We start from the raw sequence: 52,621 nt of genomic DNA on the forward strand, positions 1-52,621 counted from the left end.
CGTTCGGTCAGGGTGACCAGGAGTCGGCGGACAACGCGCGTCAGCAGATGGCGTCGGCGAACTTCGACGCGGCCCGCTTCTCGGGCCGCTAGGAAAACGGGGGATCAGGATCATGGCGAACGCAGACCGTCGTAGCTACGACACAGGTGCTTCGGGCGAGGTGCAGGGTTCCCTCCAGGGCATCATCTCCCGCCTGGAGTCGGTGCTGAACGACCGTGACGCCGCGGTGAAGGCCGCGATGGCGGACTTCCAGGCCGATGGTGTCTCGGACCAGTACCACGGCAAGGAACTGCGCTGGCAGAGCGCGGCGCACGAGGTCCGCCAGATCATCAACCTTCTCCGGAACACGATGGAGAAGAACGACGGCACGGCGCAGTCGACGCTGGCGAAGGCCAAGGCTGCCGTCGACGGCATCGGCTGACGTAGCGCGTCACGGTAATTCAGGGAAATACGGGGGTATTTCGTGTCCAGTTGGGATCTTCGGGTCGAGGCTGTGCGGACGGTGCTCGGCGACACCGACACTGCCGCGGGTAAGTTCGAGGGTGAGTTCACGACCTACGGCAACAGCATGGCGAGTGCGGCGAAGTCCGCGGGCACGATGGCCCCGGGGGTCGCTCCGAAGAGCGGCACGCCCGGTCCGGTCGCGGCAGCACTGCAGGAATTCGCGGATTCCACGATGAAGGATCTGCAGTTCCTGCCCGCCCGGGCGGGCAAGTCCATCAGTGGTGCGGTGAAGGCGACCGAGGAGTACATCGCCGGTGACCTCAAGATGGCTGAGGACGCCCAGAAGGACGCCCTGAGTGCGCCGAAGCTGCCCCCGCTGGGCAAGGACGGTTCGGACGGAAAGGGCGGCGGCAAGTGATCGACGTCAGTTCCATTCCGGACTTCTCCGGCGATCTGGAGCAGCTGGAGAAGGACGCCGGCACGCTGAAGAAGGCTGCGTCCGACATCCGCACGACGGGCGGGGACGTCCACAGCAAGTTCCAGGGCCTCAAGTCCTGTTACACCGCCCCCGAGGCGGAGAAGCTGTTCGCGACGACGCTGCCGGTACGCGACGGCGCGGACACCTTCGCCGGCAAGCTGGAGTCGGTCAGCAGTGCCTTGTCGACGTTCGCCAGTGACGCTCGTCCGCTCGTGACGCGCATGAGCGAGCTGAAGGCCCAGGCGGAGGCGTTCTGCAAGTCGGTCGAGGGCAAGAAGGACTGGCAGAAGGACCAGGGCAAGGTCGACAAGAACGCCAGTCTGATCCACGAAGTGGGCCGGGTCTGGGGCCAGTTCCAGGAGGCCGAGCGCAAGGCCGCCAACACGATCAGCGGCGTGGCCGGCACCGGTACCAAGTGGACGACCGACGACGGCTCCCACAAGAAGGGCATGTACGGCGTCAGTGCGGACGACGCGGCCAAGGCCGACGACACGCCCTGGGGCAAGGTCGACAAGCGCAAGTACACGGGCGTGGAAGCGGCCTGGCACTGGACGACCGACCACGTGGGAAGCGCCCTCAAAGGCTTCTTCGTGGACGGTGTCTGGGGCACCCTGAAGGGCCTCGGCAACATGGTCAACGTCTTCGACTGGGACACGTTCAAGAAGACGTGGACCGGCATCGGTAACGTCTTCGGCGGCGTCAGCGCGTACATCATGACCCCCTACGACTGGGCCATGGACAAGATGTTCGGCCCGACGGACCACAGCGACACGGACAAGCAGAAGAAGGCGCTCCGCGACTTCGGCAAGTCGCTCGTCGCCTGGGACGAGTGGGACAAGAACCCGACCCGCGCAGGCGGCACCGTCGCCTTCAACGTCCTCACCCTCGGCGCCGGCTCCTTCCTCAAGCTCGGCAAGGCGGGCAGCCTCGCGTCCAAGGCCGGCGAGGCGGGCGAGGTGGGTGCGGCGAGCAAGGTGAGCGCCGCTGCGAAGCTGGCGAACGCCCTCGGCAAAACGGGCCGGCTCGTGGACCCGATGACGTATGTCGGCAAGGCGGGCGAGTTCGTCAAGCTCCAGGTCGGCGACCTGATGTCCGGGATGAAGGACCTGCGCACCGGCCCGACTGCCGACTTCCTCAAGGGCACATCCGAACACCCCGGACCTCTGGTCTCCACTCCCGAGGGCCTGAAGTACACCACGCCCCAGGGCGAGCCCCGCGTCCTCAGCCCCGAGGGCAAAATCCTCGACCAGCACGGCAACTTGGCCGCGCCTCCGGCCGTCAAGGAACCGCACAAAACCGACCTCGGCGCCGCACCGTCGCGGTGATGACGCCGGAGGCGTCCCGCACCCAACTCAGCTGCTGGAGCGTGCGGATGGTGGTGGCGCCCTCGCGCTTGCGGCAGTACGCCGCGAAGTCGTGCTCGCCAACGAGCTTCTCCGCAGCGGCATTCATCGCGTCGACGTCCAACGGCCAGTCGTGCCACAGGACATGACCGCGCAGCAGCGGGTCGACGCCGCCGTGATGGTCCGTCACCCGGTAGGCGTAGCGCCGCCAGACCGCGGAGAAGCGCGCGTTGAAACCGGCAGGGGCCTCCGCGACCTTCCACACACGGACGTCGTGCGGGAGCCGTCCGGCCAGCCGGCGCATCAGTTTGTCCTGCTGCTCGGCCCACACCTCGGCCGGCAGGTCGACGTGCGCGACCTGCCCGCGGGCGTGCACCCCTGCATCCGTCCGCCCGGCGACGGTCAGTTCGTACGTCTCGGACGAACGCGTCACCGTCCGGATCGCGTCCTCCAGCTCGCCCTGGACCGTGCGCTGCCCCTCGCGCTGCTTGGCCCAGCCCGAGAAGTCCTTGCCGTCGTACGACAGGTCCAGCCGCACCCGGACCTTGCCGGGCTCCACCTCGTCACTCACCGCAGAGTTTCCTTCCACAAATGCGGGACGGGCCCGCCCCCGAAAGGGGCGGGCCCGTCCTGACACACGAAGTGCGTCAGGCGTCCTTCGACTCCTCGGCCGGAGCCTCGGCAGCAGCCTCGGACTCCTTGACCGCACGCTTGGTGGCGGCCTCGGCCTCGGCGACGGTCGCCTTCTTGGCGATCTCGCCCTCGACCAGCTCGATCACGGCCATCGGGGCGTTGTCGCCACGACGGTTGCCGATCTTGGTGATACGGGTGTAGCCACCCGGACGCTCGGCGAAGCGCGGAGCGATCTCGGTGAAGAGCACGTGAACGATGCCCTTGTCCGTGATCGTCTGCAGCACCTGGCGACGGTTGTGGATGTCGCCCTTCTTCGCCTTGGTGATCAGACGCTCGGCGACGGGGCGCAGGCGGCGGGCCTTGGCCTCGGTCGTCGTGATGCGGCCGTGCTCGAACAGCGCCTTGGCGAGGTTCGCCAGCAGCAGCTTCTCGTGCGCGGCGGAGCCGCCGAGACGTGCACCCTTGGTGGGACGCGGCATGGTGTTTCTCCTAGGTGTCTGCCCCGGCCGTGTCAGGTACCGGAGTCAGTATCCGAGCAGACGGTTGTCCGTCGGAGATCCGGGGCTGCCCCGCAGGGGCGCCCCGGAAGGGGCGCGGGGAACTGCGCGATCAAGCACAGCGCACCCGCACCCGAGAACCGTCGGTCGGTCCCGAGCTCTTAGTACTGCTCGGTCTCGACGAACCCGGCATCCGCGTCGTCGTCGGCGCCAAACGCGTCGGCGGCAGCGGTCGGGTCGAATCCGGGCGGGCTGTCCTTGAGGGCCAGGCCCATGCCGGCCAGCTTCGCCTTGACCTCGTCGATCGACTTCGCACCGAAGTTGCGGATGTCGAGCAGGTCGGCCTCGGAGCGGGCGACGAGCTCACCCACGGAGTGGATGCCCTCGCGCTTGAGGCAGTTGTAGGACCGAACGGTGAGCTCGAGCTCCTCGATCGGCAGCGCCAGGTCGGCGGCCAGGGCGGCGTCCGTCGGGGACGGGCCCATGTCGATGCCCTCGGCGTCGATGTTGAGCTCGCGGGCCAGACCGAACAGCTCGACCAGGGTCTTGCCGGCGGACGCCATGGCGTCGCGCGGGCGCATGGCCTGCTTGGTCTCGACGTCGACGATCAGCTTGTCGAAGTCGGTGCGCTGCTCGACACGGGTCGCCTCGACCTTGTAGGTGACCTTGAGAACCGGCGAGTAGATGGAGTCGACCGGGATACGGCCGATCTCCTGGCCCACCTGCTTGTTCTGGACGGCGGAGACGTAGCCGCGACCGCGCTCGACGGTCAGCTCCATCTCCAGCTTGCCCTTGGCGTTCAGGGTCGCCAGGACCAGGTCGGGGTTGTGCACCTCGACGCCGGCCGGCGGGGCGATGTCGGCGGCGGTGACCAGACCCGGGCCCTGCTTGCGCAGGTACATCACGACCGGCTCGTCGTGCTCCGAGGAGACGACCAGCTGCTTGATGTTGAGGATGAGGTCGGTGACGTCCTCCTTGACGCCCGGCACGGTGGTGAACTCGTGCAGGACACCGTCGATGCGGATGGACGTGACCGCCGCACCCGGGATCGAGGAGAGGAGCGTACGACGCAGGGAGTTGCCGAGGGTGTAGCCGAAGCCCGGCTCCAGCGGCTCGATGACGAACCGGGAACGGAACTCGTCCACGACCTCTTCGGTCAGGGAGGGACGCTGAGCGATCAGCATGCGAAGGATCCTTCAGTCATGGACACCCACTATTTGATGTCCTGAGGTACTACAAGGGTACGGGCGGCACGGCTCCGAAGAGCCGTACCGCCCACACTCTCAAGGCAACCGCGAAGCGGCCGGCGCGTCAGACGCGGCGACGCTTCGGCGGACGGCAGCCGTTGTGCGGGGTGGGGGTGACGTCCTGGATCGAACCGACCTCGAGGCCCGTGGCCTGGAGGGAGCGGATCGCGGTCTCACGGCCGGAGCCGGGACCCTTGACGAAGACGTCGACCTTGCGCATGCCGTGCTCCTGCGCGCGACGCGCGGCCGACTCGGCGGCCATCTGCGCGGCGAACGGGGTCGACTTGCGCGAGCCCTTGAAGCCGACGTGGCCGGCGGAGGCCCAGGAGATCACGTTGCCCGTGGGGTCGGTGATCGAAACGATGGTGTTGTTGAACGTGCTCTTGATGTGCGCGTGGCCGTGAGCGACGTTCTTCTTTTCCTTGCGGCGCACCTTCTTGGCAGCGCCCTGACGACCCTTGGGGGGCATCTCTTACTCCTACGGGAGGTGGTCGGTCCTACAGCGAAGACCGCGTGGTCAAGCGTCCGCTGAGGACTACTTCTTGCCCGGCTTCTTCTTGCCGGCGATGGCGCGACGCGGGCCCTTGCGGGTACGGGCGTTCGTGCTGGTGCGCTGGCCGTGGACGGGCAGGCCACGACGGTGGCGCAGACCCTGGTAGCAGCCGATCTCGACCTTGCGGCGGATGTCGGCCTGGACCTCGCGGCGCAGGTCGCCCTCGGTCTTGATGTTGGCGTCCACGTACTCGCGGATCTTGACCAGGTCCTCCTCGGACAGGTCACGAACGCGGGTGTTCGGGTTCACACCGGTGTTGGCGAGGGTCTCCTTCGCCAGGGTGCGGCCGATGCCGAAGACGTAGGTGAGTGCAACCTCCACGCGCTTTTCACGCGGGATGTCGACACCGGAAACGCGTGCCATTGAATGGCTCCAGATGCTCGTCGGAGGTCTTCCACAAGACCGCTCCCAGCCGCCGTATCAGGTACGAACCGAGTCCCCGGCCTCCGAGCCGGGGGTGTCGCCCTCCATCACAGAGAGGGACGGGTCCTGCGTATGTACGTATTGCTCGCGTCGCGCGAAGAAACTGCTGAAGTGCAGGTTCTGCGTCAGCCCTGGCGCTGCTTGTGGCGCAGGTTGTCGCAGATGACCATGACCCGGCCGTGGCGGCGGATCACCTTGCACTTGTCGCAGATCTTCTTGACGCTCGGCTTGACCTTCATGGGATGCAGGTTCTCCGAAGTCAGTGCCTTCACCCCACGGGAGGCGGGGCTACGGGCAAGATCTACTTGTACCGGTAGACGATCCGGCCGCGCGTCAGGTCGTACGGGGACAGCTCCACCACGACCCGGTCGTCGGGAAGGATACGGATGTAGTGCATCCGCATCTTGCCGCTGATGTGCGCGAGGACCTTGTGACCGTTCTGGAGCTCCACCTTGAACATGGCGTTCGGCAGAGACTCGATCACGGTGCCCTCGATCTCGATGGCACCTTGCTTCTTGGCCACGCTTCGCCCTTCGAATCGGCTACCTTGATCAACTCTGGTGTTCACACACTCGCGCGGAACGCGGGCATGCGAATAGACGAGAGCCGACGCGTCAGTCTACGTCAGGGAAACGGGAAAGCCTAATCGAGGGTGATACGTCCACCCGCTCCCCGCCTCACCTGGTTAGGGGGCAGCACCCGCTGTGGGCAGGCGTTCCGCAGGGCGGAACGGGTGGGCACAACCCGGCCCGCAGCCGGGCGACGGCATTGCACCCCCACGGCCTCCGTGCGTTGCCGAGTGCAGACCGTGCGTGGCTGATCGCGCAGTTCCCCGCGCCCCTGGCGGGGCGCGGCACCGCGGCCGCTAGGCCAGCGGGTCCGGCGCCGCCGTGATGCCCATGGCGGCCAGCTTCGCGCGGCCGCCGTCAGGGGCCGTGAGGACCAGCGGGCCCTCCTCCGTGACGGCGATGGAGTGCTCCCAGTGCGAGGACCACGTCAGGTCGTCCGTCAGGACCGTCCAGTCGTCCTCGAGGACGTGCGTCTTCGCCGTCCCCAGGCTCACCATCGGCTCGATGGCGATGCAGAAGCCCGGCACCAGCTTCGGCCCCTTGCCGCGCTTGCGGGAGACGTAGTTCAGCAGGTGCGGGTCCATGTGCATCTCGGAGCCGATGCCGTGGCCGCCGTAGTCCTCGATGATCCCGTACTTGCCGCTCGCCGGGCGCGGCTGGCGGCGGATGTAGCCCTCGATGGCCTTGGAGAGGTCGACCAGGCGGTTGCCGCTCTTCACGGCGGCGATGCCGGCCCACATGGACTCCTCGGTCACCCGGGAGAGCTCGATCAGCTCCGGGGCGTGACCGGAGCCCACGAAGGCCGTGAAGGCCGCATCCGCGTGCCAGCCGTCGATGATCGCGCCGGCGTCGATCGAGATGATGTCGCCGTCCTTCAGGACGGTCTTCGTGTCGGGGATGCCGTGCACGACGACCTCGTTCACCGAGGTGCAGATGGTGGCGGGGAACCCGCCGTAGCCCAGGAAGTTCGACTTCGCGCCGTGCTCGGCGATCACCTTGCGGGCGACGTCGTCCAGGTCCTTGGTCGTGGCACCGGGAACGGCCGCCTCCCGGGTGGCCGCGTGGATGGCGGCGACGACCAGCCCCGCTTCGCGCATCTTCGCGATCTGCTGGGGGGTTTTGATCTCCACCATGTGGGGTGCCTTTCTCGGCTCTGGGTTCGCTGGGTCGGGAACAACACTACGGCCGCGGTGCCCTTGCGGGCACCGCGGCCGTATACGGACCGTGAGGGTCAGGAGCTGCGCTCGAGGGCGTCCATCGCCCGCCCGGTGACCTCGGCGACCTTGCCGAGGGCCGAGATCGTCACCACGAGACCCTGGGTCTTGTAGTAGTCGATGATCGGCTCCGTCTGCGTGTGGTAGACCTCCAGCCGCTTGCGGACGGTCTCCTCGCTGTCGTCGTCGCGCTGGTACAGCTCGCCGCCGCAGACGTCGCACACGCCGTCCTGCTTCGGGCGGCTGTAGGTCACGTGGAAGACGTGGCTGGAGTCGTTCCGGCAGATCCGGCGGCCGGCGATGCGCTTGACCACCTCGTCCTCGGGGACCTCCAGGTCCAGCACGGCGTCCAGCTTCACGCCGTCCAGCTCAAGGGCCTCGTCGAGGGCCTCGGCCTGGGCGACGTTCCGCGGGAAGCCGTCCAGCAGGAAGCCGTTCTCCGCGTCCGGCTGGCTCATCCGGTCGCGGGCCATCCCGATGGTGACCTCGTCCGGGACCAGCTGGCCCTGGTCCATGTACGACTTGGCCTGCAGGCCGAGCTCCGTGCCCTGGCTGATGTTCGCCCGGAACAGGTCACCCGTGGAAATGTGCGGGATCGCGAGATTCTTGGCGAGGTACGCGGCCTGCGTACCCTTGCCGGCGCCGGGCGGCCCGACGAGGACGATTCGCATCAGCGGAGGAACCCTTCGTAGTTGCGCTGCTGAAGCTGGCTCTCGATCTGCTTCACAGTCTCCAGACCGACACCCACGATGATCAGGATGCTGGTTCCCCCGAACGGGAAGTTCTGGTTTGCGTTGAGTGTGACCAGTGCCACGGTCGGCACCAGCGCAATCAAGCCCAGGTACAGCGAGCCAGGCCACGTGATGCGGTTCAGCACGTAGCTCAGATACTCCGCGGTGGGTCGGCCGGCCCGGATGCCCGGGATGAACCCACCATACTTCTTCATGTTGTCTGCAACTTCTTCGGGGTTGAAGGAGATGGCGACGTAGAAGAAGGCGAAGAAAACGATCAGCAGGAAGTACGTGGCGATGTAGACGGGGTGGTCGCCCTTGACCAGGTTGGACTGCACCCAGGTCGCCCAGCTCGCCTTGGACCCGGTGAACTGCACCAGCAGCGCCGGGATGTAGAGGAGCGACGAGGCGAAGATGACGGGGATCACACCCGCCTGATTCACCTTCAGCGGGATGTAGGTGGACGTACCGCCGTACGAACGGCGGCCGATCATGCGCTTCGCGTACTGCACGGGGATCCGGCGCTGGGCCTGCTCGACGAAGACGACCAGCGCGACCATGGCCAGACCACAGAGGATCACGAGGCCGAACTCCAGCCAGCCGCCCATCAGCTTGCCCTGCATCTTGATGCCCCACAGGGCGCTCGGGAAGCCGGCCGCGATGGAGGTGAACATCAGGATCGACATGCCGTTGCCGATGCCGCGGTCGGTGATGAGCTCACCGAGCCACATGATGAGGCAGGTGCCGGCGGTCATCGTGACGACCATCGTGATCGTGGTGAAGATCGAGTGGTTGGGCACGATCTGGTTGCCGACGGGGCAACTCCCGAAGAGCGCACCGGTGCTGGCGGTGGCCACGAGTCCGGTGCCCTGGAGGACGGCGAGCGCGACGGTCAGATAACGCGTGTACTGCGTGATCTTGGTCTGACCGCTCTGCCCCTCCTTCTTGAGGGCTTCCAGGCGCGGGATCACGACCGTGAGCAGCTGCAGGATGATGCTCGCCGTGATGTACGGCATGATCCCGAGCGCGAAGATCGTGACCTGCAGCAGTGCACCACCGCTGAACATGTTCACGAGGCCGAAAAGGCTCTGGCCGCTCTTGGCCTGGTCGAGGCACGTCTGGACGTTGCGGTAGTCGACGCCCGGCACGGGGATGTGCGCCCCGAGCCTGAAGAGCACCATGATGCCCAGCGTGAACAGTAGCTTCTTGCGCAGGTCGGGCGTCTTGAACGCCCGGGCGAACGCGGTGAGCACGGTGCCTCCTGCGCCTCTCACGCAGCCACGCGAGAGGTGACGGTCTTGAGGATCGACGAATACGTATCGGTCAAAGTCCGTACGGACGCAGGCCGCACGGAGGTTACAGCAGTGCACGCCACCTTACCGGCGACCATGCCCCCCTTGGAACGACCAACCGGGGATGCCCCGTTATGGGACATCCCCGGTAGTCAGATCAACGAACTCAGATGAGCTCGGTGACGGTGCCGCCGGCGGCGGCGATCTTCTCCTTGGCGGAGCCGGAGACGGCGTCGACCGTCACCTGCAGCGCCACGGAGATCTCGCCCTGGCCAAGGACCTTGACGAGCTCGTTCTTGCGAACAGCGCCCTTGGCGACCAGACCGGCCACCGTGACCTCGCCACCCTGCGGGTAGAGCTCGGCCAGCTTGTCCAGGTTCACGACCTGGAACTGCTTGTGGGCGGGGTTCTTGAAGCCCTTCAGCTTCGGGAGACGCATGTGGAGGGGCATCTGGCCACCCTCGAAGCGCTCCGGAACCTGGTAACGGGCCTTCGTACCCTTGGTACCGCGACCAGCCGTCTTACCCTTCGACGCCTCACCACGACCGACACGGGTCTTGGCGGTCTTGGCGCCCGGGGCGGGACGGAGGTTGTGGACCTTCAGCGGGTTCTGCTCCGCCATGTCAGTCGACCTCCTCGACCGTCACGAGGTGGCGGACGGTCTGCACCATGCCGCGGATCTCGGGGCGGTCCTCCTTGACAACCACATCGTTCATGCGCTTGAGACCAAGCGAACGAAGGGTGTCGCGGTGGTTCTGCTTGCTGCCGATGTAGGACTTGACCTGCGTGACCTTGAGGCGAGCCATTACGCACCCGCCCCTGCACGCGCCCGCAGCAGAGCGGCGGGGGCGACGTCCTCGAGCGGCAGACCACGACGGGCGGCGATCTCCTCGGGACGCTGCAGTCCCTTGAGGGCCTCCACCGTGGCGTGCACGATGTTGATCGGGTTCGAAGAACCGAGCGACTTCGACAGGATGTCGTGGATGCCGGCGCACTCGAGCACCGCGCGCACCGGGCCACCGGCGATAACACCGGTACCGGGGGACGCGGGCTTGAGCAGCACGACACCGGCCGCCTTCTCGCCCGTGATCGGGTGCGGGACGGTGCCCTGGATACGGGGGACCTTGAAGAAGTTCTTCTTGGCCTCTTCCACGCCCTTGGCGATGGCAGCCGGAACTTCCTTGGCCTTGCCGTAACCGACACCGACCGTGCCGTCACCGTCGCCCACCACGACCAGCGCGGTGAAGCTGAAGCGGCGACCACCCTTGACAACCTTGGCGACGCGGTTGATCGCGACTACGCGCTCAACGTACGCGGTCTTCTCGGCGGCAGCGCCACCGTCACGGCCCTTCCGGTCCCGCCGCTCGCCGCCACCGGCACCGCTTCCGCGGCGCTGGGGTCCAGCCATTGGAATTACCTCTCTCTGTTACGTCCGCTAGCTCCGGAACCGGGGCTTAGAACTTCAGCCCGGCTTCGCGGGCGGCGTCCGCCAGAGCGGCAATGCGCCCGGCGTACTGGTTGCCACCGCGGTCGAACACGACGGCCTCGACACCGGCGGCCTTGGCACGCTCGGCGACCAGGGCGCCAACCTTCTTGGCCTGGGCACCCTTGTCGCCCTCGCCACCGCGGATCGACGCGTCCAGGTGGGACGCCGACGCCAGGGTGTGACCCTTGAGGTCGTCGATCACCTGAGCGGTGATGCCACGGTTGGAACGCGTCACGACGAGGCGCGGGCGCTCGGCCGTACCCGAAATGTTCTTCCGGATGCGGATGTGGCGGCGGGCCTTGGCGGCGCGCTTGTACGCGTCGCCCTTAGCAATCTTGACACCGTATGCCATGGCTTACTTACCAGCCTTTCCGACCTTGCGGCGGATGACCTCGCCCGCGTACTTGACGCCCTTGGCCTTGTACGGGTCGGGCTTCCGCAGCTTGCGGATGTTCGCGGCGACCTCGCCGACCTTCTGCTTGTCGATGCCCTCGACAGACAGCTTGGTCGGGGACTCCACCTTGAAGGTGATGCCCTCGGGCGCCTCGACCACGATCGGGTGGCTGTAGCCCAGGGCGAACTCCAGGTTGGAGCCCTTCGCCTGGACGCGGTAACCGACACCGCTGATCTCGAGGTTCTTGCTGTAACCCTGGGTCACGCCGGTGATCATGTTCGCCACCAGCGTGCGGGACAGGCCGTGCAGGGCCTTGTTCTGACGCTCGTCGTTCGGACGGGTCAGCTGCAGGATGCCGTCCTCGCCCTTGACGATCTCGATGGGCGCGGCAACGGTGTGGTTCAGGGTGCCCTTGGGACCCTTCACCTGGACCGTGCGGCCATCAATGGTGACGTCCACACCAGCGGGAACCTGGATGGGCTGCTTGCCAATGCGCGACATTAGCTCTTCCTCCGTTCCCGATTACCAGACGTAGGCGAGGACTTCCCCACCCACGCCCTTCTTGCTGGCCTGCTGGCCGGTCAGGAGACCGTGGGACGTGGAGATGATCGCCACGCCCAGGCCGCCGAGGACCTTCGGCAGGTTGGTGGACTTTGCGTAGACCCGCAGGCCCGGCTTCGAAATCCGCTTGATGCCCGCGATGGAGCGCTCACGGTTCGGGCCGAACTTCAGGTCGATGACGAGGGACTTGCCGACCTCGGCGTCCTCGACCTTCCAGCCGGCGATGTAGCCCTCCTGCTGCAGGATCTCGGCGATGTGCGCCTTGATCTTGCTGGCAGGCATGGCCACGGAGTCGTGGTACGCCGAGTTCGCGTTCCGCAGACGGGTCAGCATGTCTGCGATCGGATCGGTCATGGTCATGTTTGGCCTTCGGCCTCTCTCGCCGGGGTTTCCTATCTGCGCCATCCCTCTCCCCGAACTTCGTCGGGACGGGTGCGGCGCGGGGACCTACGGCGTAGTAAGACGGTCATGGGCGGCGGGCACCCAACCCTTCAACTCTACGCGAGTCGGGGCTGGGCCCCCGCCGTCCTTGATGCTTACCGAGAGCCCTGGTCAACCCAAGTGGGTTGTTACCAGGAGCTCTTGGTCACGCCCGGCAGCTCGCCACGGTGAGCCATCTCACGAAGGCACACGCGGCAGAGGCCGAACTTGCGGTAGACGGAGTGCGGGCGGCCGCAGCGGTTGCAGCGGGTGTACGCGCGAACCGAGAACTTCGGCTTGCGTGCGGCCTTGGCAATCAGAGACTTCTTCGCCACGGTCAGTTCTCCTTGAAGGGGAAGCCGAGGTGACGAAGCAGGGCGCGGCCCTCGTCGTCGTTCTTCGCCGTGGTCACCACGGTGATGTCCATGCCCCGGACCCGGTCGATCTTGTCCTGGTCGATCTCGTGGAACATGACCTGCTCCGTGAGACCGAAGGTGTAGTTGCCCCGGCCGTCGAACTGCTTGGGGGACAGACCACGGAAGTCGCGGATGCGCGGCAGCGCGAGCGACAGAGTGCGGTCCAGGAACTCCCACATGCGGTCGCCACGGAGGGTGACGTGGGCACCGATCGGCTGGCCCTCGCGCAGCTTGAACTGCGCGATGGACTTACGGGCCTTGGTGACGGCCGGCTTCTGACCGGTGATCGTGGTGAGGTCGCGGATGGCGCCCTCGATCAGCTTGGAGTCGCGGGCGGCGTCGCCCACACCCATGTTGACCACGATCTTGGTCAGGCCGGGAACCTGCATGACGTTCTCGAAGGAGAACTCCTCACGCAGCTTGCCCGAGATCTCCTCGCGGTACTTCGCCTTGAGACGCGGAGTGGTAGCCATCAGATGTCCTCACCCGTCCGCTTGGCAACGCGGATCTTGTTGCCGTTGTCGTCGAAGCGGTAACCGACGCGGGTGACGACCTTGTTGCCGTCCTTCTCCACAATCAGCTGAACGTTGCTGACGTGGATGGGGGCCTCGGTGGTCACGATGCCGCCGGTCTTGGAACCACGGGCGGTCTGGCCGGCCTTGGTGTGCTTCTTGACCCGGTTGACACCCTCGACGAGAACACGGTCCTCAGCCGGCATGGCCTGAATGACCTTGCCCTGCTTGCCCTTGTCCTTACCGGTGATGACCTGAACCAGGTCGCCCTTCTTGATCTTCATGCTTACAGCACCTCCGGCGCGAGCGAGACGATCTTCATGAACTTCTTCTCGCGCAGCTCTCGGCCCACGGGGCCGAAGATACGGGTGCCGCGGGGGTCGCCATCGTTCTTGAGGATGACGGCCGCGTTCTCGTCAAAGCGGATGTACGAGCCGTCCGGACGGCGGCGCTCCTTGACGGTGCGAACGACGACAGCCTTGACGACGTCGCCCTTCTTCACGTTGCCACCGGGGATCGCGTCCTTGACGGTGGCGACGATGACGTCACCGATGCCCGCGTAGCGGCGACCCGAGCCACCGAGAACACGGATGCAAAGGATCTCCTTGGCACCAGTGTTGTCGGCGACGCGAAGTCGCGACTCCTGCTGGATCACGTCTATCTCCTGATCGTCTGCCGGTTCCCGGCAGGGGCTCCGAGGAGCCCCTGCCGAGCCTGGCGGAACTTATCCGAGGGGAAACCCTCAGAAATTACTTGGCCTTCTCGAGGATCTCGACGACGCGCCAGCGCTTCGTCGCCGACAGCGGCCGGGTCTCCATCAGGAGGACGCGGTCGCCGACGCCGGCAGCGTTCTGCTCGTCGTGCGCCTTGAGCTTGTTCGTACGGCGGATGACCTTGCCGTACAGCGCGTGCTTGACGCGGTCCTCGACGGCGACGACGACGGTCTTGTCCATCTTGTCGCTGACGACGAGACCCTCACGGGTCTTGCGGAAGCCGCGCTCGTTCGTCTCAGTCACATTCTTCTCGCTCATCAGGCGCTCTCCACCGTCTCGATGCCGAGCTCGCGCTCACGCATCAGGGTGTAGATCCGGGCGATGTCCTTACGGACGGACTTGAGCCGACCGTGGTTCTCGAGCTGTCCGGTCGCCGCCTGGAAGCGGAGGTTGAACAGCTCTTCCTTGGCCTCACGGAGCTTCGCGACGAGGTCCTCGTCGTTGAGCTCGCGCAGCTCGGTCGCCTTGATACCAGCGGCCATCACGACTCACCTGCCTCGCGCCGAACAATGCGGCACTTCATCGGAAGCTTGTGGGCGGCGCGGGTCAGCGCCTCCTTAGCGACCTTTTCGTTCGGGAAGGACAGCTCGAACATCACCCGACCGGGGTGGACGTTCGCGACCCACCACTCCGGAGAACCCTTACCGGAACCCATGCGGGTCTCGGCAGGCTTCTTCGTCAGCGGACGGTCCGGGTAGATGTTGATCCACACCTTGCCGCCACGCTTGATGTGACGCGTCATGGCGATACGAGCGGACTCGATCTGACGGTTCGTCACGTAGGCCGGGGTCAGGGCCTGGATGCCGTACTCACCGAAGGCGAGCTCGGTGCCACCCTTGGCCATGCCACGACGCTTGGGGTGGTGCTGCTTGCGGTGCTTGACCCTGCGAGGGATCAGCATGTCGGTCAGGCCTCCGTTCCGGTGGACTCGGCCGGAGCAGCGGCAGCGGCCTCGGCCTTGGGGGCCTCGGCAGCGGCGTTCTGCTGCGGCTTGCGGCCGCGGCCGCCACGCTCGCCACCACGGCCGCCACGGGCCGGGCGGTCCTGAGCGCCACCACGGGACGGGCGGTTGCCCGCACGCGCGGCAGCGTTCTCGGCGCGGACCTCGGCGATGTTCTTGACGTCGCCCTTGTAGATCCAGACCTTCACGCCGATGCGGCCGAAGGTGGTCTTGGCCTCGAAGAAGCCGTAGTCGACGTTCGCGCGGAGCGTGTGCAGGGGCACACGGCCCTCGCGGTAGAACTCCGAGCGGGACATCTCGGCGCCGCCGAGACGGCCACCGCACTGGATCTTGATGCCCTTGGCGCCGGCCTTCATCGTCGACTGCATGCTCTTGCGCATGGCGCGACGGAAGGAGACGCGGGAGGACAGCTGCTCGGCGACGGCCTGGGCCACCAGCTGAGCGTCCACCTCGGGGTTCTTGACCTCGAGGATGTTCAGCTGAACCTGCTTGCCGGTCAGCTTCTCCAGCTCGCCGCGGATGCGGTCGGCCTCGGCGCCGCGGCGGCCGATGACGATGCCCGGACGAGCGGTGTGGATGTCGACGCGGACGCGGTCGCGGGTGCGCTCGATCTCAACCTTCGAGATACCGGCGCGCTCCATGCCCTTCGTCATCATGCGACGAATGGCAACGTCTTCCTTGACGTAGTCCTTGTACAGCTTGTCGGCGTACCAGCGGGACTTGAAGTCCGTGGTGATGCCGAGCCGGAACCCGTGCGGGTTAACCTTCTGGCCCATTACCGGGTTCCTTCCTTGCTGCTGACGACCACGGTGATGTGGCTGGTCCGCTTGCGGATCCGGTAGGCACGACCCTGGGCACGCGGACGGAACCGCTTCAGGGTCGGGCCCTCGTCCACGAACGCCTCGCTGATGTACAGCGACGAAGCGTCCGTGTGGTCGTAGTTGTGCGCGGCGTTGGCAATGGCGCTGTCCAGCACCTTGCCCACCGGCACGCTCGCGGCCTGCGGGGCGAAACGCAGGACCGCCTGAGCCTCCGTGGCATCCATGCCACGGATGAGGTCCACCACGCGGCGGGCCTTCATGGGCGTGACGCGGATGTACCGCGCCTGGGCCCTGGCTTCCATGGTTGTCCCTTCGGTGTCAGTCATAGTCGTTCGCACCCCGCTTAGCGGCGCTTCGACTTGCGGTCGTCCTTGACGTGGCCGCGGAAGGTGCGGGTCGGCGAGAACTCGCCGAGCTTGTGGCCGACCATCGACTCGGTGACGAACACCGGGACGTGCGTCTTGCCGTTGTGCACCGCGAGCGTGTGGCCGAGCATGGCCGGCACGATCATGGAGCGACGGGACCAGGTCTTGATGACGTTCTTGGTACCAGCCTCGTTCTGAGCGTCCACCTTCTTGATGAGGTGGCCGTCGACGAAGGGTCCCTTCTTGAGACTACGCGGCATCTAAACCCGCTCCTAGCGCTTCTTGTTCGTCTTGCGGCGGCGGACGATGTACTTGCTGGACGCCTTCTTCGGCGAGCGAGTACGACCCTCCTTCTGACCCCACGGCGAGACCGGGTGGCGACCACCGGAGGTCTTGCCCTCACCACCACCGTGCGGGTGGTCAACGGGGTTCATGGCGACACCGCGGACGGTCGGGCGGACGCCCTTCCAGCGCATACGGCCGGCCTTGCCCCAGTTGATGTTCGACTGCTCGGCATTGCCGACCTCGCCGACGGTGGCGCGGCAGCGGATGTCGACCAGGCGGACCTCACCGGACGGCATGCGCAGGTGGGCGTAGGCGCCCTCCTTCGCCAGCAGCTGCACGGAGGAACCGGCGGAGCGGGCGATCTTCGCACCGCCGCCGGGCCGCAGCTCGATGGCGTGGATGGTCGTACCGACCGGGATGTTGCGCAGCGGCAGGTTGTTGCCGGGCTTGATGTCGGCCGCGGGGCCGTTCTCGATCCGGTCGCCCTGGTTCAGGCCACGCGGAGCGATGATGTAGCGCTTCTCGCCGTCCAGGTAGTGGAGCAGCGCGATGCGCGCGGTGCGGTTGGGGTCGTACTCGATGTGAGCGACCTTGGCCGGCACGCCGTCCTTGTCGTGACGACGGAAGTCGATCACACGGTAGGCGCGCTTGTGGCCACCGCCCTGGTGGCGAACGGTCACACGACCGGCGTTGTTACGGCCGCCCTTGCTGTGCAGCGGGCGGACCAGCGACTTCTCCGGCGTGGACCGCGTGATCTCGACAAAGTCGGCGACGCTGGAGCCACGACGGCCCGGGGTCGTCGGCTTGTACTTGCGGATACCCATTTCTCAGTCCTCGTCCGATTCCGGACGACTCGGACTCCGTTAGGAGACCGGGCCGCCGAAGATGTCGATACGGTCGCCCTCGGCGAGGGTCACGATGGCGCGCTTGGTGTTGGCGCGCTTGCCGAAACCGGTCTTGGTGCGCTTGCGCTTACCCTGACGGTTGATCGTGTTGACCCCGGTGACCTTGACCGAGAAGACCGCCTCGACGGCCTGCTTGATCTGGGTCTTGTTGGCGCGCGGGTCGACGATGAACGTGTACTTGTTCTCGTCCAGCAGCGCGTAGCTCTTCTCCGAGACAACCGGCTTGACCAGCAGGTCGCGCGGGTCCGAGAAGGTCTTGCTGGTGACGACGGCCTCAGTCATCAGGCCTCGCTCCCTTCGGTCTCAACGGCCTTGGGGCCAGACACGAAGGACTCGAGAGCGGCCTGGGTGAAGACCACGTCGTCGGAGACGAGCACGTCGTACGTGTTCAGCTGGCCCGGCTCCAGGATGTGCACCTGGGGCAGGTTGCGGGCGGACAGCCACGCGGCCTCGTCGGACCGGTCGGCGACCAGGAGCAGGTTCTTGCGCTCCGAGATCTTGCCGAACAGGGTCTTGGCGGCCTTGGTGGACACCGTGCCGTCGACCACGCCGGTGACGACGTGGATGCGGCTGTGGCGCGCCCGGTCGGAGAGGGCACCGCGCAGGGCGGCGGCCTTCATCTTCTTCGGGGTCCGCTGCGAGTAGTCACGCGGCACGGGACCGTGCACGACGCCACCACCGGCGAACTGCGGCGCGCGGGTCGAACCCTGACGGGCGCGACCGGTGCCCTTCTGGCGGTACGGCTTCTTGCCACCGCCGCGGACCTCGCCACGGGTCTTGGTCTTGTGCGTGCCCTGACGGGCAGCGGCCAGCTGCGCGACGACGACCTGGTGGATCAGCGGAACGCTGACCTTGGCGTCGAAGATCTCCGCGGGGAGCTCGACGGTCCCGGCCTTGTCGCCTGCCGGCGAAAGGATGTCAATGGTGCTCATCGGTTACCTCAGGCCCCCTTGGCCGCGGTACGGACCAGGACGAGGCCGCCGTTCGGACCAGGAACCGCGCCCTTGATGAGCAGCAGGCCCTTCTCCGCGTCAACGGCGTGGACGGTCAGGTTCTGGGTGGTGACCCGCTCGTTGCCCATACGGCCCGCCATGCGGAGGCCCTTGAACACACGGCCCGGGGTGGCACAGCCACCGATGGAACCGGGGGAGCGGTGCTTGCGCTGGGTGCCGTGCCCGGCGCCGAGGCCACGGAAGTTGTGGCGCTTCATGACACCGGCGAAGCCCTTGCCCTTGCTCTTGCCGGTGACGTCGACCTTGACGCCCGACTCGAACACGGCAGCGGTGATCTCCTGGCCGAGCGTGTACTCGCTGGCGTCAGCGGTACGCAGCTCCACCAGGTGGCGGCGCGGGGTGACGTCGGCCTTGGCGAAGTGACCCTTGAGGGGCTTGTTCACCTTGCGCGGGTCGATCTCGCCGAAGGCGATCTGGACCGACTCGTAGCCGTCGCTGTCGTTGGTGCGGACCTGGGTGACGACGCAGGGCCCGGCCTTGACGACGGTCACCGGGACAACCCGGTTGTTCTCGTCCCAGACCTGGGTCATGCCGAGCTTCTCGCCCAGGACGCCCTTAATGTTCTTAGCCATCTCGCGCGTCACCTCAGAGCTTGATCTCGATGTCGACGCCGGCCGGCAGGTCGAGACGCATCAGCGAGTCAACCGTCTTCGGCGTGGGGTCGAGGATGTCGATGAGGCGCTTGTGCGTGCGCATCTCGAAGTGCTCGCGCGAGTCCTTGTACTTGTGCGGCGACTTGATGACGCAGTACACGTTCTTCTCAGTGGGCAGCGGCACCGGGCCCGCGACCGACGCACCAGTGCGGGTCACCGTCTCGACGATCTTCTTCGCCGAGGAGTCGATGACCTCGTGGTCGTAGGCCTTGAGCCGGATGCGGATCTTCTGTCCCGCCATGGCTACTTCGTAGTCCTGTCTCTCGTAACGCTCCGGAACTCGGTCGGCTTGTGCGGCCGCACCGTTCCTCCCCGCTCCACTCTCCGACCCACGCGGTCGGGCGTGTCGCGCCCCTTCCAGCAGATCTCCCCGAAGGAAGATCCCTGCTCAAGGGGGTTGTGGGGGAAGAACACCCACCGAGTGCCTGGCCGGTACCCCGCTGACACTTCCCGGAAGATTCCCGTACTTCCGCCCCTCACGAGGGGCGACGAGTACTGCGGGACTCGCTTCCAGTCCTCCCGGCGGGAGGCGCGCAGCATCGGCACTCAACCGAGCAACCTGAACAGTGTGCCATACGAGCCCGAAGGGACGCCAATCGCAGCCGAAAAAGGTACCCCGAGCGGCTCAGTTGTCAAACCAACCCGCCGGGTTCCGGCGACACTGTGGATCGCGAGGAGGCTTTGTGCGTGCTTGGGCAACCCGCCCGGACCCTGTGCCGTCCCCCTAGTACGCGGGGGCATCCGGGGGCTGCACGCTGCACAACGGGACGGAGTCGTTAGTTGAACATCTCACAGCGAGGGGTCGTCACCCGCCGCAGCGTCCTCGCGGGCATCGCGGTGGCCACGGCGGCCTGCGCCACCGGGTGCAGCGGTGGCGGCTCCGGCCCGTCCGAGCCCTCCGCCTCGCCCGTCACCGCCGTCGACCCGGCCTCCCGGCAGTCCTTCGTGGGCGCCGAGAGCCCGCTGCTGCTCCAGGTGATGGCGCACCCCGACGACGACCTGTTCTTCATGAACCCCGACGCCGAGCGCATCGTGCAGTCCGGCGTCCCCGTCGTCTCCGTGTACGTCACCGCCGGCGAGGCCGCGGGCCAGAACTGGATCAAGGGCATGCCCAAGAGCAAGCCCGACAAGGCCGCCTACTCCTCCTCCCGCCACCAGGGCCTGCGCCAGGCCTACGCGGAGATGCTGGGCGCGGACCGGTTCACGCCCTGGACGAAGTCCGTCATGGACCTCCCGGGCGGCGTACGGGCCGAGACGAACGAGCTCGCCCACGGCAACCGCAGGGCCCGGCTGATCTTCCTCAACATCGCCATGCTCTCCCCCGGCATGACCCGCCTCCCCCAGCTCTGGGACGCCCCCTACGCGGTCATGCAGACCCTCGTCGCCACCGGCTCGCCGTGCACCAGCGTCAGCAAGTACGAGCACAGCACCCTGGTCGACGTGCTGGCCTCGATCATGGCCACGCACACACCGACCGTGGTCCACACCATGGACCCGGACCCGGACTACCAGGTCCACGACGCCACCCACCCCAAGGACAACGACTACGGGTCGTGCTCGGACCACCGCGACCACACCCCCACGGCGCTCTTCACCTGGAAGGCGCTCTCCCAGTGGGTCGCGGACACCACCCGCCGCAAGGGCCACCCGCCCCGCTTCACCACCACGTCCTTCCGCGGCTACTACAACCAGCGCTGGCCGCACAATCTCCCGCAGCAGATCGTCGAGGAGAAGCACCGGCTCGTCGCCGACTACGGCGGCGCCCCCGACTGGCAGTGCGGCAACGCCGCGGGCTGCGGCGACTACGGCCAGGGCGGCGACAAGCCGCTCACCAACCGCAAGGGCTGGATCCGCTCCACGCACTACCGCCACCCCGGCGCCATGCCCGTCGCCCTCAGCGACCGCACCGGCCGCCTGGAGGCCTTCGGCGTCCTGGGCCTGCAGGCCGTGCGCTGGCAGGAGACCTCCGCCGGCAGCGGCCGCTGGGGCGCCCCGCAGAACCTCGGCGGCGGGCCGCTGGCCCCCGCCCTCGCCGCGGTCAGGGACTCCGCGGGCCGGCAGCTGCTGTTCGGCATGCGCTTCGCCAAGCTGGAGGGCCAGGGCCGGGCCGACAGCCGGGAGATCGTCGTCCTGGAGCAGCACGCCGCGGGCGGCGCCTTCAAGGCCTGGAAGGGCCTGGGCAACCCCGAGCACAAGGCCGACCGCGGCCGCCGCGTCGGCATGCCCGCCGCCGTCGCCACGCCCGACGGCCGGGTGTACGTCTTCGTCCGCAACGCGGGCAAGGGCGTCTCCTGCCGGATGCGCGCGGCCGACGCCAAGTGGGGCAAGTGGCAGAGCCTGCACGGCCAGGAGATCCAGGAGGGCCTCACCGCCGTGCTGGACAAGGACCACCGCGTCCACGTCTTCGGCATCGGCCGGGACACCGTGCACCACTGGAGCCAGGAGGCCCCGGACAAGCCGGTGAGCTTCATGCCGCTCAAGGGCCTGCCGGGCCCCGGCGGCGAGCCCGTCGCCGCGGATCTGGGCCCGGACGGCGCCGTCACGCTCGTCTACCGCGTCCCGGAGGCGGCGGAGCCCGTCTCCTACCGCCTCGCGGCGAGCGGCGACGGCACGGAGGAGGCCGGCTCCTCGGGGCTGCACGGCTTCCCGGGCTACGGCCCGCTGGCCGCCGCCCTGCTCCCGCAGCGCGGCAAGGACGCGCTGATGGTCCTGGGCCGCACCATGGACGGCCGGATGCAGCTCGTCGACGCGGCGTCCGGCGGCTCCCCCGTGCAGGCCGGAGGCTCGTACCTGCCCGTGGGCACGCCCTCGCTCTCGGTCGACGCGGCGCACCGGCTGTGCGCCGTCGGCATGGGCACGGACGCCACACCGTGGATCTGGCGGCCCGCGGCCACGTAGTTTGATCGCATGGCGCAATTACCCGCACTGCTGGCCGTCAGCGACCTGCACACCGGCGTGACCGACAACGTCCCGATCGCCGAGTCCCTCCGCCCCGTCACCGAAGGCGACTGGCTGATCGTCGCGGGAGACGTCGCCGAGCGGTTCGACGACGTCGAGCGCACCCTGCGCATGCTCGCCGGGCGCTTCGCCAAGGTCGTCTGGACGCCGGGCAACCACGAGCTGTGGACGCCGCGCACCGACCCCGTCCAGTTGCGCGGCAGGGCCCGCTACGAGCGTCTGGTGGAGCTGTGCCGGGGCCTCGGCGTGGCCACGCCCGAGGACCCGTACCCGGTGTGGCGGGGCGAGGGCGGGCCGGTCGCGGTGGCGCCCGTGTTCACGGGGTACGACTACACCTTCCGCACGCCCACGGCGGCCACCAAGGAGCAGTCCCTGGCCCAGGCGCACGAGGCCGGCATCGTCTGCACGGACGAGTACCTGCTGCACCCCGAGCCGTACGCGGGCATCGACGACTGGTGCCGTGAACGGGTCACGGAGACGGAGGCCCGGCTGGCGGCGCACGATCCGGCGCTGCCGCTGGTGCTGGTCAGCCACTGGCCGCTGGTGCGCGAGCCCACCGACGTGCTGATGTACCCGGAGTTCGCCCAGTGGTGCGGCACGGTCCTCACCGGCGACTGGCACCGGCGGTTCAACACGGCCGCCGTGGTCTACGGGCACCTGCACATCCCGCGCACGACCTGGTACGACGGCGTGCGCTTCGAGGAGGTCTCGATCGGCTACCCGAGGGAGTGGCGCCGCCGCGGCCACCCGCGGGGCCTGCTGCGGCAGATCCTGCCGTACGGCGCATAGCCGTATCGCGCATGACCGTACCGCGCATGCGAAAGGGCCCCGCATCCCGGAGGATGCGGGGCCCTTTCAGACCTCAAGCAAGCGGAACTTACTTGTTGATCTTGGTGACCTGGCCGGCGCCGACGGTGCGGCCGCCCTCACGGATGGTGAAGCGCAGGCCCTCCTCCATCGCGACAGGCTGGATCAGGGAAACGGTCATCTCGGCGTTGTCGCCGGGCATGACCATCTCCGTGCCCTCCTTGAGGGTCACAACACCGGTCACGTCAGTCGTACGGAAGTAGAACTGCGGACGGTAGTTGTTGAAGAACGGGGTGTGGCGGCCGCCCTCGTCCTTGGAGAGGATGTACGCCGTGGCCTCGAACTCGGTGTGCGGGGTGACCGAACCCGGCTTGATGATGCACTGGCCGCGCTCGACGTCCTCGCGCTTGATGCCACGGAGGAGCAGACCGACGTTCTCACCGGCCTGGCCCTCGTCGAGCAGCTTGCGGAACATCTCGATGCCGGTGACCGTGGTGGTGGTCTTCTCGGTCTTGATGCCGATGATGTCGACGGTCTCGTTGACCTTGAGGACACCACGCTCGATACGACCGGTGACGACGGTGCCACGACCGGTGATCGTGAAGACGTCCTCGATCGGCATCAGGAACGGCTTGTCGACGTCGCGCTCCGGCTGCGGGATGTTCTCGTCCACAGCGTCCATCAGGTCCTCGACGGACTTGACCCAGGTCGGGTCGCCCTCGAGCGCCTTCAGAGCGGAGATCTTGACGACCGGGGCGTCGTCGCCCGGGAACTCGTACTCGTTGAGGAGCTCACGGACCTCGAGCTCGACGAGCTCCAGGATCTCCTCGTCGTCCACCATGTCGGCCTTGTTCAGGGCGACGACGATGTACGGAACACCGGACTGGCGGGCCAGGAGCACGTGCTCCTTGGTCTGCGGCATCGGGCCGTCGGTGGCGGCCACGACCAGGATCGCGCCGTCCATCTGGGCGGCACCGGTGATCATGTTCTTGATGTAGTCCGCGTGACCCGGGCAGTCGACGTGAGCGTAGTGACGGGCATCCGTCTGGTACTCAACGTGCGCGATGGAGATGGTGATACCGCGCTGACGCTCCTCAGGGGCCTTGTCGATGTCCTCGAAAGGCGTGTAGGGGTTCAGGTCCGGGAACTTGTCATGCAGCACCTTGGTGATCGCCGCGGTAAGAGTGGTCTTACCGTGGTCGACGTGACCGATGGTGCCGATGTTGACGTGCGGCTTAGTCCGCTCGAACTTCGCCTTCGCCACTGGGTCCTCCTACGGAGTGGTTCTGTACGCCTTACTCATCGGCGCCAGGTGATCTTTGCTGGGGTGCCGTCCGCCGGGGTGCAGCATCGCATTCCTTGCGGTTTGCGGTGGTACACCCCGACAGTCGGTGTAAAGCCTAAAGCGTGAGCTCCGCCTGTGAAGACGGGAGCCGGTTACTCGCCCTTGGCCTTCGCGATGATCTCCTCGGCGACGTTCCGCGGAACCTCGGCGTAGGAGTCGAACTGCATCGAGTAGCTTGCGCGACCCGAGGTCTTGCTGCGGAGGTCGCCGACGTAGCCGAACATCTCCGACAGGGGGACCAGGCCCTTGACGAGCTTGGCACCGTGACGGTCCTCCATGGCCTGGATCTGGCCACGGCGGGAGTTGATGTCACCGATCACGTCGCCCATGTAGTCCTCGGGAGTGGTGACCTCGACGGACATCATCGGCTCGAGCAGAGCCGGCGACGCCTTGCGGGCACCCTCCTTGAACGCCATGGAACCGGCGATCTTGAAGGCGAGCTCGGAGGAGTCGACGTCGTGGTAGGCACCGTCGAGCAGCGTCACCTTGACGCCGGTCAGCGGGTAGCCGGCCAGAACACCGAACTCCATGGCCTCCTGGCAACCGGCGTCCACGGACGGGATGTACTCCCGCGGGATGCGGCCACCGGTGACCTTGTTCTCGAACTCGTAACCGTCGCCCTCAAGGGGCTCGATTGCGATCTGCACCTTGGCGAACTGGCCGGAACCACCAGTCTGCTTCTTGTGCGTGTAGTCGATACGCTCGACGGCCTTGCGGATCGTCTCGCGGTACGCGACCTGCGGCTTGCCGACGTTGGCCTCGACCTTGAACTCACGCTTCATACGGTCGACCAGCACGTCGAGGTGCAGCTCGCCCATACCCGCGATGATGGTCTGGCCCGTCTCCTCGTCCGTGTGGACCTGGAAGGAGGGGTCCTCCTCCGCGAGACGCTGGATGGCGACACCCAGCTTCTCCTGGTCGCCCTTGGACTTGGGCTCGATCGCGACCTGGATGACCGGCGCCGGGAAGTCCATGGACTCCAGGATCACCGGGTTCGCGGCGTCGCAGAGGGTCTCACCGGTGGTGGTCTGCTTCAGACCCATGACGGCGACGATGTCACCGGCACCCACCGACTCGATCTCCTCACGCTTGTTCGCGTGCATCCGGTAGATCTTGCCGATGCGCTCCTTCTTGCCCTTGACGGAGTTCTGCACCTGGGTGCCCGCCGTCATGCGGCCCGAGTAAACCCGGACGAAGGTGAGCTTGCCGAGGTGCGGGTCGCTCATGATCTTGAAGGCAAGGCCGGCGAACGGCTCGTCGTCGGACGGCTTGCGCTTCACGACCTCGTCGGCGTTGTTGACGGCGTGGCCCTCAACAGCCTCGACGTCCAGCGGCGACGGCAGGTAGCGGACGACCGCGTCGAGCAGGGGCTGAACGCCCTTGTTCTTGAACGCGGTGCCACAGAACACCGGGGTGACGGTGACGGAGTCGCCGCCGCCGCGCGAGGCGAGAGTGATGCGGCGGATGGCCGCCATCAGCTGCTCCTCGGTCGGCTCCTCGCCGCCCAGGTACAGCTCCATCATCTCTTCGTCGTTCTCGGCAACGCCCTCGAGGAGCTTGCCGCGCCATTCCTCGGCAGCCTCGATGTGGGTGGCCGGGATGTCGACGACGTCGTACATCTCGCCCTTGGCGGCCTCGGCGGACCAGACCAGCGCCTTCATCTGGACGAGGTCGACCACGCCCTTGAAGTCGGCCTCGGCACCGATCGGCAGCTGCATGACCAGCGGAACCGCGCCCAGGCGGTCGACGATCATGTCGACGCAACGGTGGAACTCGGCACCCGTGCGGTCGAGCTTGTTGACGAAGCAGATACGCGGCACGCCGTAGCGGTCCGCCTGACGCCAAACGGTCTCGGACTGCGGCTCAACACCGGCAACGCCGTCGAACACCGTCACGGCACCGTCGAGGACGCGCAGCGAACGCTCCACCTCGACGGTGAAGTCGACGTGGCCCGGGGTGTCGATGATGTTGATGGTGTGGTCGACGTTGTTCAGCGGCCAGTGGCAGGTCGTCGCGGCAGACGTGATCGTGATGCCGCGCTCCTGCTCCTGCTCCATCCAGTCCATCGTGGCAGCGCCGTCGTGGACTTCACCGATCTTGTACGAAACACCGGTGTAGAACAGGATCCGCTCGGTGGTGGTCGTCTTGCCCGCGTCGATGTGGGCCATGATCCCGATGTTGCGGACCTTGGCCAGGTCAAGCGAAGTGGTGGCCATATGGCTCAGTCTTCTCTCGGTTCTCGATGGGGGTAGCGACTACCAGCGGTAGTGCGCGAAGGCCTTGTTGGACTCGGCCATCTTGTGCGTGTCCTCACGCTTCTTGACCGCAGCGCCCAGACCGTTGGAGGCGTCCAGGAGCTCGTTCATGAGGCGCTCGGTCATCGTCTTCTCGCGACGGGCGCGGGAGTAACCCACGACCCAGCGCAGCGCCAGGGTGGCGGCACGGCCGGGCTTGACCTCGACCGGGACCTGGTAGGTCGCGCCACCGACACGGCGGGACTTGACCTCGAGAGCGGGCTTGACGTTCTCGAGGGCGCGCTTGAGGGTGATGACCGGGTCGTTACCGGTCTTCTCGCGCAGACCCTCCATGGCGCCGTACACGATGCGCTCGGCGGTGGAGCGCTTGCCGTGCAGCAGGATCTTGTTGATCAGCGAGGTGACAAGAGGAGAACCGTAGACCGGGTCGATGATGACCGGGCGCTTCGGGGCGGGGCCCTTACGAGGCATTCTTACTTCTCCTTCTTGGCGCCGTAGCGGCTGCGAGCCTGCTTGCGGTTCTTGACGCCCTGGGTGTCGAGCGAGCCACGGATGATCTTGTAGCGGACACCCGGCAGGTCCTTCACACGGCCACCGCGCACGAGCACGATGGAGTGCTCCTGCAGGTTGTGACCCTCACCCGGAATGTAAGCGGTGACCTCGATGCCGCTGGTCAGACGCACACGCGCGACCTTACGGAGGGCCGAGTTCGGCTTCTTCGGGGTGGTCGTGAAAACACGCGTGCAGACGCCACGGCGCTGGGGCGAACCCTCGAGTGCGGGCGTCTTGTTCTTCTCGACCTTGTCCTGCCGGCCCTTTCGGACCAGCTGCTGGATCGTAGGCACCGTTTCTCCGGTTTCTGTGATCGCGATAAATCTAACCCGGGAGCAAACACCGACCCACGCGGTCGGGTGTGTCGAAGGCTGCAGACCCCCGCCGATGGCGGGAAGTAGCGCAGATTCCGGTGTCGCCGAGTCGGTGCGGACCGCTCGGTTCCGGGCGTCTCGTACGGTTTGAAGGCACGCACGAGAGCCCAGGGACACCCCAGGCACAAGGTCAGAGCGTACCTACCGCATGGGCTGCGGTCAAAACAAATGCACACGCGGACGACGCCCCTGTGTACGGCCCCAGCCGCAGATCAGAGGCGCCCCGCCGGGCCGCTCCGGGGCGCACCGGGGAAGGGCGGGCGGCGTGACACCGCTCCGCCCAACGGGTGACGTCCACGGGCGAGTTGCCTTCCCTGACAACCGTCCGGTTGCCACCCTCCCACTAACGCCCGGTTGCCGTCTTCCGCGGGTCCTCCGGCCTGGTGCCGCCGACGGCGATGATCATTTCCGTCATCTCCACGAACTGCCGGCGGTGGCTGTCCGGGATGCCGAGCAGGTCGGCGGCCTCGGCGGGGGTCACCCGCACGCCGCCCGGGGCCCGCTCGGCAGGCGCGGCCGCCGCGGTGCGCGGGGCGCCCGGCAGCGGCAGGTCCTCCGGAGTGACCTTGCCGGACTGGATGAGCATGTCCCGCAGCGAGACGCCGAGCACCCGCGCGAGGGCCCGCATGGTCTCCAGGTCGGGCATGCTCTGCCGCTGCAGCAGCCGGGTCACCGCCGCGCGGTGCACCCCCGCGTCCTCCGCCAGCCGGGACCGGCCGCCGCCCCGGGGGCTGTCGATGTCGTATCCGCGGTCCCGCATCAGCCCTTCGACCCAGCCCGCGAACCGCTCCATTTCCGAGCCCTTTTCGCCCATGGCACTGCTCCCTCCGCAAGTTCAGACCCTACCGTCCGATCGCGCACGCAATAACCAGAATGCTGTGCGCGGGCGCAACTTGCCACCTCGGGTGGGTAAATTCGCGCCGTTTGGCTGATCAATGGCGGTTCAAGTGCCCAGGAAATCCCTTCAGATGCCTTCAGCAATGTGACAGGGGACACGAGAGTGCCGAGAGGTGTACGAGGGCCGAAAGTTGTTGCGGTTGCGCACGCAAGCCCGTACAGTCCGATTGCGCAACCGCAACAACGCCCCGTTCCCGAAGGGGACCACCTCCGCATGCCCGCCCCCGCCCTCCGCGCCCCGCTCCCCCAGGACCACTACCCCTCCGCCTCCCGCCGCCCCGCCGACTGGCGCTCCCTGGCCGCCTGCACCGGCCTCCCCGACCACACCGTCTTCGCCCGCCGCCCGAAGGCCGCCCTCCCGGCCCTGCGCGCGTGCGCCGTCTGCCGCGTCCGACGTCACTGCCTGGAGGCCGTCGCCCCGCGCGAGAGCTGGTTCGACGGCGTGTGCGCGGGGCGCCTGTGGCGCAACGGCCGGGAGGTCCCCATCCCCGAGGAGCACTGCCCATGACCACTTCTCCTGCTTCTTCCGCCTTCTGGCTCGGCGTCCTCCTCCGCCAGTTCCCGGAGCTGAACCGGGAACTGGCCCCCAGCCGCACGGCCCGCCCGGCGACCGACCGGACGCCCCGCTCGGGCCTGCCGCCCTCCGCCCCCATCCGCCTCTTCGTCTCCGACACGATCCGCGACATCACGGACGGCGTGGTGGAGTTGGAGGAGGCGGTCTGCGACCGGCTCCGCCTCCCGCGCCCGCCGCGCGGCACGGTCGAACAACGCCTGCTGCGCCTGCTCGCCCTGGCCGACCGCGGCATCACGGCGGACCCGCTCCTCGCGGACCACGTCCGCGCCGAGGCCCGCCGTATGGCCCGCCGCTGCGCCCTGGCCCTCGGCGACGCCGAGACCCCCGTCCGCGTACGCGGCCGCTGCCCGCACTGCGACTCCGTCTCACTGCGGGTGTTCCCCCACCGCGAGACGGTCCTCTGCATCAACCCCGGCTGCCGCTGCGCGACTCCGTCCTGCGCCTGCACGACGGACGACCGTCACCGCCACGCGTGGCCGCGGGACCAGTGGCAGCAGCTGACGGAGAAGATCACCGCCGATCTGGCGGAACTGACGGCAGCACAGGACGACGAGGAGGGCTCGGCCCGATGACGACACTGGTGACGGCGGCCATCGCCGCCCAGGAGGTGGCGGTGTCCCCGGATGCCGTCCGCAAATGGGTCCAGCTCAAACACCTCGCCCCGGCGGGCCGCCGGGGCCGCGCGCACCTGTTCCGCCTGGAGGACGTGTTCGCCGCGGAACGGGCGACACGGAGGGGGCGTGAGAAGGGGTCCTGTATATAGGGGTCACGTATAGGGGCCACCTGTACGGGGGTGACACCTCTGGGTATCGCTTGTGCTGGTGGGGGCCGGCTCCCTACCTTCGGGCGGTGTGGACGACATCGCGGCCGACGCACCTGGCCCCTCCCCACTCATCCCTCAGCCGGCAAGTAATCCGGAGGCCCTCCGGGCCGCACTCACGCTACTGGCCCCTCAGTTGCTGCCCGCCTTCGAAGCGGAGTGGGCGACCGCCCTGAAGCGAGCACGCGAAACGGTGAGTGCAGGCCCCCTGCACCAATTCATCGGGCCATGGGCGATGCACGTGGCCATCCAACGGCACCCCGACCGAGCCGCGCGGCTGGGCGAGTTGGAAACTCGTGCTGCGGAAACCGACAGCCTCGACGAGGCACGCGCGATGATCTCCGAGATCGGCCGCATCCTTGACTTCGCTGCCGTCGAGGCGGGCATTGCGCAATATCCGCGCCCACGCTGATCGCTTCCCCTGTCAGACTGCCCGGATGATCGTCAGACCCGCCGCGAACAGGACGCCCCCGGATTCCTGGACCTGGCCGCCCAGGTCGAGACCTGGTTCGGTCCGATGGTCGCGGACCCCGGATTCCGCAGTGCCGTGGCCAAGAACATCCGGCGAGGTACGGCGCTGGTGGCCGCCTCCCCCGAACCGGGGCAGTCGGCCTTCCTCGGCGGACTGCTCTTCGGCGCCAAGTCCCCGGCGTACCACGTGCATTGGCTCGTCGCGACGGAGCAGGCGCGCGGCCAGGGCGTGGGCCGCGCGCTGATGGCGGAGGCGATGCGCAGGTTCGCGGACGACGGCCCCGGCACCGTCGAGGTCGTCACCTTCGGGGCCGACCACCCGGGTGCTGTGGCCAGTGGCGCCCGGGTCTTCTACGAGCGCCTCGGCTTCACCCCGGGCGAGCCGGCGGAACCGGGCCCGGAGGGCGGGTCGCGGCAGGTCTACCGGCGTTCCGTCAGCCCGCGGCCTGCCCGCCGCGGAACACCGCCGTGATGAGCCTGTCCAGCGCCTTCGGGAACTCCTGTGCCGGGTCCGTTGCGGCGTCACCGGTGGTCAGCCCGGCGGTCAGGGTCCTGCTGCCGTCGGGCGTGCCGATCATCAGCGCCCCGTAGCCCCCGGGGGCGCCGCCGTTGTGGTGGACGATGGTGCCGCCGCAGTCCGGGCCCAGATCCTGCACGAACAGCCCCAGGCCGTAGCCGATTTCCCCGTGCGGCGTGCGCATCTCGGCCAGCAGCGGGGCCGGCAGGAGCCTGCCGCCCAGCAGCGCGGAGAAGAACGTGTGGAGATCCCGGGTGGTCGAGATCATGTCACCGGCACCGACCAGCAGGGAAAGGTTCTGACGGGCGACGTCGACCACCTTCCACTGACCGGCGTCCTCGTAGCGGTAGTAGCCGTGGGCGTGCGGTCCGGGAATCTCCGGCGTGGTGCCCGGCACCACGGTGCCCGACAGCCCGAGCGGTCGCAGGATCCGCCGCTGCATCTCCTCGGCGTACGAGCGGCCGGTGAGCTTCTCGATGAGCAACACGGCCAGTGTGTAGTTGGTGTTGGAGTAGCCCTGGCCCGTCCCCGGCTCGAACCGCGCCGGCTTGGACAGCGCGAACCGCACGAGTTCCTCCGGCTGGTAGGTGTGGAACCGGTTCTCCACCCACTCCTTGCCCACCGACGGTATCCCCGGCACGAACGTCCCGTCGGGGCCGAACTCGCCGGTGCAGTTGTACACACCGCTGGTGTGCTGCAGCAGCATCCGAACCGTCACCCGCCGGTCCAGCCCGAACCGGGGCAGGTGCTCGGCCACCGGGGCGTCCAACCCGATCGTGCCGTCGGCCACCAGCTGCAGCACCAGGGTCGCGACGAAGGTCTTGGTGGTGCTGCCCACCCAGAACTGCCCGTCCACGGACGGCTTCGCGGCCTCGCCCAGCTTGCGCACCCCGGCACTGCCGGCCCACTCGCCCCGCTCGTCGTGCACGCGCATCTGCATCCCGGCGAAACCGGCATCGACGAACGCCTGGACGGCTGCCTGCAGCTCCGGGCGACCCTGCCCGGCATCGTTCCCGACGGTCTTCGTCTTGAGGGACTCACTCATGGTCATTCCTTGTCTCACGATGGGGAGTTCGGCCGGCTCAGGAGCAGATGAGAGGGTTGCGCGTTCTACAGGCTGTGGGCGGTGATGTCGCCGTTCGAGGTGGTGGCGCGGATCTGGAGTTCGGCGGTGCCGTCGCTCCTGAGGGCGTTGCTGATGCGGCCGTAGCCGGTGCCGGCGTCGAGGGAGGCGGAGACGCCGGCGGCGGCGCCGACGGCGATGTTGCCGGACTGGGTGTGGAGCTCGACCGTGCCGCGCACCGCCTCGGTGATGCGGATGTCGCCGCATGCAGTACTGATCCGGGCGGGGCCGCCCAGCCGGCCGACCTCGACGTCGCCGTCGACCGCGGTGAGGCGGAGGCTCGCGGCCTCGTCGATCTTGATCTGGCGGTAGGCACCGTCGAAGGTGACGTCGCCGAGACGGCCGACACCGCGCAGCTCGCAACCGGCGGTCCGGGCCTCGACACGGGACCCGGCGGGCAGCTGGACGGTTACCTCGATGGAACCGGGGCCGAGGAGCTGGTTCTTGGGCTCGGGAGTGTGGATCCGCAGGACGCCGTCGGTGCAGGTGACGACGGTCTGCTCGGCAGTCTGGATGTCGCGGCTCTTGGAGGGGTTGGCGGGCCGGATCTCGACAGTGGTGTCGGCGCGGTCGGCGGCGATGAACTGCATGCGGCCGGCGGGGACGTCCAGGACGGCGGCAATCGGGGCGGGGGTGTCGAACGTGCGCATCGCTTTTCTCCTTCTTCGGCGGCGGGCACTCCGTCGGCCCGTCGTTTCTGACTTGGGAAAAGCTACGTTGCGTTCGCTGATCTGGCAACGCACTCGTTGCGTTAAACCACCATCAATGCAGGTCGCAGCACGCAATTCGTTGCAACAGGCCTGGATAGAATGCAACGAAGCCACTCCCATCGTTGCAATGAATCGGGGCTGAACGCTACGCTGGAGCCCCGCATGGATCACGTACGAAGGAGGCCGCGATGCCGGGAGGCAGACTCACCCAGCCCGAACGCCAGCAGATCGCACTGGGGCTGGCCGACGGCCTCGCCTATGCGGAGATCGCCAGACGCCTGGAGCGCCCGACGTCGACCGTCACGCGCGAGGTGATGCGCAACGGCGGCCCCACCGCCTACCGCGCCGACCTCGCCCACCGCGCCACCGAACGCCGCGCCCAACGCCGCGGGCAGACCGCCCCCCGAGGGCCGGAGAACGCCCCTCAGGCCCACGGGCGCGACGCCGAGGCGGTACGCGCCTACGAGGACACGTTCACCACCGTCCTCATGCAATCGGGCACGCCCAAGATGATGGCCCGGGTGCTGGCCTGCCTCTGCACCACCGACACGGGCAGCCTCACCGCCTCCGAACTCGCCCGGCACCTCCAGGTCAGCCCGTCGTCCGTCTCCAAGGCGGTCACGTACCTGGAGGAGCAGGGCCTCGTCCGCCGGGAACGCGACGAACGCCGTCGTGAGCGCTACGTCGTCGACGACGACGTCTGGTACCAGTCCATGATGGCCAGCGCCCGCGGCACCGCCCACGTCGCCGAAATCGCACGCCAGGGCGTCGGCATCCTCGTCCCCGGCACCCCGGCCGCCGTCCGTCTCGAAAACATCACCCGCTTCCTCGAGTTCGTCTCCGAGAGCATCGCCCGCGCCGCGGACCAGGCCCGCGAAGTCCTCCACACCGGCGCGGCCGGGGGGCCGCTTCCGACAGCGGAAACCCCGAATCCCCGGACCCAGGAGTGAGGGTTTCCGCTGTCGGAAGCGCCCGCTCATGACGGCCCCGGCTCACGGCTTCTTTCGATTGCGCGGCCCGTCCGTCTCCCTTGCGTCGTGCCCATCGAGTGACGTGAGCCCGTAACGGGCCATGCAGCTCGGGCAGGCGTGCACTCTCGCCGCCACTTGGTCCCCGTAGACCACGGCGACCGCGACGGGCTGTGACGTCACTCCCTTGTGCCACGCACACCAGCCGGTCGCCGCTGCCGACTTCACTGCTCCGGACCGATCAGCCTGCGCAGGACGTTCGGGTCGCACAGCCCTTCACCGTCGTCCGGTGGCGTGAGCAGCCAGTACGCACCGGGCGGCTCGGCCCGGTGCGGGGCGGGTACGCGGACGTAGCCGCGCGGATGGTCCTTGCCCAGGCAGTCGATGCCGGGCACGTGCCACGTGGTGCTCGTGCCCGGCGGTACGAGCACGGTGTAGCCGCGAGTCGGCCGGTCGACGATGACGGCACCGTCGATGCCGGCCACGCGGAAAACGCGCTCGACGGCGGCCATTTCACTGGTACCGGTGAGTCGGTGCACGACGTGGGCGGGCAGCAGGACCGCATCGAAGTGCAGGCCGGCCTGCAGGACGGCGACGGTGTCGCGCATCCATGCTTCCCGGGCCAGGTAGGGGTGCGTCTCCCTGGAAAGGAGCCAACGGCTGGCGGGGGCGTCCATGTTCAGCCGCCCGTCGATCGGGGTGGCTCCTGTGCGGTCAACAGGCGCGACGTGCCGCTTCCGGGGGCTCCGGGAGGGCGGCGCTGCCTTCTTTTGCCTTTGGAGTTCCATGAACAACAAGGTAAATAAAGCCAGTTCACTGCACAGCGCGTGTTTCTCGGTGTTTCTTTTGCGGTGGCACGTCGAGCGCCCGCTGGGCCCGTGCGATCAGACGGTGCGCATCGGCCCCGTAGACGGCAGCTTCGTCGAGGGTGTCCCACACCTTGGTGTAAAGGGCAACGTCATCCGCACCGTCCAGCCAGATCTCCGCGTTCCAGATCTCTGTCACGACAAGCCTCTCGTCGTGAATCCAGAACCCGACATCAGGCGCTACACGCACCTCCGCCTCGAACGGAATGATGCCAAGGGAAACCGTGTCAGTACGAAGCATGCGGACCAAGTGCTCAAGCTGTGCCAGCAAGATCTCGGGCAGACAGAGCCTCATCCGGAGAGCGCCTTCCCACATGATGAAGCGGATCGAGCGCCCTCGTTCCTTGAGGATGGCCTGTCTGGCCAGGCGGGCTTGGACGCCCTCTTCGATGTCGCTGGACACACCGTGCAAAGCCGCGTAGCGCGTCAGGACACACCGCGCGTAGTCCGGAGTCTGGAAAAGCCCAGGGACAATGCCCGACTCGAAGCCTCGGATGGCTCTGGTCTGTTTCTCCTCGAGCCCCGCAGCTTCCTGCACCGCCCGGTGACCGGCTGCGAGCTGCCTTCTCCAGGAGCGGTACTGAGTCTCAAGTCCCCGCAACCGTCCGATCAGTTCACTTGTGGCGTCCTCACGGTCGACCGCATGAGCCCACGCCTCAAGATCTGCTGAAGTGGCGGTCTGGCGCCCGTTCTCGAGCTTGGAGACCTTCGAGTGAGGCCATCCACAGCGTGCGGCAAGCTCCCGACCGGTGAGGCCGGCCTCGGTGCGCAGCTCACGAAGCCGCACGCCGAGGGTTACCCGGCCTCTCTGAAAATCGGTCGTCACACAGTGGAAGGTACCCGGGCCCTGAACTCCTCGTACTTCATGGCGTAGTGCCAGGCAGCATCACGGACTTGGCAGCACCTGAGGACTTCCGCCGCGTCTTCGATCAGCTCCGCGCCGAGGTATTCGTCCTGGTCATCGAAGTGAAGCTTGAGCGCGAACCGGCTGTCGAACAGCCAGAAGTCGAACATGGGCAGGCCGAGCCTCTCCGCCTGAGTACGCGGCAGCCCCCGGATGTCCTCGCCGGCCTCGACGTTCGTCCAGGCGACCGCCAGCAGGTAACGCTGGCCCAACGTTGGCGGGTCATCCACGAGTCGAACACGCTCGATGCGCTTGCCTTGGGAGACCTGCTCGCGGATGTTGCGGCACCATGTGCGATCAGGGTCCTCGCCCGGCTCCTCGCCTCGGAGGAACCGCTGGAACTCTTCGCCCTCCGTGTCCGAGGCGTACGCACGTCGGGTCTCCAGCCGCCAGGCCGTGTGCTGGAAACCGTCACCAAAGTAGTGATCGAACTTCTCGTCCTCGATGAACGCCGTCACTCCGTCACTCCTTGGGGGCGAACCGTGTCAGCAGTTCGCGGGGCACGACGACGAACGTCTCGTCCGGAGCCACGTCCTTGAGCTGAGCGACGTCCTCGGGGTCCGTCACCTTCTTGCCCTGCACCAGGATCTGACCGGTTTCCTGGTCCTCGTACAGCGTGGGGCACTTCCCGTCCTTGGACGTCGTACCCAGCATCCTGAGCTTCCGAGCCATGGCTGCAGTCCCTCCGCTCGACGACCCCGGTGATCACCGGGGCGCTCAAGACACCGTAGCGACAAGGCCCCTGGCCGGACGTGCATGTTTCTCAATGTTTCCCGGATGAGGAACCAAGCCTCACCTCGATCGGCGCGCACGGCCCCAACGCCCGGTTCCCGTACACCGAAAGCCCCGCATCTTGCAATACGTGACCCGCCAGTCACGCCCCGTGCGCTACGGTGCCACCAACAAAACGACCCCCGCGCTGGTTGCACCCGGCGCGAGGGTCTTCACCCACGAGGTCTGCCCCTAGGAGGACCCCGGGATGTTCCGGCATGTTATCGCCCCTACCCGCTTCTTCTCCCAAGTACCCAACGAGATCATCCGCCATCCGCGCCTCTCCTCGGACGCCGTCCGACTCCTGCTCTGGCAGCTGTCGCTCCCCGAGGGCGCGAACGAGCCGCTGTACGAGTCCGCAAAGCGGGCCGGGATCAAGAAGACCGCATTCCTGCGCGCGAAGCGGGAGTTGGCGGGCGAGGGGTACCTGCACGACTGGCGCCGCCAGGACAGAGCAGGCCGCTGGTCGCGGTCGCAGCTCGTCTCCAACGTTCCGTTGACCGCCGAACAGGCCGTTGCGGTGAGGGACACGGGGCAGCCGACCGCCCCGGAACCGGCCGTCGGTGAGCCGGGCGCCCGGCCCGTCGGCCGTTCCCTGGACAACAACACCGGGGAGAACACCTCCCACCACCCCGACCGCCGCGGCACCCAGGCGCTGGCCGCCGCCGTCCACGGCGACCCCCGGCTCCGGCTCAGCAGCCGGGACGTGCGTCAACTCGCCCCGCTGGCAAGCGAATGGCTGGCGCGCGGGGCTACGCCGCAAGAGCTGCGCGAGGCGCTGACCTCCGGACTTCCGGACCGTATCCACTCCCCCGCCGCGATCACGCGGGACCGGCTGCTGCGGAAGATGCCGGATCCGCTGCCCGAGCGGACCCGGCGGATCCCGGTCCCGGCCCGGCCACCGGTGGCCTCACCGGACCCGTACGACACATCGGCCGCCGTCGCGGCCACCGAACGCGGCGCCCCCGCAGTGCGCGAGGCACTACGGCAGAGGCGCCTGCTGCGGCACGGCTGACTACTCGTCGCCCTTCCCCGCAGGCCCGCTCTCCAGCGCTCCTGCACCCCACGACGGCATGCGGTACACCTGCGCACCGGCCGTGCCCGTGCGCTTCTCCTGCATGACCTCGACCGCTTCCTGCCACCCGCTGACGAAGCCACGGACCTCGGCGGCGTCGACGGCCTTCCCGGCGAGCTTCTGCACGACCGAGGTCAGCGCCTTGGCGACCTCGTCGGTGAAGGCCCCGGACTGCCCGGACTCGGCGGCCACTTCCACCGTGGCAGCCACGACATCCGCGAGCTGCTCGCTGCGCATGCTCACTGAGTGGTCCCTCCGCACATCCCGACCTGATCGCTCATGCCACCCCCAGGTGCCATCCGCCGACTGATTTGCCCCCGCCAAGACTCGTCCGGTGCATCTGTACGAGATACCCGGGAGTGTGTGCGATCGCCCACTTAATCTATCCCGAGGGTCTGACACTCCGTCGCCAGACCGGCAGTCAGCCGAAAGTTCGCACGCACCTGTGCGGTGCGGCCTGCGAGGCCGCGCTACTTTCCCATGGCGAAGCGGAGCAGGCTGTCCCGGTCGCCCTGCTGGACGGTGCCGCGCTCGTTGACGACCTCCAGCTTCCAGGAGGCGCCGACGCGGTACGCCTTCGCGACGGCGATGGCGTTGCCGGCGCCGAGCAGCGACGGCCAGATGTCGGCGACCTGCGCCGTGCTGCCGCCGGTGCTGTCGTAGATCTTGAAGGAGATGTTGGCGGCGTGCTGGAAGTCGCTGCCCTTCTTGAAGGCGGCGCACACGAACACGATGGAGGTCACCTGCGGCGGGACCTTGTCGAAGGTGACTTCGATGAGCTCGTCGTCGCCGTCGCCGCGACCCGTCCGGTTGTCGCCGGAGTGCGTGATCCCGCCGTTCTTCAGCGGGTCGGTCACGTCCAGACCGGCGAACCGGACCGGGTCGTCGCCGCTCATGAGGATCGCGATCGCGTCGAGGTCAGTGCCACGGGCCTTGCGCAGTGCGCCCATCAGCCCGCCGCCGAGGCCGGCCGTGGTGTCCCACGAGGCGCCGACGCCCATCTTCGTCACGCCGTCCAGGTCGGCCGCCCCGTCCGCCTTGGTCAGGGTGATCACAGCAGGGGTGTTGGGCGTGGTCACGGCGCGAACCCTTCGTCGTTTCCGGACGCTGTTTCCGGACGTCGTTTCCAGACACGGGCCGCACTCGGCCCCACTTCTACACAAAACGTAACACGCACATGATCATGGAAAGGAGGGGCCAAGGGGCTCAAAGGACCCAAAGGGACAAGGGGTGGGAGACACCATGTGGGGACGCAGGCGGGCGCAGCGCGCGCAGGAGTACGAAGCGGCCGTCGCCGAGGCGCGGACCGATCTGGCGGAAGTCCTCCGCATAGCCGACGAGACGCACGCGGGCATCGCGGACGTCTTCGACAGGCTCCGTGACGCCTACGCCATGATCGAAGAACTGCTGGACCAGGGGGACGGCCTCCCGGCCAAGTCCGCACGGGCCCAGCTGGCCTGTCACCGGGAGGCGTGGGACGAGATCGAGGAGGGCATGGCCTCCTTCGTGGAGGCGCGGCGCGCCTGGCACGGCGACCGGCCCGATGCAGACCTCCTCGAACTGACCGAAGCGGCCGGGCACTTCGCCGATCACGTCTCCTCCTGCGCGGAGACCATGGAGGAGATGGCCGGCCTCATGAGCTCGTTCCACGACCTCTACCGGAACATGCTCGAACTCCGCGACAAGCTCGCCCCCATCCGCGACCGCGCCCACGCGGCCGTCGCCGCCGCCGCGAACGAACTCGCGTGGGCGGGCCCCACGGCCCAGGGCAAGTTCGCCCTCGAAGTCCGCCTCCACACGGCCGGGGACCGGCTCCGGGAGCTGGACGCGGGGCGGGTGGAGCTGGAGCCGGGCCGCAAGGTGACGGACTGGTACCGGGACGTCGAGGCGGAGATCGCGGAGATCCGCGAGGCGGTGCTGCGGTTGGGGTACTGACCGACCCCGTTCGATCGGTCCCGCAACTTCTTGTTGCGCTCGCGCACGATCTCGTTCACAATAGATGCAGCGGCGGAGCTGTGCCCCCAACTCGGGCACGGCGTCCGCCGCTTGGCGTTGGGCCACCAGTACGCCGGGCCACCTGCACGGCGGCGCCGTCGACAGCGACGGGCCGCAAGGCCGACCGGAGACGACTGTGCGGCTCGACCGCCTGCGCGCGACAGCGCGCCGAATTTCCCTCACCCAGCCCCTTATGGAGGGCGCATTCAAAAATGGCCAATACAGCCAAAGCAATGCTCGATGAGGCTGCCAAGCACATCGGGTACAAGGAAGGGCCGAACAACGACAACATGTTCGGCCGTTGGTACGGCGACAACTACCAGCCGTGGTGTGCGATGTTCGTCTCGTACTGCGCCACCAAGTCGGGCAACGACGACATCATTCCCCACTACGAATCCTGCGCAGTAGGCGTCGACTGGTTCAAGAACCGCGGCCTGTGGAGCAGCACGCCGTCCGTCGGCGCCATCGTGTTCTACGGCCCCGGCGGCGGGGACCACACCGAAATCGTCGAATCCTTCGACGGCAGCACCATCACCACCATCGGCGGCAACACCAACAACGGCGATTCGCCCAACGGTGACGGCGTTTACCGTCACGAAAACCGAAGCCGCAGCAACCCCCGCATCTTCGGATACGGCCACCCCAAGTACAAGGAAGAAGAGGACATCGACATGCCGAAGCGCGTCAGCCTTGCCCGCAAGACCGAGCTCGTTCTCAAGCGGAACACCGTTACCCAGATTTCGTTCATCGACGAGTACTCCGACGGCGGCGACCAGCACCCCGACAAGGGCGGCCCGGCCTTCATCTCCAGCAACTCGGACTACATCGCCACCGCCGCGGCCACCCTCAAGGACGTCAAGCCCGGCCTGACGATCCAGACCCGCTTCAACGAGATCAACGCCAAGGGCGAGACCGTCAAGGAGGGTCCGATCGAGGAGCACCTGGGCACCGGCGGCAACACCTACATCACCCAGACCCGTGCCGGCGCGGTCTGCGACCCGGGCAACCGTGTCGTCTGGACGATCGAGATCATCAACGGCGACGTCGACCCGACCCTGACCTACGCCGAGGTCCAGGCCAACTACTGGCCGCGATAAGGCTCAGCGAATTTTCTGACTGAGCAATGGGGGTGCCCCTGCATGCCTGCCATGCGGGGGCACCCCCTTACTCGTATTTCTTCCGAAAGGAAATCATCATGGTTTCGGTCAGTGACCTGCTGCCCTACCCGCTCACGTACAAGCAGGATGAATGGACCTTCCAGCCCGACCAGAAGAGCAATGCGCTGGCCATTCTTGATGAAGCACTGAAGGCCGGCCTGGGCCCGCGTGGCGGTGTCATCGGCGTCGCCACCGCGATGCAGGAGTCCACGCTGCACAACGTCCCCGGCGGGGACCGGACGAGCGTCGGCCTTTTCCAGCAGCAGGAATGGTGGGGCAGCTTCGATCAGCGTATGGACCCCCATTGGTCGTCCTGGAAGTTCTTCTCCGAGATGAAGAAGATCTGCCCGCCGAAGTTCGGCGCCGGCTACCTCACCTCGACCCAGCTTTGGGAGGTCGCCCAGGCGGTCCAGGTCAGCGGGTACCCCACCTACTACGCCAAGCACGAGAAGGCCGCGGCCCAGCTCGTCGCCGAGCTCTACAACAAGAACTTCGACGACGACGCCCCCAAGCGCGTCAGCCTCGCCCGCAAGGCAGCTCTCGTCCTGAAGCGGAACACGGTCACCGCGATCCCGTTCATCGACGAGTACTCCGACGGCGGCGACCAGCACCCCGACAAGGCGGACCCCGCCTTCATCACGGGCAACTCCGACTACATCGCGACGGCTGCCGCGACCCTCAAGGACGTCGCCCCCGGCCTCACCGTCCAGACCCGTTTCAACGAGATCAACGCCAAGGGCGAGGTCGTCAAGGAAGGCCCCATCGAGGAGCACCCCGGTACCACCGGCAACACCTACATCACCCAGACCCGTGCCGGCGCCGTCTGCGACCCCGGCAACCGCGTCGTCTGGACCATCGAGATCATCAACGGCGACGTCGACCCCACCCTCACCTACGCCGAGGTCCAGGCCAACTACTGGCCGCGGTGACGCCGATGAGCGAGGCACTGCTGTCGTTCCCCGATGTGGAACGCCTCATCGTCGACAACCTCAAGTACCGGCCGGAGCTCGCGGGCGTCGTGGTCGACAACCGTCCGCCGACCGGATTCGACGGTACGCAGAAGGTCGTGCTGGTCTCCCGGACCGGCGGTGCCTGGGTGGACGACCTTCATCTCGACACGCCGCTCGTCGAGTTGGAGGTGTACGGCCCCGACAAGACCACCGCGCACGCCGTCTCCCTCGCCATGCGCGCAGCGCTGCTCCAGCTCCGCGGCACCGTCCACGGGACGGCCGTCGTGACCGACGTCGTCGAGACGGAGGCCGTGCGCTGGCTGCCGGACTACAACCGGCCGGCCGGCAACCGCTACCTCACGACGGTGCGCTTCTCCCTCCGCCCGGCGTGACGCGTACCCCCTTCCCCTTTCCTCCCTCCTAGGAGTCCTCATGTCCGGAATGAACCCGAGCGAGATCCGCGTTGCCGGCACCGGCCGCATCCTGATCGCCAAGGTCGGCACCGACGCCCCCGCCGACACCACCACCGAGTGGGGTGCCGCCTGGCACGACCTGGGCTACACGAGCACCGACGGCGTGAAGTTCGGCCGCAAGGGCAAGACCGCCAACATCGACACCTGGCAGTCGCTGACCCCGGCCCGCACGATCTACACCGAGCGCGAGCTGACCCTGAAGTTCGGCATGCTGCAGCTGAACGAGGACACGCTGCCGTTCTTCTTCGGCGGCGGCGAGGTCGTCGAGACGGCCCCGAACTCGGGCCTCTTCAAGTACGAGATCCACAGCGACCAGGGCGAGGACGAACGCGCGCTGGGCGTCGAGTTCAGCGACGGCGCGGACGTCCGCTACCGCTTCGTCGTGCCGCGCGGTCTGGTGACCGTCAGCGACGACATGGACCTCAACCGCAAGGGCGCGGTCAAGCTCGGCGTCACCTTCACGGCGATGGCACCGAAGCCGGGTGCGGCGCTGGCGACGTGGCTGATGAAGGACAAGGCGTTCGCGCCGGCGGCGGCGCCGGCCGGCAAGTAACCGCCCGTACTTCCCCCCTCCCCCCGAACCGGGGCGCCGCCCTTCCCTGTCCCGGGGCGGCGCCCCTTTTCCCTCTCCCCCTCACCTCAAGGAGCAGTTCCATGCCCGCTTTCGACGTCAACGCGGCCCGCGCCCAGCGCCTGGAGGCCCACGGCCGTTCGTGGTCCTTCTCGTTGGACGGCGACGCCTTCGAACTCCCCACGGAGATCGGTCACCGCACGGCGCGCGCCCTGCGCGAGCTCGACGACAACGACGTGGACGGGCTGTTGGGCCTGCTGCTGGGCGAGAAGCAGTTCGCGCGCTTCGTCGAGCACGACGTGACGATGCAGGACATCGCCGCGATCCTGGAGGCGTACGGCAAGGAGACCGGGCTCGGCCTGGGGGAAGACTGAGCCTCGACGCGTTCGCAGAAGAACACGCCGAGGCTCTCGAAGCCGATCTGCTGCGGCACTATGGCGTCGACTTGCTGGACTGGCACCGGGGGGCGCTGTCTTCGCGGCGGCTGATGGTGCTGGTCAAGCACATGCCGCGGGACAGTGCGGTGAACCGGGACCTCCACGGCGAGGCCGTGGAGTGGGATGCGGGGACGCACCTGCTGGCGGCGGCAGTTGACCATTTGGCTGTCGCCAACTGGATGACGGCGACGGTCAACAGCGGCGAGGACGCCGAGCCGTTGGACTACCCGGAGCCGGTGCCGAGGCCGCTGTCGTCGGACATGGCACCCGCTGTCGCATACGACTCCGAAAGTGCCACCCCACTGCCGGAACAGCCGACTCCGAGCCAGCTGACTGCCTTCTTCGGTTAGCAGCAAGTGGCACAAGCCACCGCGCCAGCCCGTCCCGCCATTTCAGCACCATGCCCTACTGTTGGTCATATCTGACGGTGGATCAGGATGGGCCGAAGGCCCCATCCGCAACAAAGGAATGGTAATGGGTGGGGTAATCATAGCTCTCTTCATATTCGGCATCTTGCTGCTTCTGGCCATGATGTTCTACCGGAGCGTCTTCCGACTTTCCCGTCTACGAAGAAGCGGCATGAAAACCGAAGGGGTATGCACCCACCATCAGTGGGGAGAAGGTTCCGTTGCGTCGATTTTCGAATATTCAACCCCGGACGGCCAAATCTTCACCGTGTCATCGGAATTCTGGTCGGTGAAGGTATTCGAAGTATCCGATACGACGGAGGTCATTTTCGACCCGAAGAAGCCGTCGCAGGCCGCCATCACCATGGACCTGGGCAGCGAGCTCCGCACATCATGGATAGGCGCACTCACCATGAGTGCACTTTTCCTCTCCCTGGCGACGGGGATTCTGATCGCCAAGTGATTCCGCAATAGACGAGAGGGTTGGATATGCCAGAACCTGAACATCTCGCGAGCGAAGACCCGAGAGTGGCGCAAGCGGCTCGGGACGCCGCGCGATCAGAACTGGCTGCCGAGCTGCCAAAGATCAAGGCTGAGCTCTTCAAGGATGCATCACTCCAAGCAGTGAAGGCCGGCGACTTCAGCGGCGCCGCCCTCGGCGGACAGATTTTCAAGTTCGACCAGTCCCTGTTCAAGTGGGACGAAAAAGGCCTGACGTTCGCCGGCCAAGAGGTGAAGATGGCCAAAAACCTCAGCCTGCAGCAGGCGATCCACGGAAGAAAGCTCAAGGCAAAGGCAACGAAGAAGGAGGAGGAAGAAAAGCAGAAGGAGGCAGCAACCAAGGCCGAGCTGCAGGAGATCAAGAACGACGCACACGCGGCACGAGAAGACGCAAAGAACGCCAAGAAGGACGCCGACGCAGCGCACAAAAATGCCAGGCAGTCGATCGAACACGCTGCCCGGGCCAAACGCGATGCCGACGTGGCCAAAAATCTGGCAAGCTCAGCCAAGAGAAACACGCAGATCGCTGCCACTGGTTCTCGCGAGGCGAAGGCGAGTGCCAGCAGAGCAAAGCAAAGCGCCGAGCAGACGAGAAAGGTGGCGAGAGAGTTCCTGAAAGCCATGCAGCAGATGGATGTTCAGGCCGGAGGGAGCACAAAGAATGTCGACGGTTTCAAGCGCGTACTGAAGGAATTGGAACGCGAGCTGTAAGGCTTCAGCGCCAGCACATTGGATGACACATGTCTCTCACGCAGTCATTTGGCCGGGCCGGCGGCGCGGCCAGAAATTTCAGAACCACCATCGACGCCGCCGGCCGCGCCGCCGGAACCCTCGGCCGTCAAGCCGGCACCGCCAACACCAACGTCAGCAAGATCAAGACCTCCGCCCAGCAGTCCACCCGAGAGCTCAAGGGCATGAAGACCGCCGCCGACCAGGCCGCCAAGTCCGTGGCCAAGGTCGGCAAGGAGGCCGGCAGGGGCGGCCCCGCCATGACGAAGTTCCAGGGCGGGCTCAAGAAGGCCGACGGCGGGGTCAAAGGGCTCAACAAGTCCATGAAGGGCAACGTCATCGGGATGTTGCTCGGGCTGCTCGCCCCGCTCATCGAGAAGGTCGTCGAGATGGCGTCCCGCTCGAAGGCCATGCAGAAGATCATGAAGGTCGCCTTCGACGTCATCGGCAAGGTCGTCAACACCGTCATGAAGGCCATCGGGCCACTGATGAAGTCCACCGGCGCCCTCATCTCCAAGGTGTGGAACGGGATCAAGGCTGCGATCCTGCCGATCGCGCTCTGGATCGGGTCGGCCATCCCCGACGCCTTTCACACGGTCAGCAGCGCACTCTCCAGCGCCTGGGGCGGGCTGTCCTCCTTCGCCGGCTCCGTCTTCAACGGCATCCTGTGGGCCGTCAAGGCCCCGATCAACGGGGTCATCAGCCTCATCAACAGCGCCATCGGCGCCCTCAACGGCATCAGCGTCACCATCCCGGGCTGGGTGCCCTTCGTCGGCGGCAAGACCTTCGGCGTGCACATCCCGTCCATCCCCATGCTCGCCGAGGGCGGCATCGTCGCGCCGCGCAGCGGCGGCGTACCGGCGATCGTCGCCGAGGCCGGGGAGTCCGAGGCCGTCATGCCGCTGTCGAAGCTCGACAGGCTGCTGACGCGTACCGCCATAGAGGCACGCCTCGCCGCCGCCGGGGCCGGTGCCCGGCAGTCCGCCGGTGCCGGGTTCCACATCGAGAACTACTACGCCACCCAGGCCGGCAGCCCCAGGGACACCGCCCGGGCCCTGATGTTCCTGGCCAAGGCCCGTGGGTGAGCCACGTGCCCGCCGCTGCAGCTCTCCCCCGCGTCCGTAATCCCCTCGCCAACTCGGCCGGTGCGTTCCGCAACTTCGGTTCCGCACTCGGCCAGGCCGCCCGCTCCGTACAGACCAGTCAGCGCGCCATCGCCTCCTCCTCCCGCGTCCTCGACCGCGTCAAGCAGTCGGCAACGCAAGCAGGCACCGGCGTCAAGCAGTTCGGAACCGGCGCCACCACCGCAGGCCGCGCCGCGCAGGCCCTCGGCAAGCAAGCCGGCACCGCCAACTCCGGCCTCCTGAAGACCAAGGCGGGCTCCCAGCAGTCCGCCCGCCTCCTCAAAAACTTCAAGCGGCAGTCCGACACCACCACCAAGTCCCTCACCCTGCTCGGCAAAGGCGCCGGCAAGGCAGGCATCTTCGCCGGGAAGCTCGGCGGCAGCCTCAAAATCGCCGGCGGCGTCATGAACGTCGTCAACCTGGTGATGAAGGCGAACCCCTTCGTCCTCCTCATCACCCTGCTCGCCCCGTTCGCCGAGCAGATCGTCGAGTTCGCCCTGAACTCCGAGCTCGGTCAGCAGCTGATGGAGCAGGTCTTCACCACGGTCGGCCAGTTGATCAATGCGGCCCTCATGGTCATCGTTCCCGTCGTCACGGCCTATCTCACGGTCGTCATCGGCTTCTGGAAGGGCGTCTTCAACGTCGTCAAACCCGTGGCCACATGGGTGGCCCAGCACCTCCCCGGCGCGTTCCGCAAAGTCAGCTCCGCCATGGAGCGCGCCCTGCACGGCATGGGCGGCTTCCTCCAGACCGCCTTCCAGGCGGTCGCCGGTGTCGTCAAAGGCCCCATCAGCGGACTGATCAGATTCGCCAACTGGGTCATCGACGGCCTCAACAGCATCAGCGTCAACATCCTCGGCAAGAAGTTCGGCATCCATCTGCCGAAGATCCCGATGCTCGCCCAGGGCGGCGTCGTCGGCCCCCGCGACGGCGGCGTCCCCGTCATCCTCGCCGAGGCCGGCGAGGCCGAGGCCGTGCTGCCGCTGTCCAAGCTCGACCGGCTGCTCGCGCAGACGGCCGAGGCCGCCCGGGCCACCGCCGTTACGACAGCGACCGCGCGCATCGACCACTACTACGAGCCCGAAGGCCGCGGCTCCCGCGGCGTCGCCGCGGACCTGCTCTTCCTCGCACAGACACGGCAGACACGACAGACGAGAAGGTGAGGGCCAACTCCCCATGCCCCCAGCACAAATGAACACCGACGCCGCCATCGAACCCCCCGGCTCACTGATCACCCAAGACGGGCAGATCCAGTGGGCCGGGCTTCTTTTCGGCCCCGGCACGCCCTACCAGATCGACGCCAGGGGCCTGACCGGCTGGGACGACCTCCCGGAGCTGGACTCGGCGGACGTGCCCAAGCCCGGTCAGCACGGCTCCTGGCCCGGTGCCCAGTGGGCGAAGCCGCGAACGGTCTCCGCGACCGTCTGGCTGCTGCCCGACCGCGCGGACCAGGCGCAGGCCGTCGCCCAGGCCTTCCGCGCCGCCACGGGCGTCAACAGCGGTGAACAGTGGCTGGCCGTACGGCTGCACGGCCAGACGCTCGCCTGCCGGGCGCGCATCGACCGCCGTGCGGCCACGACCGACCGCACGTACGTCACCCACGGCATCGCCTCGGTGTCGATCCAGTGGCTGTGCACCGACCCCCGCCGCCTCGGCATCACCGAACGGCGCGCCCGCACCGCTCTGCCCACGCCCGAGCCCGGGCTCCTGTGGGAGCCGGACAGCGGCCTGGAATGGCCGCTGGAGTGGGGCGCAGCCGGAAGCACCGGCACGATCACGGCCGTCAACGCGGGCGACGCCCCGCTGAGTCCCGTGATCGAGTTCCGGGGGCCGGTCGAAACGCCGTCCCTCACCCGGCTCAGCGACGGGCGGCAGCTCGAGTACGACATCCGGCTCGCCGAGTCCGACGTGCTGGCCGTCGACACCACGGCGGGCACGGTCACGCTCAACGGCACCGCCTCCCGGCTCTACACCGCCACCGCCCGCTCCACCCCGGAGCAGCTCTTCCAACTGGAGCCCGGCGTCACCTCGCTCGCCTTCCGCGCGGGCCCCGCATCCGACGACTCCCGCGCCTCGGTGACCGTCCGCTGGCGCGACGCCCACTGGTGACAGCACCCCCGCCCCGCTCCCCCAACCCTTCACCACCCAACTCTCGGAGGACGAGATGAACAGCGTCCGCAGCGCATGGCTGCTCAACCGCACCGACGCAGGCGGCGGTCAGACCCGCGTCGACACCCGGCTCGCCCCGTTGGGCACCATGGCCCCGTCCGGCGTGCTGTCCTCGCGGGACGGCGTGATCCCCGGTTCCCAGTACGGCAAGTACGTCATGGACGGCCTGTACGTCTTCGGCGACCAGGCGGGCATGACCGGCAAGGTCTCGCCGGGCCGCGCCGTCGTCCAGAGCACCGAGCAGGCCGGCGCCTACCCGGTGACCGTCACCGACTACCTCCCCCTCGTCTTCACCGACGGCGACGCGAACAACCCGCGCATCGACCTCGTCGTCGTGCGCGTCTACGACGCCCAGCAGGACACCTCGAACCGCACCGAGGCCGTCATCGAGATCGTCCAGGGCGCTCCCGCCGCCACCCCGGCCGCGCCCTCGACGCCCGCCGGCGCGCTCACCCTGGCCGAAGTGACCGTCCCCGCCGGCGCCTCCGCCGGCAAGGGCGGCATCAACTGGGACACCGCCGTCCGCGACCGCCGCCGCGCCACCGTCTCCGTCGGCGGCATCATCCCGCGCGGCTGGGGCCTGAACTTCCCCGGCGCCTACCCCGGCCAGTACCGCGACACCGGTACGGGGCTGGAGCGCTGGGACGGTGCGCAGTGGAAGGCGTACCCGGAGCCGCGGCCGGGCTGGCAGGACTACACACCCGAGTGGGGTGCGGACAACGGGCCGAAGCCGGTTGTCGGGAACGGCGCACTGTACGGCCGGTATCTGCACGACGGCGCGATCGTCCACTTCAGCGCGACGCTGAAGATCGGTTCGAGTACGAAGTGGGTCGACACGAACGGCAACTGGTGGCTCTCCCTGCCGGTCCGCCCGACCGGCACCGCCATCAACGGCCACCTCCGGTCTCGCCTCAAGAACGGCTACTACACAGGAACTTGCTTCCTCGACGCCACCCGCCACGCGAACGGTGCCGCGTGCGGCTGGACGACGAACAAGCCGAACGGCGAGGTCGCCCCCGACTGGGCCGACGGCAACTACCCGGAGACCGCCGCCGACGGCCACTGGTACACCGTGTGGGGCAGCTACGAGGCCTCCCAGTGACCACGGCCGGCCGGCCCGCCTACCGTGCCCTGTTCTGCGACCTGCGCACCGACCAGGTCGTCGACAGCCTGCCGCTGACCGGCGTCGAGTTCGACGACTACATCGGCAAGGCCGGTTCGCTGCGCGCCACGGTCCCCCTCCCCGACCAGGCGCTCGCCCAGCGGGCCCGTACCGCGCTCCAGCCCGGCCGCACCGCGGTCTGGCTGGAGCGCGGCGGCGAGATCTGGTGGGGCGGCATCCTGTGGACGTGCACGCCGACCGGTGACGAGCAGGGCCGGATGACGGCCGAGATCCAGGCGGGCACTTTCGACTCGTACCTGGACCACCGGATCCTCTCCAGCAGCCTGGAGGGCACGAACGTCGACCAGTTCGACCTCGTCCGCAACGTCGTCGACCACATCCAGGCACAGCCCGGCGGCGATATCGGCATCGAGTACGGGCCTGACGTCTCGGGCGTCACCCGCAGCCAGAAATACGCCTACACGGACGTCGCCCGGGGCCGCGAGATCCTGGACGGCCTCGCCGCCCTGCAGTACGGCTTCGAGTGGCGGATCCACTGCTACCGCGACCCGGTCACCGCCCGGCGCGTCAAGCGGCTCCAGCTCGGCCACCCGCAGATCCACGTCGGTGCACAGGACATCGTGCTCGACCGCCCCGGGCCGCTGCTGTCCTACTCCCTGCCCAGCGACGCGACTCTGCAGGCCAACATCTGGGTCGCACGCGGGGATTCGGCCAACCGCAACCAGGCCGCGGACTCCGTCCCGACGATGTCCGAGCGGAAGGTGGCGATCGCCGACCTGGATGCCGGCTGGCCCCGGCTCGAAGGGACCTCCGACCACAGCTCCGTCAGCGACCGGGCCACTCTCAACAGCCTTGCCGACGCCGAACTCGGACGCTCCCGACGGCCCCAGCTCATCCCGGAGGCCACCATCCGGCTGGACGGGCGGATGACCCCGGCCCTCCTCGGCGCCACGGTCCGCCTGCGCATCACCGACCTGTGGCACCCGGAGGGACTCAGCGCCCGCTTCCGGGTGGTGGGCATGACCGTGTCGCCCCCGGAGCGTGCAAAGGCCGAGACCGCCAAGCTCTACCTGGAAGGAATCTGATGGCTGCCATACCTCTTGATCTCCTCGACCGCATCCGCGACCTGGAGCGTCAGGTGCGGGCCCTGATGGGCAGCGCCAACACCCGTCCGCGGATGGACGAGATCCAGGGCGGCCGGGTCGTCATCGGCGACGGCGGCTCGCTGACGGTGCGCACCCCCGAGGGCAAGGACCTCGCCTACGTCGGCCGTGTCCACCCCGACCGGCCGGGCGGCCAGTACCAGCAGGGTGTCGTCCTCCGGCGCGACGACGGTTCGCTGGCCTTCAGCGTGTGGACGGGCGACGCCGAGGACCTGCCCGTCCAGCCCATCCGGATGTGGGACCGCAACGGCAACATCATCTTCGCCGAGGACTCCAGGAACTTCGGCCTGGCCAAGCCGTTCATCCCGTATCCGCTGCCCACCCCCGAGAACACCGGCAAGTGGGAGTCCACCAGCTCCACCGGCTGGACGACCCTCTACAACGGCAACGCCATCGTCCAGCACCCCAAGCTCTACTGCCTGATCGCCGCGACGACAGGGGGCGAGGTCCGGCTGCTGGTCAACGACCGCCAGGTGGGCCCGACTTCGAAGAGCACGCTGGAGTTCACCGACCTCATCGGCGCGGACTACGACAGCCACATCACCTTCAAGGTCCAGGCCCGCGCCATCGGCAGCAACAGCACCGTGTGGTGCTCCCCGCGCGCCCTCTACGGCGTTCTTTCCTGACCCGCTCCCTCCTTCATCCGCACAACAGGAAGACACCACCGTGCTCCCCAGTGCCATTCCCACCGTCACCGTGACCGCCCGCTACCTCTCCCCGGACGGCAACGCCCTCACCGGCAGCGTCGTCTTCGAGCCGCCCCCGCTGCTGACCCACAGCGCGAGCGACGTCATGCTCGGCGGCCCCGTCACCGGCGTGCTCGACGCCGACGGGCGGATCTCCGTCACGCTGCCCGCCACGGACACGCCCGGCATGAACCCGCAGAACTGGGCGTACACCGTCACCGAGAAGCTGTCCGGGGTGCGGGGGCGTGCCCCGTACAAGATCCTGCTGCCGACCGCGCAGCCGAAGGCCGATCTCGCCGACATCGCACCCACCGACCCCGGCACGCCCGACTACGTCGCCGTGGCCGGCCTCCCGGGCCCGCCCGGACCGCCCGGACCGCCCGGCCCCGCCGGCCCCGTGCGCTCCGTCAACGGCCACACGGAGACCGACATCCGCCTCGGCGCCAAGGAGGTGGGCGCCCTCCCGGCCGACGGCGGCACGGTCGCCGGTCCACTGGCGGTGACCGGTACGTTCACCGCGCGCGGCGCCGACGTGCAGGACGCAACGGGCGCCACCCGCATCCGTATCGACCCGGCCGGCCGGCTCACGGCCACCGCCGACGCCCAGTTCACCGGCAACGTCCAGATCGGCGCCGCCGTCACCGACACCGCGGGCGGCCAGGCCGTCCTCGGCATCAAGAACGCCACCGCCGTACCGAACGGCAAGCCCACGGACGGCATCGTGCTCTACGCCAACGGCGGCACGCTGGCCTACCGCAAGCCCGACGGCACCACCGTCACCCTGGACGAGCGCACCGCAGGCGTGCGCTCGGTCAACACCCGCAGCGGCGACGTGCAGCTCACCGCCGCCGACGTGGGCGCGGAGCCCACCGGACGTGCCGTCCTGCTCGCCGGAGCACAGACCGTGGAGGGCGCCAAGACGTTCAGCGCCGTGCCTTCTGCGAAGGCCGACCCGACGGCGCCCGAGCACCTGGCTCGTAAGTCCTACGTGGACGGGGTGGCACGCACCAACGACTGGGCACCGGCCGACCTCGGACTCGTCGCCTGGACCTTCGATCCGGGTCTCGGTGACGGCAAGAGCCCCATCAACTCCGCCTCACCCGGCGACATTCCGGCGAGCGGGCGCATCTACTACAACGCCGTGATCGTACGGTCGCAGGTCACCGTCAAGGAGATCTGCACCCACACACTCGGCTACTCCGGCGCATCCGGTGGCATCGGCGCGGGCTCCTTCGCGGGCCTGTACGACGCCACGGGCAAGCGGATCGCCCAGACCGCCGATCTGAGCATGGTCTACCCGGAGGCTCACGACATCGGCGGCTCGACCTCGTTCCTGCCGCTGAGTGCACCTGCGGTGCTCCAGCCCGGCATCTACGTCATCGCCCTGCTGCTCAACTACACCAACTCTGCCAACGCGCCCCGGATCATGACCGGCAACGGCGGCTACGACGTCCCGGGCCGCTTCGGCCGCCCCGGCACAGTGCCCCGCACGGTCATGTCGCCCACGAAGGCCAACACCGCGCTGCCCACCGACGTCGACTGGGCCAACGGAACCATGGCCCTGGGCACCCGGTACTGGTTCGCGCTGGCCTGACACCAACGACCAACAGAGAAAGAGGAATCACCCATGACCACGCGCTCCATCGCCGCTGCCGACCTCAAGGCCATTGAGACGGTTTCCAAGTCCTTCCCCTTCACCTACGCGGTGACCCACGAGCCGTTCATCGTCGAAGTACCCGAGGGCGGGATCCTGCTCAGCGGCTGGGACCGGCTCATGGTGGACGGGTCCGAGTCCCTCCCCCTGTCCGGAGCTCCGACCCCGGATGGCCGCGGCTGGAAGGTACAGGTTCCCGTTGCCTGGGGCGAATACGAGGGGCGACCCGGCAAGTGGAAGGCCGAAGCGACCATCACCATCACCTACGCCCTCCCCGCCTGACCCCCACACCGCCCCCTTCGCCCCGCATCGCTCCCCGCGGTGCGGGGCGTCCGTATGCGCACCCCCTGGAGTGAACCCATGGCAACTCCCCTCTCCGCAGACCGCTTCGTCGCCGCCCTCCGCGCCGAAAGCGTCCAGGTAGTCGAAGTTGACGACTGGCGCGACCACAACCGCAACCACAAGGGCGCCTGGGGACCCGTCAACGGCGTGATCATCCATCACAC

General features: G+C 67.8%; 73 protein-coding genes and 1 pseudogene (1 of these 74 cut by a window edge). 30 read left to right on the forward strand and 44 right to left on the reverse strand.

Annotated features, from left to right (window positions below; genetic code table 11):
- Positions 1-112 precede the first annotated feature (112 nt).
- From ACWD4B_RS13400 to ACWD4B_RS13410, 3 genes are read left to right on the forward strand one after another with little or no spacing between them, the layout of a single operon-like run.
- The gene (locus tag ACWD4B_RS13400) at positions 113-421 is read left to right on the forward strand and encodes a pore-forming ESAT-6 family protein (protein ID WP_390780201.1); all 309 of its coding nucleotides are present in this window, start codon (positions 113-115) and stop codon (positions 419-421) included.
- Between the two features lie 42 nt (positions 422-463).
- Positions 464-862 (forward strand): DUF6507 family protein, encoded by a 399-nt coding sequence (locus ACWD4B_RS13405; RefSeq protein ID WP_451420888.1) that lies wholly within the window; start codon positions 464-466, stop codon positions 860-862.
- Positions 859-2,247: a hypothetical protein gene (locus ACWD4B_RS13410; RefSeq protein WP_451420889.1), complete on the forward strand. Its 1,389-nt coding sequence runs from the start codon at positions 859-861 to the stop codon at positions 2,245-2,247. Before ACWD4B_RS13405 ends, ACWD4B_RS13410 begins: the two co-directional genes overlap by 4 nt.
- Here ACWD4B_RS13410 and ACWD4B_RS13415 read toward each other — a convergent pair.
- The 31 genes and pseudogenes from ACWD4B_RS13415 to rpsJ form a co-directional block, all read right to left on the reverse strand.
- Positions 2,231-2,836 (reverse strand): annotated as a pseudogene (locus tag ACWD4B_RS13415) (tRNA pseudouridine synthase A); the annotation flags it as partial. The gene ACWD4B_RS13410 and the pseudogene ACWD4B_RS13415 overlap by 17 nt on opposite strands.
- Before the next feature lie 76 nt (positions 2,837-2,912).
- Positions 2,913-3,377: a 50S ribosomal protein L17 gene (gene rplQ, locus ACWD4B_RS13420; protein ID WP_336413027.1), complete on the reverse strand. Its 465-nt coding sequence runs from the start codon at positions 3,375-3,377 to the stop codon at positions 2,913-2,915.
- Between the two features lie 179 nt (positions 3,378-3,556).
- The gene (locus ACWD4B_RS13425) at positions 3,557-4,579 is read right to left on the reverse strand and encodes a DNA-directed RNA polymerase subunit alpha (protein WP_004946635.1); all 1,023 of its coding nucleotides are present in this window, start codon (positions 4,577-4,579) and stop codon (positions 3,557-3,559) included.
- A gap of 127 nt (positions 4,580-4,706) precedes the next feature.
- A complete protein-coding gene (gene rpsK / locus ACWD4B_RS13430) occupies positions 4,707-5,111 on the reverse strand; it encodes a 30S ribosomal protein S11 (protein WP_003948617.1) in 405 nt (134 codons plus the stop codon).
- A gap of 66 nt (positions 5,112-5,177) precedes the next feature.
- The gene (gene rpsM, locus ACWD4B_RS13435; RefSeq protein WP_171082784.1) at positions 5,178-5,558 is read right to left on the reverse strand and encodes a 30S ribosomal protein S13; all 381 of its coding nucleotides are present in this window, start codon (positions 5,556-5,558) and stop codon (positions 5,178-5,180) included.
- A 185-nt stretch (positions 5,559-5,743) separates the two neighbouring features.
- The gene (rpmJ, locus tag ACWD4B_RS13440; protein WP_003956441.1) at positions 5,744-5,857 is read right to left on the reverse strand and encodes a 50S ribosomal protein L36; all 114 of its coding nucleotides are present in this window, start codon (positions 5,855-5,857) and stop codon (positions 5,744-5,746) included.
- A gap of 62 nt (positions 5,858-5,919) precedes the next feature.
- The gene (gene infA, locus ACWD4B_RS13445) at positions 5,920-6,141 is read right to left on the reverse strand and encodes a translation initiation factor IF-1 (RefSeq protein WP_003956442.1); all 222 of its coding nucleotides are present in this window, start codon (positions 6,139-6,141) and stop codon (positions 5,920-5,922) included.
- Positions 6,142-6,483: 342 nt separating this feature from the next.
- Positions 6,484-7,320, reverse strand: coding sequence for a type I methionyl aminopeptidase (gene map / locus ACWD4B_RS13450; protein WP_414168754.1), 837 nt, complete (start codon positions 7,318-7,320; stop codon positions 6,484-6,486).
- Positions 7,321-7,418: 98 nt separating this feature from the next.
- A complete protein-coding gene (locus tag ACWD4B_RS13455; RefSeq protein WP_451420890.1) occupies positions 7,419-8,072 on the reverse strand; it encodes an adenylate kinase in 654 nt (217 codons plus the stop codon).
- Positions 8,072-9,385, reverse strand: coding sequence for a preprotein translocase subunit SecY (secY, locus tag ACWD4B_RS13460; protein WP_451420939.1), 1,314 nt, complete (start codon positions 9,383-9,385; stop codon positions 8,072-8,074). The genes ACWD4B_RS13455 and secY overlap by 1 nt, the downstream gene beginning before the upstream one ends.
- A gap of 205 nt (positions 9,386-9,590) precedes the next feature.
- Positions 9,591-10,046: a 50S ribosomal protein L15 gene (rplO, locus tag ACWD4B_RS13465; protein WP_171082775.1), complete on the reverse strand. Its 456-nt coding sequence runs from the start codon at positions 10,044-10,046 to the stop codon at positions 9,591-9,593.
- 1 nt (position 10,047) lies between these two features.
- Positions 10,048-10,230, reverse strand: a complete 183-nt coding sequence (rpmD, locus tag ACWD4B_RS13470) for a 50S ribosomal protein L30 (RefSeq protein WP_030368398.1) — start codon at positions 10,228-10,230, stop codon at positions 10,048-10,050.
- On the reverse strand, positions 10,230-10,832 hold the full coding sequence (rpsE, locus tag ACWD4B_RS13475) for a 30S ribosomal protein S5 (protein WP_190066381.1): 603 nt from the start codon (positions 10,830-10,832) through the stop codon (positions 10,230-10,232). The genes rpmD and rpsE overlap by 1 nt, the downstream gene beginning before the upstream one ends.
- Before the next feature lie 46 nt (positions 10,833-10,878).
- Positions 10,879-11,262 (reverse strand): 50S ribosomal protein L18, encoded by a 384-nt coding sequence (gene rplR, locus ACWD4B_RS13480; protein WP_451420891.1) that lies wholly within the window; start codon positions 11,260-11,262, stop codon positions 10,879-10,881.
- Between the two features lie 3 nt (positions 11,263-11,265).
- Complete coding sequence (gene rplF, locus ACWD4B_RS13485) at positions 11,266-11,805, reverse strand: 50S ribosomal protein L6 (RefSeq protein ID WP_451420892.1); 540 nt, start codon at positions 11,803-11,805, stop codon at positions 11,266-11,268.
- A gap of 21 nt (positions 11,806-11,826) precedes the next feature.
- Positions 11,827-12,225, reverse strand: coding sequence for a 30S ribosomal protein S8 (gene rpsH / locus ACWD4B_RS13490; protein WP_121801998.1), 399 nt, complete (start codon positions 12,223-12,225; stop codon positions 11,827-11,829).
- A 209-nt stretch (positions 12,226-12,434) separates the two neighbouring features.
- On the reverse strand, positions 12,435-12,620 hold the full coding sequence (locus ACWD4B_RS13495) for a type Z 30S ribosomal protein S14 (protein WP_004946670.1): 186 nt from the start codon (positions 12,618-12,620) through the stop codon (positions 12,435-12,437).
- Between the two features lie 2 nt (positions 12,621-12,622).
- A complete protein-coding gene (rplE, locus tag ACWD4B_RS13500; RefSeq protein WP_390780836.1) occupies positions 12,623-13,177 on the reverse strand; it encodes a 50S ribosomal protein L5 in 555 nt (184 codons plus the stop codon).
- Complete coding sequence (gene rplX, locus ACWD4B_RS13505; RefSeq protein WP_451420893.1) at positions 13,174-13,497, reverse strand: 50S ribosomal protein L24; 324 nt, start codon at positions 13,495-13,497, stop codon at positions 13,174-13,176. The genes rplE and rplX overlap by 4 nt, the downstream gene beginning before the upstream one ends.
- 2 nt (positions 13,498-13,499) lie before the next feature.
- Positions 13,500-13,868, reverse strand: coding sequence for a 50S ribosomal protein L14 (rplN, locus tag ACWD4B_RS13510; protein ID WP_004946682.1), 369 nt, complete (start codon positions 13,866-13,868; stop codon positions 13,500-13,502).
- 94 nt (positions 13,869-13,962) lie between these two features.
- The gene (gene rpsQ / locus ACWD4B_RS13515) at positions 13,963-14,244 is read right to left on the reverse strand and encodes a 30S ribosomal protein S17 (RefSeq protein WP_019888756.1); all 282 of its coding nucleotides are present in this window, start codon (positions 14,242-14,244) and stop codon (positions 13,963-13,965) included.
- Entirely contained in the window at positions 14,244-14,468 is a 225-nt protein-coding gene (gene rpmC, locus ACWD4B_RS13520) for a 50S ribosomal protein L29 (RefSeq protein WP_030368408.1), read from the reverse strand. The genes rpsQ and rpmC overlap by 1 nt, the downstream gene beginning before the upstream one ends.
- Positions 14,468-14,887: a 50S ribosomal protein L16 gene (gene rplP, locus ACWD4B_RS13525; protein ID WP_116212444.1), complete on the reverse strand. Its 420-nt coding sequence runs from the start codon at positions 14,885-14,887 to the stop codon at positions 14,468-14,470. The genes rpmC and rplP overlap by 1 nt, the downstream gene beginning before the upstream one ends.
- Positions 14,888-14,892: 5 nt before the next feature.
- Entirely contained in the window at positions 14,893-15,723 is an 831-nt protein-coding gene (gene rpsC, locus ACWD4B_RS13530) for a 30S ribosomal protein S3 (protein ID WP_095580665.1), read from the reverse strand.
- Positions 15,723-16,070, reverse strand: coding sequence for a 50S ribosomal protein L22 (gene rplV, locus ACWD4B_RS13535; protein ID WP_031012097.1), 348 nt, complete (start codon positions 16,068-16,070; stop codon positions 15,723-15,725). Before rplV ends, rpsC begins: the two co-directional genes overlap by 1 nt.
- A gap of 41 nt (positions 16,071-16,111) precedes the next feature.
- Positions 16,112-16,393, reverse strand: coding sequence for a 30S ribosomal protein S19 (rpsS, locus tag ACWD4B_RS13540; RefSeq protein WP_004950443.1), 282 nt, complete (start codon positions 16,391-16,393; stop codon positions 16,112-16,114).
- Between the two features lie 12 nt (positions 16,394-16,405).
- The gene (rplB, locus tag ACWD4B_RS13545; RefSeq protein ID WP_390780823.1) at positions 16,406-17,242 is read right to left on the reverse strand and encodes a 50S ribosomal protein L2; all 837 of its coding nucleotides are present in this window, start codon (positions 17,240-17,242) and stop codon (positions 16,406-16,408) included.
- A gap of 39 nt (positions 17,243-17,281) precedes the next feature.
- The gene (rplW, locus tag ACWD4B_RS13550; protein ID WP_058046827.1) at positions 17,282-17,605 is read right to left on the reverse strand and encodes a 50S ribosomal protein L23; all 324 of its coding nucleotides are present in this window, start codon (positions 17,603-17,605) and stop codon (positions 17,282-17,284) included.
- Positions 17,605-18,255 carry a 50S ribosomal protein L4 gene (gene rplD / locus ACWD4B_RS13555; RefSeq protein ID WP_451420894.1) on the reverse strand — a complete coding sequence of 217 codons (651 nt, stop codon included), beginning with the start codon at positions 18,253-18,255 and terminating at the stop codon, positions 17,605-17,607. Before rplD ends, rplW begins: the two co-directional genes overlap by 1 nt.
- An 8-nt stretch (positions 18,256-18,263) precedes the next feature.
- The gene (rplC, locus tag ACWD4B_RS13560) at positions 18,264-18,908 is read right to left on the reverse strand and encodes a 50S ribosomal protein L3 (RefSeq protein WP_030368416.1); all 645 of its coding nucleotides are present in this window, start codon (positions 18,906-18,908) and stop codon (positions 18,264-18,266) included.
- Between the two features lie 13 nt (positions 18,909-18,921).
- A complete protein-coding gene (gene rpsJ / locus ACWD4B_RS13565; protein ID WP_003948644.1) occupies positions 18,922-19,230 on the reverse strand; it encodes a 30S ribosomal protein S10 in 309 nt (102 codons plus the stop codon).
- A 539-nt stretch (positions 19,231-19,769) separates the two neighbouring features.
- Here rpsJ and ACWD4B_RS13570 point away from each other — a divergent pair.
- Both ACWD4B_RS13570 and ACWD4B_RS13575 read left to right on the forward strand, forming a co-directional pair.
- Positions 19,770-21,887, forward strand: a complete 2,118-nt coding sequence (locus ACWD4B_RS13570) for a PIG-L family deacetylase (protein ID WP_451420895.1) — start codon at positions 19,770-19,772, stop codon at positions 21,885-21,887.
- A 9-nt stretch (positions 21,888-21,896) separates the two neighbouring features.
- Complete coding sequence (locus ACWD4B_RS13575) at positions 21,897-22,736, forward strand: metallophosphoesterase family protein (protein ID WP_451420896.1); 840 nt, start codon at positions 21,897-21,899, stop codon at positions 22,734-22,736.
- Positions 22,737-22,824: 88 nt separating this feature from the next.
- On the opposite strand, the gene tuf is transcribed toward ACWD4B_RS13575, so the two are convergent.
- The 5 genes from tuf to ACWD4B_RS13600 all read right to left on the reverse strand — a co-directional run bounded on the left by tuf (position 22,825) and on the right by ACWD4B_RS13600 (position 28,094).
- Positions 22,825-24,018 (reverse strand): elongation factor Tu, encoded by a 1,194-nt coding sequence (gene tuf, locus ACWD4B_RS13580; protein ID WP_336413038.1) that lies wholly within the window; start codon positions 24,016-24,018, stop codon positions 22,825-22,827.
- Positions 24,019-24,191: 173 nt separating this feature from the next.
- Complete coding sequence (fusA, locus tag ACWD4B_RS13585; protein WP_451420897.1) at positions 24,192-26,315, reverse strand: elongation factor G; 2,124 nt, start codon at positions 26,313-26,315, stop codon at positions 24,192-24,194.
- Between the two features lie 39 nt (positions 26,316-26,354).
- Positions 26,355-26,825, reverse strand: a complete 471-nt coding sequence (gene rpsG, locus ACWD4B_RS13590) for a 30S ribosomal protein S7 (protein ID WP_451420898.1) — start codon at positions 26,823-26,825, stop codon at positions 26,355-26,357.
- Between the two features lie 2 nt (positions 26,826-26,827).
- Positions 26,828-27,199 (reverse strand): 30S ribosomal protein S12, encoded by a 372-nt coding sequence (gene rpsL / locus ACWD4B_RS13595; protein WP_003948652.1) that lies wholly within the window; start codon positions 27,197-27,199, stop codon positions 26,828-26,830.
- A gap of 424 nt (positions 27,200-27,623) precedes the next feature.
- Complete coding sequence (locus ACWD4B_RS13600; RefSeq protein WP_451420899.1) at positions 27,624-28,094, reverse strand: helix-turn-helix domain-containing protein; 471 nt, start codon at positions 28,092-28,094, stop codon at positions 27,624-27,626.
- 297 nt (positions 28,095-28,391) lie between these two features.
- Between ACWD4B_RS13600 and ACWD4B_RS13605 the strand changes: the two genes are divergently transcribed.
- From ACWD4B_RS13605 to ACWD4B_RS13625, 5 genes are all read left to right on the forward strand, one after another.
- Entirely contained in the window at positions 28,392-28,685 is a 294-nt protein-coding gene (locus ACWD4B_RS13605; RefSeq protein WP_451420900.1) for a WhiB family transcriptional regulator, read from the forward strand.
- Positions 28,682-29,323 carry a hypothetical protein gene (locus ACWD4B_RS13610; protein ID WP_451420901.1) on the forward strand — a complete coding sequence of 214 codons (642 nt, stop codon included), beginning with the start codon at positions 28,682-28,684 and terminating at the stop codon, positions 29,321-29,323. The genes ACWD4B_RS13605 and ACWD4B_RS13610 overlap by 4 nt, the downstream gene beginning before the upstream one ends.
- Complete coding sequence (locus ACWD4B_RS13615; RefSeq protein WP_451420902.1) at positions 29,320-29,514, forward strand: hypothetical protein; 195 nt, start codon at positions 29,320-29,322, stop codon at positions 29,512-29,514. Before ACWD4B_RS13610 ends, ACWD4B_RS13615 begins: the two co-directional genes overlap by 4 nt.
- Before the next feature lie 88 nt (positions 29,515-29,602).
- Positions 29,603-29,983 carry a DUF6247 family protein gene (locus ACWD4B_RS13620; RefSeq protein ID WP_451420903.1) on the forward strand — a complete coding sequence of 127 codons (381 nt, stop codon included), beginning with the start codon at positions 29,603-29,605 and terminating at the stop codon, positions 29,981-29,983.
- Between the two features lie 9 nt (positions 29,984-29,992).
- Positions 29,993-30,514 (forward strand): GNAT family N-acetyltransferase, encoded by a 522-nt coding sequence (locus tag ACWD4B_RS13625; RefSeq protein WP_451420940.1) that lies wholly within the window; start codon positions 29,993-29,995, stop codon positions 30,512-30,514.
- Here ACWD4B_RS13625 and ACWD4B_RS13630 read toward each other — a convergent pair.
- Together ACWD4B_RS13630 and ACWD4B_RS13635 are read right to left on the reverse strand one after the other, a co-directional pair.
- Positions 30,477-31,604, reverse strand: a complete 1,128-nt coding sequence (locus ACWD4B_RS13630; RefSeq protein ID WP_451420904.1) for a serine hydrolase domain-containing protein — start codon at positions 31,602-31,604, stop codon at positions 30,477-30,479. The two genes, ACWD4B_RS13625 and ACWD4B_RS13630, sit on opposite strands and share 38 nt — an antisense overlap.
- 65 nt (positions 31,605-31,669) lie before the next feature.
- Positions 31,670-32,332 (reverse strand): DUF4097 family beta strand repeat-containing protein, encoded by a 663-nt coding sequence (locus tag ACWD4B_RS13635; protein ID WP_451420905.1) that lies wholly within the window; start codon positions 32,330-32,332, stop codon positions 31,670-31,672.
- Positions 32,333-32,580: 248 nt separating this feature from the next.
- Here ACWD4B_RS13635 and ACWD4B_RS13640 point away from each other — a divergent pair, with 248 nt between their 5' ends.
- The gene (locus tag ACWD4B_RS13640) at positions 32,581-33,342 is read left to right on the forward strand and encodes a helix-turn-helix domain-containing protein (RefSeq protein WP_451420906.1); all 762 of its coding nucleotides are present in this window, start codon (positions 32,581-32,583) and stop codon (positions 33,340-33,342) included.
- A gap of 242 nt (positions 33,343-33,584) precedes the next feature.
- On the opposite strand, the gene ACWD4B_RS13645 is transcribed toward ACWD4B_RS13640, so the two are convergent.
- The 4 genes from ACWD4B_RS13645 to ACWD4B_RS13660 all read right to left on the reverse strand — a co-directional run bounded on the left by ACWD4B_RS13645 (position 33,585) and on the right by ACWD4B_RS13660 (position 35,802).
- Positions 33,585-33,968 (reverse strand): hypothetical protein, encoded by a 384-nt coding sequence (locus ACWD4B_RS13645; RefSeq protein ID WP_451420907.1) that lies wholly within the window; start codon positions 33,966-33,968, stop codon positions 33,585-33,587.
- 205 nt (positions 33,969-34,173) lie between these two features.
- Positions 34,174-35,052, reverse strand: a complete 879-nt coding sequence (locus ACWD4B_RS13650; protein WP_451420908.1) for a helix-turn-helix domain-containing protein — start codon at positions 35,050-35,052, stop codon at positions 34,174-34,176.
- Positions 35,049-35,588 (reverse strand): DUF6879 family protein, encoded by a 540-nt coding sequence (locus tag ACWD4B_RS13655; protein WP_451420909.1) that lies wholly within the window; start codon positions 35,586-35,588, stop codon positions 35,049-35,051. The genes ACWD4B_RS13650 and ACWD4B_RS13655 overlap by 4 nt, the downstream gene beginning before the upstream one ends.
- 4 nt (positions 35,589-35,592) lie before the next feature.
- Positions 35,593-35,802, reverse strand: a complete 210-nt coding sequence (locus ACWD4B_RS13660; RefSeq protein ID WP_451420910.1) for a hypothetical protein — start codon at positions 35,800-35,802, stop codon at positions 35,593-35,595.
- Between the two features lie 307 nt (positions 35,803-36,109).
- Here ACWD4B_RS13660 and ACWD4B_RS13665 point away from each other — a divergent pair, with 307 nt between their 5' ends.
- Positions 36,110-36,916 (forward strand): hypothetical protein, encoded by an 807-nt coding sequence (locus ACWD4B_RS13665; RefSeq protein ID WP_451420911.1) that lies wholly within the window; start codon positions 36,110-36,112, stop codon positions 36,914-36,916.
- Here ACWD4B_RS13665 and ACWD4B_RS13670 read toward each other — a convergent pair whose 3' ends face one another.
- Together ACWD4B_RS13670 and ACWD4B_RS13675 are read right to left on the reverse strand one after the other, a co-directional pair.
- Positions 36,917-37,213 carry a hypothetical protein gene (locus ACWD4B_RS13670; protein WP_336413198.1) on the reverse strand — a complete coding sequence of 99 codons (297 nt, stop codon included), beginning with the start codon at positions 37,211-37,213 and terminating at the stop codon, positions 36,917-36,919.
- A gap of 233 nt (positions 37,214-37,446) precedes the next feature.
- Positions 37,447-38,031, reverse strand: a complete 585-nt coding sequence (locus ACWD4B_RS13675; protein ID WP_451420941.1) for a TerD family protein — start codon at positions 38,029-38,031, stop codon at positions 37,447-37,449.
- A gap of 187 nt (positions 38,032-38,218) precedes the next feature.
- Between ACWD4B_RS13675 and ACWD4B_RS13680 the strand changes: the two genes are divergently transcribed.
- The 18 genes from ACWD4B_RS13680 to ACWD4B_RS13765 form a co-directional block, all read left to right on the forward strand.
- Positions 38,219-38,911, forward strand: coding sequence for a hypothetical protein (locus ACWD4B_RS13680; protein ID WP_451420912.1), 693 nt, complete (start codon positions 38,219-38,221; stop codon positions 38,909-38,911).
- A 293-nt stretch (positions 38,912-39,204) separates the two neighbouring features.
- Positions 39,205-40,068: a CHAP domain-containing protein gene (locus tag ACWD4B_RS13685; protein WP_451420913.1), complete on the forward strand. Its 864-nt coding sequence runs from the start codon at positions 39,205-39,207 to the stop codon at positions 40,066-40,068.
- 98 nt (positions 40,069-40,166) lie between these two features.
- Positions 40,167-41,057 carry a hypothetical protein gene (locus ACWD4B_RS13690; RefSeq protein ID WP_451420914.1) on the forward strand — a complete coding sequence of 297 codons (891 nt, stop codon included), beginning with the start codon at positions 40,167-40,169 and terminating at the stop codon, positions 41,055-41,057.
- Between the two features lie 5 nt (positions 41,058-41,062).
- Positions 41,063-41,470: a hypothetical protein gene (locus ACWD4B_RS13695; RefSeq protein ID WP_451420915.1), complete on the forward strand. Its 408-nt coding sequence runs from the start codon at positions 41,063-41,065 to the stop codon at positions 41,468-41,470.
- Positions 41,471-41,510: 40 nt separating this feature from the next.
- Positions 41,511-42,104: a phage tail tube protein gene (locus tag ACWD4B_RS13700; protein WP_336413057.1), complete on the forward strand. Its 594-nt coding sequence runs from the start codon at positions 41,511-41,513 to the stop codon at positions 42,102-42,104.
- A gap of 101 nt (positions 42,105-42,205) precedes the next feature.
- On the forward strand, positions 42,206-42,496 hold the full coding sequence (locus ACWD4B_RS13705; RefSeq protein WP_451420916.1) for a hypothetical protein: 291 nt from the start codon (positions 42,206-42,208) through the stop codon (positions 42,494-42,496).
- 113 nt (positions 42,497-42,609) lie between these two features.
- The gene (locus ACWD4B_RS13710) at positions 42,610-42,909 is read left to right on the forward strand and encodes a hypothetical protein (RefSeq protein ID WP_451420942.1); all 300 of its coding nucleotides are present in this window, start codon (positions 42,610-42,612) and stop codon (positions 42,907-42,909) included.
- A gap of 163 nt (positions 42,910-43,072) precedes the next feature.
- Positions 43,073-43,429 carry a DUF3592 domain-containing protein gene (locus ACWD4B_RS13715; RefSeq protein WP_451420917.1) on the forward strand — a complete coding sequence of 119 codons (357 nt, stop codon included), beginning with the start codon at positions 43,073-43,075 and terminating at the stop codon, positions 43,427-43,429.
- 26 nt (positions 43,430-43,455) lie between these two features.
- Positions 43,456-44,178: a hypothetical protein gene (locus ACWD4B_RS13720; RefSeq protein WP_451420918.1), complete on the forward strand. Its 723-nt coding sequence runs from the start codon at positions 43,456-43,458 to the stop codon at positions 44,176-44,178.
- 29 nt (positions 44,179-44,207) lie between these two features.
- On the forward strand, positions 44,208-45,281 hold the full coding sequence (locus tag ACWD4B_RS13725) for a phage tail protein (protein WP_451420919.1): 1,074 nt from the start codon (positions 44,208-44,210) through the stop codon (positions 45,279-45,281).
- On the forward strand, positions 45,278-46,483 hold the full coding sequence (locus ACWD4B_RS13730) for a hypothetical protein (RefSeq protein ID WP_451420920.1): 1,206 nt from the start codon (positions 45,278-45,280) through the stop codon (positions 46,481-46,483). Before ACWD4B_RS13725 ends, ACWD4B_RS13730 begins: the two co-directional genes overlap by 4 nt.
- A gap of 13 nt (positions 46,484-46,496) precedes the next feature.
- Positions 46,497-47,429, forward strand: coding sequence for a phage distal tail protein (locus ACWD4B_RS13735; RefSeq protein ID WP_451420921.1), 933 nt, complete (start codon positions 46,497-46,499; stop codon positions 47,427-47,429).
- 55 nt (positions 47,430-47,484) lie between these two features.
- A complete protein-coding gene (locus tag ACWD4B_RS13740; protein WP_451420922.1) occupies positions 47,485-48,591 on the forward strand; it encodes a hypothetical protein in 1,107 nt (368 codons plus the stop codon).
- Entirely contained in the window at positions 48,588-49,697 is a 1,110-nt protein-coding gene (locus ACWD4B_RS13745; protein ID WP_451420923.1) for a hypothetical protein, read from the forward strand. The genes ACWD4B_RS13740 and ACWD4B_RS13745 overlap by 4 nt, the downstream gene beginning before the upstream one ends.
- Positions 49,697-50,401 (forward strand): hypothetical protein, encoded by a 705-nt coding sequence (locus tag ACWD4B_RS13750; RefSeq protein WP_451420924.1) that lies wholly within the window; start codon positions 49,697-49,699, stop codon positions 50,399-50,401. The genes ACWD4B_RS13745 and ACWD4B_RS13750 overlap by 1 nt, the downstream gene beginning before the upstream one ends.
- 40 nt (positions 50,402-50,441) lie before the next feature.
- On the forward strand, positions 50,442-52,055 hold the full coding sequence (locus tag ACWD4B_RS13755; RefSeq protein ID WP_451420925.1) for a phage tail protein: 1,614 nt from the start codon (positions 50,442-50,444) through the stop codon (positions 52,053-52,055).
- A 33-nt stretch (positions 52,056-52,088) separates the two neighbouring features.
- The gene (locus tag ACWD4B_RS13760; RefSeq protein WP_451420926.1) at positions 52,089-52,397 is read left to right on the forward strand and encodes a hypothetical protein; all 309 of its coding nucleotides are present in this window, start codon (positions 52,089-52,091) and stop codon (positions 52,395-52,397) included.
- Positions 52,398-52,475: 78 nt separating this feature from the next.
- Positions 52,476-52,621, forward strand: the 5' end (the start) of a protein-coding gene (locus ACWD4B_RS13765) for a peptidoglycan-binding protein (protein WP_451420927.1). 883 nt of this gene lie beyond the right edge of the window; 146 of the gene's 1,029 nt are visible here — the first part of the coding sequence; the start codon lies at positions 52,476-52,478; its stop codon lies off the right edge, out of view.

Source organism: Streptomyces sp. NPDC002536, assembly GCF_053594995.1.

Excerpts from the sequence above, each read along its gene's own strand:
- ACWD4B_RS13735 (WP_451420921.1), top strand. The coding sequence starts at position 46,497 with ATGCCCCCAGCACAAATGAACACCGACGCCGCCATCGAACCCCCCGGC.
- rpsS (WP_004950443.1), bottom strand. The coding sequence starts at position 16,393 with ATGCCGCGTAGTCTCAAGAAGGGACCCTTCGTCGACGGCCACCTCATC.
- map (WP_414168754.1), bottom strand. The coding sequence starts at position 7,320 with ATGGTGGAGATCAAAACCCCCCAGCAGATCGCGAAGATGCGCGAAGCG.
- ACWD4B_RS13685 (WP_451420913.1), top strand. The coding sequence starts at position 39,205 with ATGCTCGATGAGGCTGCCAAGCACATCGGGTACAAGGAAGGGCCGAAC.
- ACWD4B_RS13425 (WP_004946635.1), bottom strand. The coding sequence starts at position 4,579 with ATGCTGATCGCTCAGCGTCCCTCCCTGACCGAAGAGGTCGTGGACGAG.
- ACWD4B_RS13600 (WP_451420899.1), bottom strand. The coding sequence starts at position 28,094 with ATGGGCGAAAAGGGCTCGGAAATGGAGCGGTTCGCGGGCTGGGTCGAA.
- ACWD4B_RS13720 (WP_451420918.1), top strand. The coding sequence starts at position 43,456 with ATGCCAGAACCTGAACATCTCGCGAGCGAAGACCCGAGAGTGGCGCAA.
- rpsE (WP_190066381.1), bottom strand. The coding sequence starts at position 10,832 with ATGGCTGGACCCCAGCGCCGCGGAAGCGGTGCCGGTGGCGGCGAGCGG.
- rpsK (WP_003948617.1), bottom strand. The coding sequence starts at position 5,111 with ATGCCCCCCAAGGGTCGTCAGGGCGCTGCCAAGAAGGTGCGCCGCAAG.
- ACWD4B_RS13740 (WP_451420922.1), top strand. The coding sequence starts at position 47,485 with ATGAACAGCGTCCGCAGCGCATGGCTGCTCAACCGCACCGACGCAGGC.
- ACWD4B_RS13615 (WP_451420902.1), top strand. The coding sequence starts at position 29,320 with ATGACGACACTGGTGACGGCGGCCATCGCCGCCCAGGAGGTGGCGGTG.
- rplX (WP_451420893.1), bottom strand. The coding sequence starts at position 13,497 with ATGAAGATCAAGAAGGGCGACCTGGTTCAGGTCATCACCGGTAAGGAC.
- rplW (WP_058046827.1), bottom strand. The coding sequence starts at position 17,605 with ATGACTGAGGCCGTCGTCACCAGCAAGACCTTCTCGGACCCGCGCGAC.
- rplC (WP_030368416.1), bottom strand. The coding sequence starts at position 18,908 with ATGGCTAAGAACATTAAGGGCGTCCTGGGCGAGAAGCTCGGCATGACC.
- rplP (WP_116212444.1), bottom strand. The coding sequence starts at position 14,887 with ATGCTGATCCCTCGCAGGGTCAAGCACCGCAAGCAGCACCACCCCAAG.
- rplV (WP_031012097.1), bottom strand. The coding sequence starts at position 16,070 with ATGGAAGCCAGGGCCCAGGCGCGGTACATCCGCGTCACGCCCATGAAG.
- ACWD4B_RS13695 (WP_451420915.1), top strand. The coding sequence starts at position 41,063 with ATGAGCGAGGCACTGCTGTCGTTCCCCGATGTGGAACGCCTCATCGTC.
- ACWD4B_RS13605 (WP_451420900.1), top strand. The coding sequence starts at position 28,392 with ATGCCCGCCCCCGCCCTCCGCGCCCCGCTCCCCCAGGACCACTACCCC.
- ACWD4B_RS13665 (WP_451420911.1), top strand. The coding sequence starts at position 36,110 with ATGTTCCGGCATGTTATCGCCCCTACCCGCTTCTTCTCCCAAGTACCC.
- rpmD (WP_030368398.1), bottom strand. The coding sequence starts at position 10,230 with ATGGCTCGCCTCAAGGTCACGCAGGTCAAGTCCTACATCGGCAGCAAG.
- ACWD4B_RS13640 (WP_451420906.1), top strand. The coding sequence starts at position 32,581 with ATGCCGGGAGGCAGACTCACCCAGCCCGAACGCCAGCAGATCGCACTG.
- ACWD4B_RS13725 (WP_451420919.1), top strand. The coding sequence starts at position 44,208 with ATGTCTCTCACGCAGTCATTTGGCCGGGCCGGCGGCGCGGCCAGAAAT.
- rpmC (WP_030368408.1), bottom strand. The coding sequence starts at position 14,468 with ATGGCCGCTGGTATCAAGGCGACCGAGCTGCGCGAGCTCAACGACGAG.
- rpsQ (WP_019888756.1), bottom strand. The coding sequence starts at position 14,244 with ATGAGCGAGAAGAATGTGACTGAGACGAACGAGCGCGGCTTCCGCAAG.
- rpsG (WP_451420898.1), bottom strand. The coding sequence starts at position 26,825 with ATGCCTCGTAAGGGCCCCGCCCCGAAGCGCCCGGTCATCATCGACCCG.
- ACWD4B_RS13455 (WP_451420890.1), bottom strand. The coding sequence starts at position 8,072 with ATGCGAATCGTCCTCGTCGGGCCGCCCGGCGCCGGCAAGGGTACGCAG.
- ACWD4B_RS13680 (WP_451420912.1), top strand. The coding sequence starts at position 38,219 with ATGTGGGGACGCAGGCGGGCGCAGCGCGCGCAGGAGTACGAAGCGGCC.
- ACWD4B_RS13760 (WP_451420926.1), top strand. The coding sequence starts at position 52,089 with ATGACCACGCGCTCCATCGCCGCTGCCGACCTCAAGGCCATTGAGACG.
- rpsH (WP_121801998.1), bottom strand. The coding sequence starts at position 12,225 with ATGACCATGACCGATCCGATCGCAGACATGCTGACCCGTCTGCGGAAC.
- ACWD4B_RS13400 (WP_390780201.1), top strand. The coding sequence starts at position 113 with ATGGCGAACGCAGACCGTCGTAGCTACGACACAGGTGCTTCGGGCGAG.
- rpsJ (WP_003948644.1), bottom strand. The coding sequence starts at position 19,230 with ATGGCGGGACAGAAGATCCGCATCCGGCTCAAGGCCTACGACCACGAG.
- rplQ (WP_336413027.1), bottom strand. The coding sequence starts at position 3,377 with ATGCCGCGTCCCACCAAGGGTGCACGTCTCGGCGGCTCCGCCGCGCAC.
- ACWD4B_RS13670 (WP_336413198.1), bottom strand. The coding sequence starts at position 37,213 with ATGCGCAGCGAGCAGCTCGCGGATGTCGTGGCTGCCACGGTGGAAGTG.
- ACWD4B_RS13660 (WP_451420910.1), bottom strand. The coding sequence starts at position 35,802 with ATGGCTCGGAAGCTCAGGATGCTGGGTACGACGTCCAAGGACGGGAAG.
- rplD (WP_451420894.1), bottom strand. The coding sequence starts at position 18,255 with ATGAGCACCATTGACATCCTTTCGCCGGCAGGCGACAAGGCCGGGACC.
- ACWD4B_RS13700 (WP_336413057.1), top strand. The coding sequence starts at position 41,511 with ATGTCCGGAATGAACCCGAGCGAGATCCGCGTTGCCGGCACCGGCCGC.
- rpsC (WP_095580665.1), bottom strand. The coding sequence starts at position 15,723 with ATGGGCCAGAAGGTTAACCCGCACGGGTTCCGGCTCGGCATCACCACG.
- ACWD4B_RS13750 (WP_451420924.1), top strand. The coding sequence starts at position 49,697 with ATGGCTGCCATACCTCTTGATCTCCTCGACCGCATCCGCGACCTGGAG.
- ACWD4B_RS13705 (WP_451420916.1), top strand. The coding sequence starts at position 42,206 with ATGCCCGCTTTCGACGTCAACGCGGCCCGCGCCCAGCGCCTGGAGGCC.
- rplF (WP_451420892.1), bottom strand. The coding sequence starts at position 11,805 with ATGTCGCGCATTGGCAAGCAGCCCATCCAGGTTCCCGCTGGTGTGGAC.
- ACWD4B_RS13645 (WP_451420907.1), bottom strand. The coding sequence starts at position 33,968 with ATGCGCGACACCGTCGCCGTCCTGCAGGCCGGCCTGCACTTCGATGCG.
- ACWD4B_RS13575 (WP_451420896.1), top strand. The coding sequence starts at position 21,897 with ATGGCGCAATTACCCGCACTGCTGGCCGTCAGCGACCTGCACACCGGC.
- rplB (WP_390780823.1), bottom strand. The coding sequence starts at position 17,242 with ATGGGTATCCGCAAGTACAAGCCGACGACCCCGGGCCGTCGTGGCTCC.
- rplR (WP_451420891.1), bottom strand. The coding sequence starts at position 11,262 with ATGGCATACGGTGTCAAGATTGCTAAGGGCGACGCGTACAAGCGCGCC.
- rplO (WP_171082775.1), bottom strand. The coding sequence starts at position 10,046 with ATGGCGGAGCAGAACCCGCTGAAGGTCCACAACCTCCGTCCCGCCCCG.
- ACWD4B_RS13630 (WP_451420904.1), bottom strand. The coding sequence starts at position 31,604 with ATGAGTGAGTCCCTCAAGACGAAGACCGTCGGGAACGATGCCGGGCAG.
- rpsM (WP_171082784.1), bottom strand. The coding sequence starts at position 5,558 with ATGGCACGCGTTTCCGGTGTCGACATCCCGCGTGAAAAGCGCGTGGAG.
- fusA (WP_451420897.1), bottom strand. The coding sequence starts at position 26,315 with ATGGCCACCACTTCGCTTGACCTGGCCAAGGTCCGCAACATCGGGATC.
- ACWD4B_RS13610 (WP_451420901.1), top strand. The coding sequence starts at position 28,682 with ATGACCACTTCTCCTGCTTCTTCCGCCTTCTGGCTCGGCGTCCTCCTC.
- ACWD4B_RS13690 (WP_451420914.1), top strand. The coding sequence starts at position 40,167 with ATGGTTTCGGTCAGTGACCTGCTGCCCTACCCGCTCACGTACAAGCAG.
- ACWD4B_RS13635 (WP_451420905.1), bottom strand. The coding sequence starts at position 32,332 with ATGCGCACGTTCGACACCCCCGCCCCGATTGCCGCCGTCCTGGACGTC.
- rpmJ (WP_003956441.1), bottom strand. The coding sequence starts at position 5,857 with ATGAAGGTCAAGCCGAGCGTCAAGAAGATCTGCGACAAGTGCAAGGTG.
- ACWD4B_RS13710 (WP_451420942.1), top strand. The coding sequence starts at position 42,610 with ATGGTGCTGGTCAAGCACATGCCGCGGGACAGTGCGGTGAACCGGGAC.